The sequence below is a fragment of the Salinarimonas sp. NSM genome, assembly GCF_052380005.1.
GTDB lineage: Bacteria > Pseudomonadota > Alphaproteobacteria > Rhizobiales > Beijerinckiaceae > Salinarimonas.
Window position 1 is genome coordinate 1 of sequence record NZ_JBQTCJ010000029.1, and the last position, 55,020, is coordinate 55,020.

Here is a 55,020-nt window from a genome sequence, read left to right on the forward strand (position 1 = left end):
GCCCAGGCCCGCGCGCTGCGCGCCCCGCGCGCCGCCGGAGAGGCGTGAGCCGCGGCCGGCCCTCAGCTCGCGTCGCGCAGGGCCGCGTCCGGCGCGCGGCTCCGCTCGCGGAGGAATAGACCAACCGCCTGCTCGGGCATCGGCCGCGCATAGAGATAGCCCTGCGCCTCGTCGCAGCCCATCATGCGCAGCATCGCCGCCTGGCCGGCGTCCTCGACGCCCTCGGCGACGACGCGCAGGCCGAGCGCCCGCCCGAGACCGATCACCGCGGCGACGATGGCGGCGTCGCCGGCGTCGCGCTCCAGGTCGCGCACGAAGGAGCGGTCGATCTTGATGTCGTCGACGGGAAACTGCTTGAGGTGGGTCAGCGAGGCGTAGCCCGTGCCGAAGTCGTCGAGCGCGATCCGCAGGCCCGCCTCGGCGAAGCGCGCCAGGGTCTCCCCGACCGCGCCGGCCCGCTTGCCGAGGAACACGGTCTCCGTCACCTCGATGCCGAGCCGCCAGCGCGGCACGCCGGCCTCGTCGAGGATGGAGAACAGCGTCTGCGGCAGGTCCGACCGCCCGAACTCGGCGGCGGACAGGTTGATCGCGACGGTGCCCGGCTCGAGCCCGTCGGCGAGCCAGCCGGCGAGGTCGGCGACGACCGCGCGCACCATGCGCACGCCGATGGCGCAGGCGATCTCGGCATCCTCGAAGGCGTCGGCGAAGGCGCCGGGCGCCAGCAGGCCGCGGCTGGGGTGGTGCCAGCGGGCGAGCGCCTCGAAGCCGAGGACGGCGCCCGTCGCGAGGTCCACCTTGGGCTGGTACCAGGGCACGATGGCGTCGCTGCCGAGCGCCGCGCGGATCTCGGCGGCGAGCGCCACGCGGGACTCCACCGCCTCCCGCAGCGCCGGCCGGTAGATCGCCGCCCGATTGCGGCCCTGCGCCTTGGCGGCGTAGAGCGCGAGGTCGGCGCTCTTCATCAGCTCGGCGGGGTCCGCCGCGTGATCGGGAAAGCCCGCGACGCCGACGCTGACGCGGCACGAGAGCGCCCGCCCGCCATACACGAACGGCGCGCGGAAACGCGCGACGATACGCTCGGCGAGCGCTAGGCTATGTCCGACGTCCGCGTCGCCCTCGACGAGCAGCGCGAACTCGTCGCCCCCGAGCCGCGCCACCAGCGCGTCCGCGCCGCCCACGTCCGCGAGGCGCAGGCCCGCCTCGCGCAGCAGTGCGTCCCCCGCGTCGTGACCGGCGGAATCGTTCACGTCCTTGAAATCGTCGAGGTCGACGAGGAGGATGGCGAGGCGTCGCGACCCGCGGGCGGCGTCCGAGATCGCGCCCTCGAGGCTGCGCTGGAAGGAGGCGCGGTTCACGAGCCCCGTGAGCGCGTCGCGGTTGGCCGCGCGCCAGGCGCGATCCTCCGCCTCCTTGCGCTCGGTGATGTCGAAGGTCACGCCGACGATGCGTCGGCGCCCGTCCGCGTCGCGCATCTCGACCCCGCGGGAGGAGAGCCAGAGCGTACGCCCGTCGGGGTGATGGTAGCGGAAGGCTTCGACGCCCATCGACCCGCCCGGCTGCCAGGCGGCGTCGACCGCGGGCCAATCCTCCGGGTCGATGCGGGAGAGATAGGCGGCGAAATCGTCGTTGGGCACGCCGAACAGCGCCGAGCCGTCGTCGCGGCGAATCATGATCTGCGCCTCTGGATCGGCCTCCCAGGTGACGAGCCGTCCGGCCTGGAGCGCCAGGCGCAGCCGCTCCGCCTCGCGACGCCGCGCGTCGTCGGCGAGCATGCGTTCGTGCGCGTCCGCGCCCTTGCCGATCCACTCGCGCACCACGCCCGTCGCAGCGTCGACGAGCGGAACGGCGCGTAGCTGCGTCCAGCGCCAGCGCCCCGCCGCGTCGAGCAGCCGGTGCGTCCCCTCCAAGGGCGTCGCCCGACGCGCCGCGCGGGTCGCCGCGCGCAGGACCCCGGGGCGGTCCTGCGGATGGATCAGGTCGAGCCAGGCGAAGTCGAGGAAGTCGGCCGCCGCCCGTCCGGCGAAGGGCCCGGAGAGGGCGACCTCACCGACGGCGCCGTCGGCGCAGGCGCGCCAGACGATGCAGGCGTTCGCCGCCGCGAGCGCACGGAAGCGCTCCTCCGTGACGAAGGGCGCGGCGTGCGCCGGCGGCGCGGGGTCGGCGACGCGGTGGTGCTCGACCTCGTGCGCGGCAGCGCGGGCGAGCTCGGCGAGCAGCATCCGGTCGGTCGGATCGAGCCGGCGCGGGGCGGTGTCGAGGACGACGAGCGCGCCGATGCACGTCCCGCAGGACAGAGCGAGCGGGGCGGCGGCGACGAAGCGCACGGGCGCCTCGCCGAGATGCGCGCCCGCCCGCGTCCGCGGGTCGTCCGCCGTGTCCTCTATGACGACGACCTCCCGCGCGTCGAGCGCGAGCCGTGCGAAGCCCGACGCGCGCGGCGCCTCCCGCGCGGCCTCGCCGGAGACGGCCTCGCGCCATTCGCGGGTCTCCTCGGCGAAGCCGATATAGGCGACGGGCACGCCGAACAGGTCCCGCGCGGTCGTCGCGATGCGGTCGAACGTGGGCGATGGATGCGTGTCGAGGAGACGCAGCCGCCGCAGGGCCGCCTGCCGGCGCGCCTGCGCGGAGTGCGCGGCCGCTGGCGGCGATCCGACCGGCTCGCTCGACGTCTCGCTCATCGGATGACCACCACCGGCGTGCCTCTCCCGGGCCTCGTGGGAATGTCCCGTATTCCCCTGGGGCACGCTGCCGAAGAAGGCTCAAATGAGCGTTAACTCGATCGACGGCCACGCCGATTCGTCTCATGCGCGGACGCCCACCCGCGTTGCCAGCCCGTGCGCGCCGCTGTAACGCTCGATGCGCCATTGCTTCAGGAGATCCGGCATGATCGTCGAGCTCGACGGCGCCTCCCTCACCATCGACGCCGCGGTCGCCGTGGCGCGACCGCAGGCCGCGGGCGGCCGCGTCGAGGCCCGCCTCGCGGACGCGGCTCGCGCGCGGCTCGCGCAGACACGCGCCTTCATCGACGCGCACTGGATGAACGACGAGGCGCCGCTGATGTACGCCTTCAACACCGGCGTAGGGCTCTTCAAGGAGCACCGGGTGCTGATGGCGGACATGGTGGCCTATCAGGCCAAGACGGTCTACGCCCACGCCACCGGCGTCGGCGAGCCGTTTCCCGAGGACGTCACCCGCGCGATGATGCTCGCACGCGCCAACGCCTTCGCCTCGAACTATTCCGGGCCGCGCGTCGAGCTGGTCGAGCGGCTGCTCGCCTGCCTGAACGCGGGGCTGCATCCGGTCGTGCCGCAGAAGGGCTCGGTCGGCGCCTCCGGCGATCTCGCGCCGCTGGCGCACCTCGCCGCCGCCGTGTGCGGCTTCCCCGAGGCGGAGATGATCTGGCGGGGCCGGCGCATGCCCGCCCGCGAGGCGCTCGTGGCGGCGGGTCTCGAGCCGGACGTCGCGCTCGGCGCGAAGGACGCCTCCGCGCTGATCAACGGCTCGACCACCTCGCTGGCGCTGGCGGTGCTCGCCACGCACGACGCGCGGCGCCTGCTCAAGGCCGCCGACGTGGCGCTGTGCCTCACGCTCGAGGCGCTGCGCGCGGAACGCGACGCCTTCGACCCGCGCATCCAGCGCGCCCGCCCCCACCCCGGGCAGATGAAGGTCGCACGCAACGTGCTGCGCATCCTCGACGGCTCGCGGCGCACGACGCAGGACGCCCGCGACGTCGTCTTCCCGGAGGAGAGCCGCGCTCCGGGTACGCCCGCCGCGCCGCGGGTGCAGGACGTCTACTCCCTGCGTTGCGCGCCGCAGGTGCATGGGCCTGCGGACGAGGCGGTGGCCTATGTCGAGCGTATCGTCGGCACCGAGCTGAACTCGGCCACCGACAACCCGCTCGTCGTCGAGGACGGCTCGGGCGGCTTCGTCTCGCTCTCGGGCGGGCACTTCCACGGGCAGTACGTGGCGCAGGCGATGGATCTCCTCGCCATCGCCATGGCCGACATGGCCTCGATCTCGGAGCGGCGGCTCGCGCGGCTGATCGATCCGGGCATGAGCTACGGCCTGCCGCGCAACCTGCTCGCCGGCAAGAAGGGCCTGAACACCGGCTACGCAACGGTGCAGTGCTCGGCCTCCGCCCTCGTGATGGAGAACCGCACGCTGGCCATGCCCGCCTCGGTCGACTCCATCCCGGGCAAGGGCAACGCCGAGGACCACGTCTCGAACTCCACCTGGGCCGGCCGCAAGGCGCGGACGATCGTCGAGAACACGGAACAGGTCGTCGCCTGCGAGCTGCTGATGGCGGCGCAGGCGCTCACGCTCGTCGAGGCGATCGCGCCCGACCATCCGATCGGCCGGGGCTCCCGGGCGGCGCTCGACGCGATCCGCGCCGTGATCCCCCCGGCCCTCGAGGGAGACCGCTGGTACGCCGCCGAGATGGCGCAGGCGCTCGACCTCGTCCGTTCCGGCGCCGTCGTGCGCGCGGTCGAGGACGCGGTCGGCGCGCTGGAGTGAGGCGCGGCGATCCGGACAGCACGCGCGTCGGCTCTCGGCCCGAAGCCGCCGGCGAGCGGGGCTTCACGCATGCGGCGCGAGCACGGGAAAAGGCCCTCTCCGCAGACCGTTCGGCGAGCGGTCGACGGACACGCCGCCGACATGGTACCTCCACCGCACGTCGCGGATCGGAGCTCGCCATGCCCTACCTCGTCCCGGATCGATCGGCACGCACGCAGGGCGCGCGCCTGAGGTCTCGTCTGGCCGCCGATACGCTCCTCGTCATGCCGGGCGCGCATGACGGGCTGGCGGCGCTCCAGGCCAGGCGCGCGGGCTTCGAGGCGCTCTACCTCTCGGGCGCGGCGATGACGGCGTCCATGGGCATTCCCGATCTCGGCATGATCACGCTCGACGAGGTCGCCTTCTTCACCCGCACCCTCGTGCGCGCGGCCGATCTGCCGGTGCTCGTCGACATCGACACCGGCTTCGGCGAGGCGCTCAACGTCATGCACGCGGTGCGCACGCTGGAGGACGCGGGCGCCGCCGCGGTGCAGATCGAGGACCAGGTGCTGCCGAAGAAATGCGGCCACCTGAACGACAAGCGCCTCGCCGATCCGCGCGACGCGGCCGCGAAGATCGCCGCCGCCGCCCGCGCCCGGCGCGATCTCGTGATCGTCGCGCGCACCGACGCCGCCGCGAGCGAGGGGATCGACGGCGCGCTCGCCCGCGCCCGGCTCTACGTCGAGGCCGGCGCCGACGCGATCTTCCCGGAGGCGCTGACCAGCGCCGAGATGCTCGCCGCCTTCGCCGCCGCGATGCCGGACGTGCCGCTGCTGGCCAACATGACCGAGTTCGGCCGCACCCCGGCGCTCACCGCCGCCGAGCTCGAGGCGATGGGCTACCGCATGGCGATCTGGCCGGTCTCCTCGCTGCGCATGGCGGCGAAGGCGCAAGGGAGGCTCTACGCGGCCCTCGCCGCCGAGGGCACGACGCGCGGGCTCGTGCCCGAGATGCTCACGCGGGCTGAGCTCTACGACCTGATCGACCTTCCGGCCTACGAGGCGCTCGACGCGGCGATCGTGGCGACCGTGCTGCCGGACGACGATCGGTGATCACCGCGCCTCCTCCCCCGGCTCGTACCCGATCAACGCGCTCCACTCCGCCAGGAAGCGTGGCTTCTTCTGCGCATCGAGATAGGCCAGCAGCGCCGGGGTGAGGCGGATGGGGCGCAAGGGGCCGGCGAGGCGGGCTTCGAGGCCGGTCGTCGAGCGCGGCCCGAGGATCGCCGGGTGGACGGCGAACATGCGGCTGATGTCCGCGAGCACCGTCTGCCCCTCGATCGAGATCAGGAAATCGAGGAAGAGCGCGGCATCCCGCGGATTGCGCGCCTGCGCCGAGACGAGCGCCGTGCGGGAGACCGCCAGCGTCACGTCGGCGGGGAGCACGATCTCGAGGTTCGCCCCGCGCTCGATCGCCTCCTGCACGTACGAGCCGAGCAGGTTGTAGCCGAAGGTCCAGCGGCCCTGCGCGATACCGTCGAGCATGAGCGAGGTGCAGCAGACGACGTCCGCGTCGACGCGCCCGAAGCTCTCGATCAAGTTGGCGAAGGCGCCGGGCTGCGCCGCGTCCTGCGAGGCGAGGAGGTAGCCCACCCCGCTGTCGACGATGTCGTAGGTGACGACGCGCTCGCGGAAGCGCTCGGGCTCCTCGCGCAGGAGCCGCACGAGATCGAAGCGCGTGCGTGGCGCCTCGTCCGCCGAGACGAGGCTCGGATTGTAGACGATCACCGCCGGCTCGTAGGTGAAGGCGAAGACCTGGTCGCGCCAGCGTGCCCAATCCGGCAGGCTCGCCGCGGTCGGCGTCACGTGGCGCGCGGCGAGCCCGTCGTTCGCGAGCTTCACCTGCAGGTCCATGGAGGACGAGATCATCAGGTCCGCCGGCTCGGCCCGCCCCTCCGCGGCGGCCAGCGCCGCCTCGTAGAGGTCGTTCGTGTTCATGTCGACGAAGACGACGGCGACCTCCGGATGGCGGATGCGGAAGGCCTCGACGATCGGGCGCATGGCGTCGAGGTCGGTGGCGCTGTGGATGCGCAAGGAGCGCTCCGGCTGCGCGCGGGCGGGGAAGATCTCGACGATGGTCTGCGCGCGGGGCGTCTCGGGCGCGGCGATCGCGATGACGCCGGCGACGAGCGTCGCCGCGACGCCCGCGCTCCGGCCCGTCCGCGGGCGCGCCGGCTCGTCGATGGCCGCCGGCAGCAGGATGTCGGCGCCGAGCCCGCCGAGCGGGCTCTCTCCCAGCGAGAGCCGCCCGTGATGCGCCTGGGCCACGCGCGCGACGATGGCGAGGCCGAGCCCGCCGCCGCCGGGCCGGCCGAACCGCTCGACGACCTCGCCGCGGCGGCTCTCGGGAATGCCCGGACCGTCGTCCTCGACCCGGATGCGGCGAAGGCCGCCCGGCGCGTCCGCGATCGAGACGCGGATGCGCGCGCCGCGCCCCGGGCGCCCGGCGTGGTCGAGGGCGTTCGAGACGAGGTTGCGCAGGGCCTCGCGCAGGAGCACCGGGTCCGCCCGCACCGGCGCCCGCGCACCGTCGTGCTCGAAGGTGATGTCCGCCCCGCGCGCGAGGACGAGGGGAGAGAGCTCGCGCAGCGCGCCCGGCACGAGGCTCGCGAGATCGCAGGCCTCCAGCGTCGGCAATTCGCTGCGATGCGCCACGAAGGCGTGGGCGAGGAGCTGGTTGACCCGCGCCGTCGCCTCGTCGACGCGGCTCTCCAGCACGGCGAGGGTCTCGCGGGTCTCGGGCGCGGGCAGGCGCTCGCGCTGGAGCGCGATCTCCGCCTTGATGGTGGCGAGCGGCGTGCGCATCTGGTGGGCGGCGTCCGAGATGAAGGCCTGCATCGCCTCGAGCTGGCCGGCGAAACGGCCGACGAAGGTGTTGAAGCCCGCGACGAGCCGCGCGATCTCCGCGGGGACAGCGCCCGAGAGCGGGCGCAGGTCGGTCGCGCCGCGGCTCGCGAGATCGCGCTCGAGCCGCCTGAGCGGCCGCAGCGCCGTGATCACGCTCGCGCCGGCGAGCAGCAGCGCCAGCACCGCGATGGCGACGAGCGGAAACACCGCGCCGAGCGCCATCTCGCGGGCGAGCGCGCTGCGCGCCGCGCGGGTCTGCGCCACCGAGACCCGCGCCCAGCCCTGCAGGCCGGGGTCGGCGATCAGCCGGCCGACCGTCGCGACGCGCACGATCTCGCCCTTGTAGGGCCGATCGTCGAAGACCGCCTGCGCCGAGATCGGCTCGACCGCGATCGCCGGCAGGTCGGCGTAGCCGGTGACGAGCGCGCCGTCCGGTGCGAGCACTTGGTAGAAGGCCCGGTCGTCTCGGGCGAGGGCGAGCATGTCGAAGGCCGCCACGGGTACGTCGACCACGAGCCGGCCCTCGACGAAGGCCACCGTCTCCGCGATCGAGAGAGCCGCGCCCGCCAGCACCTGGTCGTAGGCCGCATCCGCCGCGCGCCGTCCGTAATGCGAGGCGGCGAGGCCGAGCAGCACCGCGCCGCCCACGAAGACGAGGGAAAGGCGCAGGATCAGCCGGCGCAGGAGCGAGACGCGGGCCTCGATCATGGCGCCTGCTCCACGATCGTGTAGCCGAGCCCACGCAGCGTGCGGATCGTCGCGCCCGAGCCCTCGAGCCGCTTGCGCAGGCGCCCGACATAGACCTCGATCGCGTTCAGCCCCGCCGTATCCTCGAAGCCGTAGAGCTTGCCGGCGATCTCCTCCTTGGAGAGCACGCGGCCCTGCGCCGTGAGCAGCACGTCGAGGAGCCGGAACTCCCGCTTGGGCAGATCGATCGGCGCGCCGTCGATCGTCACCGAGCGCCGGCCGCGATCGAGCACGAGGCTGCCGATCCGCAGGGCGTCGTGCGCTTCGCCCCGCGCCCGGCGCAGCAGCGCCCGACAGCGCGCGGCGAGCTCGTCGCTCTCGAAGGGCTTGATCAGGTAGTCGTCCGCGCCCTGGTCCAGCGCGGCGACGCGATCGTTCACCGCCGAGCGCGCGGTCAGCACCAGGATCGGCGCCGTCATGCGCTGCGCCCGCCAGCGCGCGAGGAGCGTCGCGCCGTCGATGTCGGGCAGGCCGAGATCCAGGATGATCAGGTCGTAGGCCTGCACCGCCAAAGCGTCCTGCGCACCCTCGCCCGTCCCGACCACGTCGACCGCGTGCCCCGCCCGCGTCAGCGGCGCCGCTGCGGCGTCGGCGATGGTGCGCGCGTCCTCGACGATCAGGATCCGCATCGGCGTCCGCTGCGAGAGATCGGGTCCAATGATGGGGCACGACAGGTGAATGACAGGTTCGCTCGCTACTCTATCGCCTCGGAGCGTCGACCGCACGCCACAAAAAGCGAGTGGCGCCCCGGAGAGAACGCGCGCAGCGACGCGCACCGACACGGAGGAAACCCGATGAAGAGCCTGAAAACGGCGCTGGCTGCGCTCGTCCTCGCCGGCTTCGCCATGCCCGCCGCCGCCTTCGAGCCCGAGCGTGCCGAGTGCATCGCCCCCGCCAACCCCGGCGGCGGCTTCGACCTCACCTGCCGCGTGGCGCAGCGCGCTCTCGAGCCGGCGCTGCCTTCGCCGATGGAAGTCACCTTCATGCCTGGCGGCATCGGCGCCGTCGCCTACGCCCACATGAACTCGAACCGCATCGACGACCCCAACGTCATCGTGGCGCTGTCGTCCGGCTCGGCGCTCAACATCGCCCAGGGCAAGTTCGGCGCCGACTTCGACGAGAACGACGCGCGCTGGCTCGCCTCCGCGGGCGCGGACTTCGGCGCGGTGATCGTGCGCGCCGACAGCCCCTTCCAGACGCTGGGCGAGCTGATGGAGGCCGCCGAGGCCGACCCGTCGGGCATCGTGCTCGGCGCCGGCGGCTCGATCGGCAGCCAGGACTGGATGAAGGCCGCGCTCCTGATGCGCTCGATCGGCGTCGACCCGCGCAACCTGCGCTACGTGGCCTACGAGGGCGGCGGCGCCTCCAAGGCCGCCCTGCTCGGCGGCCAGATCCAGGTCTATACCGGCGACGTCTCCGAGATGGCGGGCGAGCTCGGCGCGGGCACGATGCGCATCCTCGCCGTCCTCTCAGAGGAGCGCCTGCCTGAGCCCTTCGCCGAGTTCCCGACCGCCCGCGAGGAAGGCTACGACGTCGTCTGGACGATCTTCCGCGGCTACTACATGGGCCAGGGCGTCTCTGACGAGGCCTACGACTGGTGGGTCGCGCGCTTCGAGGAGGCCTATGCCGACCCGCGCTTCGCCGACATCCGCGCCGAGCAGGGCCTGTTCGAGTTCAACCTCGCCGGCGCGGAATTCGACACCTACGTGAAGGAGCAGGTCGCCTCCTTCCGCGAGCTCGCCCGGGAAGCCGGCCTCATCCAATGAGCGCCACCACGCTCTGGGACCGCGCCTTCGGCGCGGTCCTCCTGGGCGTCGCCGGCCTCTACGCCGTCGACGCCTGGTCCATCCGCGTGCCGTTCCAGTACGAGCCGCTGGGGCCGACCGCCTTTCCGCTGCTGCTCGCGGCCGTGCTCGCGACGACGGGCGTGCTCCTCGTCGCGCGACCCGATCCCGTGCACTGGTTCGCCGATCGCGGGCAGGCCTTTCGTGTCGCCGCGGGCGCGGTGGTGATGGTCGTCTACGCCACGCTCTTCGTGCCGGTCGGCTTCATGATCTCGACCGCCCTGATGACCTTCGCCATGGCCCGCCTGTTCGGCCTGCCCGCGCTCAAGGCCGCGATCTACGGCGTCGTGCTCGCCGTGGTCGGCTATTTCGGCATCGCCGAGGCGCTCGGCCTCAACGTCCCCTTCGGCGACATCTTCCGGAGCTGATCCGTCATGGACATCCTCGCTGGTCTCGCGGAGGGCTTCGCCGTCGCGCTGACCCCGCTCAATCTCGGGCTCCTGATCGCCGGGTGCTTCTTCGGAACGCTCGTGGGCGCCCTGCCCGGCATCGGCCCGATCAACGGCGTCGCGATCCTCTTGCCGCTCGCCTACTCGCTCGGGCTCCCCGCGGAGAGCGCGCTGATCCTGCTCGCCGGCGTCTACTACGGCGCGGAGTACGGCGGGCGGATCTCGTCGATCCTGCTCAACGTGCCGGGCGACGCGTCCGCCGTGATGACCACGCTCGACGGTTATCCCATGGCGAAGAACGGCGAGGCCGGCCGGGCGCTGGCACTCTCCGCGCTGGCCTCGTTCGTCGGCGGCACGGCGGCGCTCGTCATGATGACCGTGTTCGCGCCCTTCCTCGGCCGCGTCGCCGTCGGCTTCGGCCCGGGCGACTACGTGGCGCTGATGGTCTTCGCCTTCTCCTGCCTCGCGACGCTCGTCGGCGCGCGGCCGTTGAAGACCGTCATCGGCGTCGTCATCGGGCTGATGCTCGCCACCATGGGCATCGACTCGGCCACCGGCGTGATGCGCTTCACCATGGGGATCCCCAACCTGTTCGACGGGATGGAATTCCTCATCGTCGTGATCGGCCTCTTCGCCATCTCGGAAGCGCTGCTGCTGCTCGAGAGCTGGACGCCGGTCGCTTCCACCATCAAGGCGCAGCGAGACGACATCCGCGCGCGCCTGCGCGAGATCGTCGGCTATCGCTGGACGATGGCGCGGTCGGCGGTGATCGGCTTCTTCGTCGGCGTGCTGCCGGGCACGGGCGCCTCGATCGCCTCCGCCGTCGCCTACGGCGTCGAGAAGCGGCTGGCGCAGGGCGACGACGCGCTGTTCGGCAAGGGTGACCCGCGCGGCCTCGTCGCACCGGAGACGGCGAACAACGCCGCCGCCGCGGGCGCCATGGTGCCGATGCTGACGCTGGGCATCCCGGGCTCGGGCACGACGGCGATCCTGCTCGGCGCGCTGCTCCTGTTCAACGTGACGCCCGGCCCCCTGATGTTCGAGCAGCGCCCGGAGGTGGCGTGGGGGCTGATCGCGTCGATGTACATGGGCAACATCGCGCTCCTGGTGCTCAACCTGCCGCTGGTGGGCCTGTTCGCGCGGTTGTTGTCGATCGACACGGCCTATCTCGTGCCGCTCGTCGTGATGCTCACCTTCGTCGGGGTGTTCTCACTCTACGGCTCGACCTTCGACCTCGTCCTGATGCTGATCCTCGGCTTCTTCGGATATCTCCTGCGCAAGCTCGGCTTCAGCCTCGCCCCGGTGATCCTCGGCCTCGTGCTCGGCGCGCTGCTCGAGAGCAACCTCAGACGGGCGCTGTCGATCAGCGCGGGGGACTGGTCGATCCTGTTCTCGACGCCGGCGGCGATCGTGTTCTGGGTGCTCGCGGCCCTCGTCGCCACGAGCCCGCTCGTGATGCGCGCGCGAAAGCGCAAGGCGGGATGACGCGGAGCGCCGACCGTCACGCCGTCACGAACCGCAGACGGCCCCGAGCCGTCCCCAGGGACGAGGACCGAGTTCGCCTGCACCGTCGATCATGGCTTCCCCGTGGCCGATCTCGCCGCCCTCGGGGATCGCCGCGAGGACTCCTGCGGACGCAGCTGCCGCACGCGCGTCGGCTCGCGGCCCGAAGCCGACATCCGAAGATCTCAGTCGTTCACGCGGTCGAGCCCGATGCTCTTCGACACGGCCGCCAGCGCCAGGATCGCGAGCAGGATCTGCACGCCGGAGACCGCCGCGACGAGGGGCGTGTTCGTCGTCTGCACCATCGCCAGGAGCTCGATCGGCAGCGGGCGGTCGCGGAAGCCGTGGGTGAAGATCGCGACCGAGATGTTGTCGAAGCCCTCGATGAAGGTGAAGACCGATCCGGCCAGGATCGCGGGCATCAGCAGCGGGAAGGTGATCGTGCGCAGGTTCTGGAACGGCGTCGCGCCGAGGTTCGCCGCCGCCTCGTCGAGCGCCGGGTCGAGACGCTGGAGGCGGCTCATCACGGTGCGCACCATCACCGCGAGCACGAAGACCGCGATCGAGAGCGACTGAAGGCCGATCGAGGGCCCCACCCCGACGAGCGCGCCCGCGAACAGGACCGCGACGCCGAGCACGATACCGGGGACCATGTGCGGCACGAGCACGTAGATTGAGAGCGCGGTCGTCCCCCTGAAGCGCCCGCGCACGCAGACCAGCGCGGTGGGCACGCCGAGCAGGATGCACAGAGCCGTCACCGTGACGCCGACCTGGAGGCTGTTCCACATCGCCTCGACCAGCACGTCCTGCGAGAACACCTGCCGGTACCAGTCCAGCGTGAACCCCTGCGGCGGGAAGGCGACGAAGGCGCGGGTGTCGAAGGAGATGATGACGACGATGATCGACGGGGCGATCAGGATGACGAGCGAGGCGATCGCGACGGCGACGATCGCGCCGATGCCGAGCGCGTCGAGCAGGGAGGCGGCGCGCAGGCGGCTCATGCGTCGCGCCCCTTCGTCCAGCGGGTGAGCCGGTTCGAGACGAGCGCGATCGCGGTCAGCACGACGAGGCAGGTCGCCATCAGGATGAGCGCGCTGACCGAGCCCTTGCTCCATTCGAGCGAATAGATCACCTGCTCGTAGATCATCGTCGCCGCGTTGAGGTAATTGCCCCCGCCGAGCAGCTGGGGGACGACGAAGGTCGTGTAGCTCAGGGTGAAGACGAGAGCCGCGCCGGTGGCGATGCCCGGCGCGCTCATCGGAAGGATCACGTGGGCGAGCGTGCCGAGTCGCGAGGCGCCGAGATTGGCGGACGCCTCCTCGAGCCGCCGGTCCTGGCGGCTCATCACCGCGATCAGCGGCAGGATCATCACCGGCAGGTGGATCTGCACCATGCCGATCAGCACCGCCCAATGCGTGTTGACGATGCGCAGGGGCCGGTCGATCAGGCCGATCTCGAGGAGGGCCGTGTTCACGACGCCGCGGCCGCCCAGGATGACGAGCCAGGCGTAGGTGCGCACGATGCCGCTCGTCAGCAGCGGGGCGATGGTGAGGATGAGGATCGCCCGCCGCACCCAGGGGCTGCCGATCAGGTAGAGATAGGCCACCGGAAAGCCGAGCAGGATGCACAGCGCCGTCGTCGTCAGCGCGAGCGTCATCGAGCGTTGGAAGGTCGTCCAGTAGAGCGGGTCGCTGAGCGCGGCGCCGAGATAGTCGAGCGTGAAGCTCTGCGAGACGACGATCCCGCGCTCCATCACGATGTCCGAGAAGCCGAGCGACAGGAGGATGAAGAACGGGATCACCGCGACGACCGTGAGCGCCACGATCGCCGGCACCGCGGGCCAGACGCCGCGGCCCGACAGCAGCTTGTCGAGGATCGCGTCGCCGAGGCCCGGCGGGCGCAGCGGAGCGGGTTGCGTGCGCGCCGTCATGACGCCCCGTAGACCGCGCACAGATCGGGATCGACGATCGCGAGCGTCACCTCGGCGCCCTCGGGCAGCGGGCGGGCGCGCTCCTGGCGCAGCGCGAGGACGCGCACCGCGCCGGCCTCGGTCGCCACCTCGTACTCGACGAGCGCGCCGATGCTGCGGTGGAAGCGCACGCGGCCGGTCCACGGGCCGTGGGCGCCGGCGCGCATGCGGATGTTGTGGGGTCGCGCCATGACGCGAACCGGCCCACGCAGATCGGTGGCGAGGTCCTGCCCGTCCGGGAGTGGGACGCGGCCGGCGTCCGCCGCGGCGTCCCAGAAGTTCGACGAGCCGATGAAGTCGGCCACGTATTCCGTTCTCGGACGGTCGAACAGCTCCTCGGGCGGGGCGACCTGCTCGATCCGGCCGGCGCGCATCACGGCGATGCGGTCCGACATGGTCAGCGCCTCCTCCTGGTCGTGCGTGACGAAGATCGCGGTGATGGCGAGGCGCTTCATCAGCTGGCGCAGCTCGACCTGCATCATCCCGCGCAGTTTCGCGTCGAGCGCGTTGAAGGGCTCGTCGAGGAGCAGCACGCGCGGCTCCAGCACGAGCACGCGCGCGATGGCGACGCGCTGCTGCTGGCCGCCCGACAGCTGCGATGGCCAGCGGTCCTCGAAGCCCGTCAGCGACACGGTCTCCAGCACGCGCGCCACGCGCTCGGCGATCTCGGCGCGGGGCATCCCCCGCATCCGCAGCCCGTAGCCGACGTTTCCGCCGACCGTGAGATGCGGGAAGAGCGCATAGCTCTGGAACACGACGCCCACCGGCCGCCGGTTCACCGGCAGCCGGACGGTGTCGCGTCCGTCGATCAGGATCTCCCCCGCCTCCGGCGACAGGAAGCCGGCGATGCAGCGCAGAAGCGTGGTCTTGCCGCAGCCCGACGGGCCGAGTAGCGTCACGATCTCGCCCTCCGCCACGTCGAGCGCGCAGCGCTCCAGCACGGTGAGCGCGCCGAAGCGCTTCGTGACGTCGGCGATGCGCAGCACCGATGCGGCGCTCGTCACCGCGGGCGGAGGGACGAGCGCCTGGTTCATCCGGCGAACATGCGGTCGAAGGTCTCGACCGTCTGGCCGCGCAGGGGCGCGATCAGGGGCCAATCGAGGGAGGTCATGCTCGCGCGCTCCTCGGGAGACGTCGGCACGAAGGGACGCGCGGCTTCCGGCGTCTCGACGCCCTCGCGGACAGTGCCGAAATAATAGGGCGCGCTGCCGGCGAATTCCTGGCTGTCCTGCTCCAGCATGATGTCGGCGAACTCGTGCACGAGCTCGCGCGTGCCGTTGGGCGTGTTGGTGAACTGCACCACGTTCGAGGGCAGCATCAGCGGCCCGGGGCCGGTGACCTTGGCATAGGCGATCGGCAGGCCGGCTGCGGCGGCGAGCGCCGTGTTGACGTGCCAGAGCGGCGCGATGTCGATCTCGCCACGCTCCATCATCTGCTGGAGCAGCGGGGGCGAACGGCCCACCAGCGGATCGAGCTCCTGCCACTTCTCGAGCGCGAACGTCATGTCGTCCTGCGGCCGGTCGAAGGCGAGGTTCGTCGCGGCGAGCACGCCGAGCCCGAGGTTGGACTGCGGCCGCACCATGCCGATCCGCCCCGCATAGGCGGGGTTCCACAGCTCCGCCCAGGTCGTCGGCGGGGTGTCGATGACCTCGGTGTTGTAGGCGACGCCGATGCCCTCGAAGGTGATCGGGCAGCCGATGCCGTAGGCGAAGGGCAGGAACTTCGGCTCGATCGCCGCCGCATTGGGGATGAGCGACAGATCGAGCGGCTCCAGCACGCCCTCGTCGCGGGCGTTGATGATCGCCGGCGAGCCCATCACCGCCATGTGGTAGGGCGAGTTGCCGCGCGCGGCGCGGATCTGGGCGAGCGCCTCCGTGGAGAGGCCGCCGATGATGGTGAGCGTCACACCGGGATGGCGGCGGGCGAGCTCCTCGCCCGCGCGCTTCAACGGATCGTCCTGCTCGTTGCCGTACCCGATCATGACGAGCTCGCGGGTCTGCGCCCGCAGGATCGTGGGGCTGGCGAGCGCGACGGTGCCGATGAGCCCGCCGATGACAGTGCGCCGTGTCGGCTTCATTGCGTCCTCCTCCTTGCCCGACGCGCCGTTCGGCACGGAGCGGGCTGAGCGCGTCCCTTCTGGATTTTTCGATTGCAGCCTATTCCGCAAACTTTCGCAAGTCCGATTTTCCAGCGGCGGCTGCCCGTTCGTGCACCGGATCGCCGCAAAGAGCGCCATCGGCCTACTCAGGCGAGCAGGACCTGGAGGCCTGCAGCCTCGAGCGCCTGGACGTCCGCAGCGGCCGCGTCGGCGTCGGTGACGAGCGCCGTCACCTCGCCCACGGCCGCGATCCGCGCCCCGGCGACGTGGCCGAGCTTGCCGTGGTCGGCGAGCATCACCACCCGCCGCGCCGCGTCGATCATCGCCCGCTTGATCTCGACCTCCTCGAAATGCGCGTTGGTGAAGCCGCGCTCCACGTCGATGCCCGCACAGCAGAGATAGGCGCAATCGGCGTTGATCTGCTGGAGCAGCAGCGCCCCGAAGGGCGGGATCAGCGAGTGCGAGCGGGTGTTGCGGCCGGTCTTCTTCAGCCGGCCGCCGGTGACGAAGACGGTGACGCCGGGATGCTGGTGGAGCACCAGCGCCACGTCGAGGCTGCTGGTCACGACCACCAGGTCACGCAGGTCCGACGGCAGCGCGATCGCCATCGCCACCGCGGTCGTGCCGGCGTCGAGGAGGATGGTCTCGCCGTTGCGCACCATCCGCGCCGCCATGGCGCCGATGCGCTCCTTCTCCTCCGCGAAGCCGTGGCCGGGCAGGTCGAGGGGCCGCTCGAAGCGAGCCGGCCGCACCGCCATGGCGCCGCCCCGGATCCGGCGCAGCAGCTGGCGGCGATCCAGCGCGTCGAGATCGGAGCGGATCGTCACCGCCGAGACGCCGAGCTTCTCCGAAAGCTTGACGACCTCGACGACCCGCTCCGTGGCGACGATCTCCAGGATGCGCTGGTGCCGGGGCAGGAGGGGCGAGGCGTGATCGATTTCGTCGGCCACCGGGGTCATCCTTGAAGGCTTGCGTTTTCGCACAAAATGACAAATAACGAAAGCCATCGGCTCACGTCACCCATCCGACCGGCTCATCGCCGGCGAGCGAACTCGAGACACGCATGATTAGCATCGAACAGCGCCTGCGGGAGATCCGGCGCGAATCCTCGTCCGACGCGCCCGGCGATCCGGAACGGTTCCGCCGCGTCGCCCTGACCAACGACGAGATGATGCGCCAGGGCGACGCCATCCGCGAGACGCTGGCGGCGAACGCCGAGCCTCTCGCCGCGATCGGCCGCGATCTCGCGCAGCGCCGCATCCGCCGCGTCGTGCTGGTGGGCTGCGGCGACAGCTGGATCTCAGGCTACGGCGTGCGCCGCGCCATGGAGACGCTGCTCCACGCGCCCGTCGAGCCCTACGAGGCCTTCGACTTCGCCACCTACGGCACCGATACGATCGGCGACGAGACCCTGGTCGTGGGCTTGAGCTCGTCGGGCAAGACCGAGCCCGTGATGGACGGCCTCTCGGCCTCGGCCGAGCGCGGCGCCTACGTGGTGGGGCTGTCGAACACGCTCGGCTCGCCGCTGATGGAGCGCTTCCCAGGCGCGCTGCACATCCGCGCCACCCGCGGCGGCTGGCCCACGCAATCGAGCACTGCGGCGATGTCGCTGAAGCTCGCGCTCGCCTGCGCCATCGCCCGGGCGAAGGGCGAGGGCCCGGCCGCCGACGCCGTCGCGGAGGCGCTCTCGACGCTACCCGATACCGTCGACGCCGTGGCGAACGCCTTCTACGAACCCGCCCGGGCGCTGGGCGAGCGGCTCGCCCGCGCCGATCTCGTGCTGCTCGCGGGCGCCGGGCCGCATTACGCGCCGGCGGCCTTCGGCGCGGCGAAGCTCAAGGAGCTCGCGCCGATCCACGCGATCGCCTTCCCTCTCGAGGAATACCACCACTACCGCACCCAGAAGGCGGGCGACGCGATCTTCCTCGTCGCGCCCGACACTGCCAGCCGGACGCGGGCGCTCGAGACGGCGATCATGAGCCGGGGTTGCGAGGGCTTCTGCATCGTGCTCGCGCCCGAAGGCGAGACGGAGCTGGCGGAGATCGCCGACGTCGCCTGGAGCCTGCCGCTCGTGCCGGACTTGGTCGCGCCGATCGTCTACTCCGTGCCGCTGCACCTGTTCGGCTACCATGTCGCCATGGCGCGCGACGCGCTGGGTCTGGGCGCGCCGCGTCTGGGAGGCTGAATGACGCCCGACCTCGTCACGGTGGGCGGGCTGACGATCGACAACGTCGTCGCCGCCGACGGGACCGTCGCCCTCGCCCGGGCCGGGGGCAACGGCGCCTATTCGGCGGCGGGCGCGCTCGCCTGGGTGGCGCGGGTGGGGCTCGTGAGCCGCGCGCCGGCCTCCTACCCGCGCACGGTTCTGGCGCGGCTCGAGGCGGCCGGCGTCGATACGAGCGGGGTCGCCGCGAGCGAGGCGCGGCTCGCCGCCTGCCATTGGTTCATCTACGACGAGGCCGGCCGGCGTGAGGAGGGGCTGCAGAGCACGCCCGAGGAGCTCGCCGCCGCGGGCTTTCCCACCGACCGGCTGACGCCCGAGCAGGTCCGCGCCTGGCGCGCGGCGCTCGCGCAGCGCATCGCGCCGGCGGGCGAGATCGGCTACGCGCGTTTTCGCGTCGACAACCCGCTGCGTCCCGAGGACGTCCCCGGGCCGTTCCTGCGGGCGCGCGGCGTGCATCTCGCGCCGAGCCAGCTCGCAGTGGTGCGCGCCATGCTCGACCGGTTCGCACCGACCGGGATGACGATCATCGCCGATCCCGGCCACCAGCTCGTCGCGCACGGCCTCGACGAACTCGCGCCCGTGCTCGCGCGCCTCGACGCGTTCCTGCCGAGCGAGGTCGAGCTCGCGGCGCTCGTCCCGGGCGAACGTCCCGCAGCCGCGCTCGCCGTGCTCGCGAGCCGCTGCCCCGGCGCGGTGGGCGTGAAGCTCGGCCCGCAGGGCGTGCTCGTCCTCGACAGAGCGACCGGCACGGCCGTGCTGGTACCCGCCGCGCCGGCGGAGACCCTCGACCCGACCGGCGCGGGCGACGCCTTCTGCGGCGGCTTCCTCGCCGGCCTCGTCGAGACGGGCGATCCCGTCGCGGCCGCACGTTTCGGCGCGATCTCGGCCGCGCGCATCGTCGAGCATTTCGGCGCCGACGGCGCGCTCCCCGTCGACCGAGACGCCGCCCGCGCGGCGCTCGCTCGCCTCTCCTCCTCGCCTTCGCCCTCGCCGGAGACCGCACCGCGATGACCGCTCGCCTGTTCGCCACGCGCCCCCTCGTCGTCGCGGCGCTGCACCTCCCGGATTTCGCCCGCACGCGCCACTCCGTCGCCTGGCTCGAGGACTACGCCGTGGCGAACGCCCGGCTGTTCGCGCAGGCCGGCGTGCCCTGGGTGAAGCTCCAGGACCAGACCCGAACCGACGGCCCCGCCGCCTCCGAGACGATCGCGCTGATGGCCTCGATCGCTCGCCTCGTGCGCGCCGAGGTGCCCGATCTCGGGCTGGGCATCATCGTCGAGGCGCACGATGCCGAGGCCGCCCTGTCGATCGCGCACGCGGCGGGCGCCGATTTCGTGCGGCTGAAGATCTTCGTCGGCGGCGCGATGACCGCGGCGGGCCCCCGCCACGCGCTCGCGCCGCGATCCACCGCGCATCGCGCCGCGCTCGGGCGCGCGGACATCGCCATCCTCGCCGACGTGCACGACCGCACCGCAGTGCCGCTCTCCTCGGAGAGCCAGCCCGTCGCCGCCGAATGGGCGGAGAAGTCCGGCGCCGACGGGCTCGTCATCACCGGCGCGAGCTTCCCCGACACGCTCGCGCGCATCGCGGCCCTGCGCGAGCGCGGGCTGCGCCGCCCGGTGCTGATCGGCGGGGGCGTCACGGAGGAGAACGTGGCGCAGGCGCTCGGCGCGGCGCAGGGCGTGATCGTCTCCACCGCGCTGATGCGCCGGGACGCGGCACCCGAGGACGTGCTGCGCTGGGACGCCGATCTCTGCCGCCGCTTCATGGACGCGGCGAGGGCGGCATGAGCGCGCGCGACCTCGCCGGCTATCGCCACGGCGCGCCCGCCATCCGCTGGCCGGGCGACGCGCGGCTCGCGGTCTCGGTCGTCGTCAACATCGAGGAGGGCGCCGAGCTCTCGATCGGCGACGGGGACGAGCGCAACGAGGCGATCTACGAGGCGGTCGAGCGGGTCGAGGGCGCGCGCGACCTGTGCATGGAGAGCCATTTCGCCTACGGCCCCCGCGCCGGCTGGCCCCGCATCCGTGCGGCGCTGGCCGCCCGCGGCGTGCGCGCGACGCTGAACGCCTGCGGCCGGGCGATCGAACGCACGCCCTGGATCGCGGCCGAGGCCGTGGCGGACGGGCACGAGGTGTCGGCGCACGGTTGGCGCTGGGAGCGCCACGTCCACATGGACGAGGCGACCGAGCGCCGCGCCATCGCGCGGGCGGTCGCGGCGATCACGGACGCCGCCGGCGCGCCGCCGCTCGGCTGGCACACGCGCTCGGCCACCTCGCCGCGCACCCGCGACCTCCTGGTGGAGCAGGGCGGATTCCTTTACGATTCGAACGCCTACGACGACGATCTGCCGTACATCGTCGAGACCGCGGCGGTGCCGCACGTGGTGCTGCCCTACGCCTTCGACACCAACGACATGCGCTTCTACAACAATGGCGGCTTCGTCTTCGGCGCGGATTTCGCCCGATACTGCATCGACGCCTTCGAGCGCCTCTACGCGGAGGGGGCGCACGCGCCGCGCATGCTCTCGATCGGCCTGCACACCCGCATCATCGGCCGCCCGGCGCGGATCGGCGGGCTCGAGGCCTTCCTCGATCACGCGCTGGCGCGGCCCGGCGTCTGGTTCGCGACGCGCGCCGAGATCGCGCGGGCCTGGCGCGCCGGGCTCGGGCTGCCGGAGTGGACGCCGCGGCCGTGCCCTGACGGGTTTGCGAGATGACCCGCGACCTCGTCGGCTATGGCGGGCGCTGGCCCGATCTCACCTGGCCGAACGGGGCGCGGCTCGCGGTCTCGGTGGTGGTGAACCTCGAGGAGGGCGCCGAGCAGCAGGTGCTCGACGGCGATCCCGCGAGCGAGCGCATCGGCGAGGTGGTCTCCGTCGTGCCCGAGAGCCGGCCCGACCCCGGCCAGGCGCAGATCTTCGCCTACGGCACCCGCGCCGGCGCCTGGCGGATGGCCGACGCCCTGCGCGAGCGCGCCCTGCCCTGCACGCTCTTCGCCTGCGGCCGCGCCGCCGAGCGCGCCGCGCCGGTCCTCGCCATGCTCGCCGCCGACGGGCACGAGACGGCGAGCCACGGCTGGCTCTGGCGGCCGCACGCCGATTACGACGACCCCGCCGTCGAGGCCGCCGATCTCGACCGCACCGCGGCGGCCATCGAAGCCGCGACCGGGAGCCGCCCGGTCGGCTTCTTCTGCCGCGGCGCGGAGAGCCCCTGGACGCGCCGGCTCCTGGCCGAGCGCGGCTACCTCTACACGTCGAACGGCTTCGACGACGACCTGCCCTATCGCGACCCCGAGACCGGGCTCCTGGTCGTGCCCTACGCGCTCGACGCCAACGACATGAAGTTCTTCCACCCCAACGGCTTCGTGCGCGCCTCCGAGATGGTGGAGTACGTCGCCGACGCGCTCGACGTGCTCGAGGCGGAGGCCGCGCGCGGGCTGCCGCGGCTCCTCAACATCGGCTTTCACCTGCGCATCGTCGGCCGGCCGGGGCGCTTCAAGGCCTTCACGGGCGTTCTCGACGAGCTCGACCGGCGCCGCGACCGGCTGTTCATCGCGACACGCGCCGAGATCGCGCGCGCCTTCGACGAGGCCTTGGACAGGACCCGCCCATGCGGCTGACGCTCGTCAACCCGAACACCTCCCGCGCGACCACGGACGCCATGGTCGCCATCGCCGCCGAGGTGGCGGGATTGCCCGTGCGCGGCGTGACGGCGCGCTTCGGCGCGCCGCTCATCGCCGATCCGCAGGCGCTCGCCGTGGCGGCGCAGGCGGTCGAGGCGCTGGCGGACGACCTCGCGGCCGAGCTCGCGGACGGCGACGCCGTGATCGTCGCCGCCTTCGGCGACCCCGGCCTCGCGGCCCTGCGCGCGCGCCTCTCCTGCCCCGTCACCGGCATCGCCGAGGCGGGGATGGCGGAGGCGGCTGCGCACGCCCCACGCTTCGCCGTGGTGACGACGACGCCCGCGTTGGCGCCCTCCATCGCCGCCAACGCGCAGGCCCTCGGGCACGAGCATTTCGTCGGCACCTTCGTCACGCCGGGCGACCCGCTGGCGATCATGGCCGATACCGACGCGCTCGTCGCGGCGCTCGAGGCCGCCTGCCGCCGGGCGATCGATGACGGCGGCGCCGACGCCATCGTCATCGGCGGCGGCCCGCTCGCGGTCGCGGCGAGGCGGCTGGCGGGACGCCTGCCGGTGCCGCTCGTGGAGCCCGTCCCCGCCGCCGTGCGCCTGTCTCGCGTGCGCCTCTCCGAGAGATGTCGATGACCGGATACCTCGTTCTCGCCGACCACGTCCTCACCGGCTTTACCGCGGACGGGACGCCGGAGATCCTGGAGAATGCCGGCGTCCTCGTGGAGGGCGAGCGCATCGTCGCCGTCGGCCCCGCGGACGAGCTGCGCCGCGCTCATCCCGAGGCCGCCGAGATCGGCGGGCGTGGACGCTTCCTGATGCCGGGGCTCGTCAACGCGCATCATCACGTCGGCATGACGCCCTTCCAGATGGGCGCGCGCGACCAGCCGCTCGAGCTCTGGTTTCCCGAGCGTCTCGTCATGCGCGACGTCGACCCACGGCTCGACACGCTCTATTCCGCCTTCGAGATGATCGCGTCCGGCGTCACCACGGTGCAGCATCTCCACTCCCGCGCGCCGGGCGACACGGATGCGGTGGTCGCCCGAGCCGAGACGATCGTGGGCGCCTATGCCGAGATCGGCATGCGGGTCTCCTACTCGTTCGCGCTGCGCGACCAGAACCGCATGATCTACGCCGCCGACGAGGACTTCGTGGCGATGCTGCCCGAGCCCCTGCGCGGGCCCACCATGGCCTATCTTTCGGGCTTCGGCCTGCCGCTCGCCGAGCAGGTCGCGGTCTTCCACGCGCTGCGCGGCCGCTACGAGGGCGATCCGCTGATCGCGATCCAGATCGCGCCCTCGAACCTGCACTGGCTCTCCGACGCCGCGCTGGAGAGCGCCGCCCGCATGGCGTCGGACACCGGCGCGCCGATGCACATGCACCTGCTGGAGACGCCCTACCAGCGCGACTACGCCCACCGCCGCTCGGGCGGTTCGGCGGTGGCCCACATGGACCGCTTCGGCCTGATCGGCCCGCAGACGACGATCGGCCACGGCGTGTGGATGACGCCGGACGACCTCGCGCTGGTGCGTGAGCGCGGGGCCTGCCTGTGCCATAACTGCTCGTCGAACCTGCGCCTGAAGAGCGGGCGGCTCGACCTCAACGCCGTGCTCGCGGCCGACGTCCCCACGGCGATCGGCATCGACGAGGCCGGCATCAACGACGATCGCGACATGCTCCAGGAGATGCGCCTCGTCCTGACCCACCACCGCCCGCCGGGTCACGACGCCCCCGCGCCGTCGGCGGCGCAGGTGTTGCGCATGGCGACCGAGCACGGCGCGGCGACGACGCCCTTCGCCGGACGCATCGGCCGGCTCGCCCCGGGCCTGCTGGCGGACCTCGTACTGCTGGACTGGCCGGCGGTGACGCGGCCCTGGCAGGACCCGCGGATGCCGCTCGTCGACGTGCTGGTGCGCAGGGCCAAGGCGCAGGCCGTCGAGGCCGTGATGATCGGCGGGCGCGTCGTCTATGCCGAGGGGCGCTTCACGCGCGTCGACCGCGAGGACGTCTTCTCCGCGCTCGCCGCGGCGCTGGACCGTCCGGACACGACGGCGGAGGACGAGCGCCGCCGGCTGGCGGCGGCGCTGCTCGGGCCGGTGCGGGACTTCTACCGTGGCTGGCTCGACGGCGGCTGAAGCGCGGGACTCGACCCGTCGATGTCACCAGGGTCACGACGGCCACCGTTCCGACCGCGGTCCAGACCAGAGAGTTCACCCGCATCCGCAGGAAATCGCGATTGTTCTCCTCGCCCACGCCCACCGCGTTGCTGACCGCGTCGCCGGGCCCAGGAAAAACGGCTTCGATCAATCTCTCGGGCATGTCAGGCTCCGTTTCGCGCCCGTGGCGCATCGTCGGGCTCGGCGCCTGACCGAGCGGGGGTGGTCGGAGCGAGGAGCGAGCCGGGCGCCGGTCGAAGGGGCTTCGGCGAGGCGAGCCTCGGCGCGGTGAGCGGTCGCAGGAGCAGGGCGAACAGGCCGAGGAACGCCGCCGCCCAGGCCAGCGCCGACGCCGTCAGCAGGGGCAGCGCATGGGGGCCGGCGAACCCCGCTGCGATCCGCGCCAGCGCCGCCGCGACGACGAGGCCGTAGAGCGCCGGGAGAGCCGGGGCGTCCAGGATCGGGCGGCGTGTGTGCTGCGCGGCGATGCGGGTCATCACGGCGATCGTCATCGTACCGAAGGCGCCGCCGGTCCAGGCGTGGATGCCGATGCTCGCGTGCAGGCCCGGCAGCAGGGCGGCGAGGCCGACGAGCACGAAGCCGAGCGGCACGAAGGCGTAGGCGAGGTGGAGCACCAGGACGTCGACGTCTCTCGCAGCGCGGTTGCCCGCCCAGCGCGCGAGGCGGATCGCCTGCGCCGCGCCTGCCAGGAGGAGAGGAACTCCGGCGGCCGGAGCGTCCGGCGCGACGACCCAGCTCGCCAGGGCTGCGGCTGCGACGGCGAGCGCGGCGACGTCGAAGCCGCCGAAGGACGCCGGGAGGGGCCCGGGCTTTCCTCCGGCGAGCGCAGTCCGTGTGAAGCTCGGGACGACGCGGCCGCCTATCAGCACGACGAGGACGACGATCGCTGCCGTTCCGATCCGTGCCCCGTGCTCGGCGGTGCCGTCGAGGTGCGCCTCCAGGTGGAAGCTCAGGTTGCCCGCCAGCAGGGCGACGAGCACGGCCACGATCTTCATGTTCCGCCAGGTTTTCCCGGCGATCGTCTCGCGGAGCACCGCGAGCGCCAGGATCGCGAGGAACGACAGATCGACGGCGGCGGCGAACATCCATCCCGTCCATGCGGATGTCCCGACGGCAATGCGGCCGGCGACCCACAGCGCCAGGAGGACGAGGAGGCGTCCCCCCTCGAGCGGCAGGCGACCCGTCCAGTTCGGGATCGATGCCAGGAGATAGCCCGCTATCACCGCGGCGAGGTAGCCGTAGAGCATCTCGTGGACGTGCCAGTCCCGAGGGGCGAGTCCGGTCGGAAGCGAGAGGTGCCCGCTCAGCATCACGAGCCAGACGAGGATCGCCGCCCCCCCGTAGAGCGCACCGAGAAGGAAGAACGGCCGGAGCCCGTAGGAGAGTATCGGCGGCCCGAACCGGCTGGATGTGCGCGGGATCGGCATCACCGGGCTCCGTCGAGCGAAGAGGCGTCTGCTCCGATGATCGCGATCCGCATGCGACAGGCCGCTTCAGGGTCGACGATGGAGTCCGACGTCATCGCATCCCAGACGCCGCTCGGGCGGCGTGACGGCGCCCGAGGAGCTCGCGGACGCGGTTCTCTTCTTCGCCTCGCCATGGGCGCGTGCGGTGACGGGCCAGAACCTCGTCGTCGACGGTGGGCTGGTGTTCGGCTGACCGGAGATGTCCGTGCATCGGGCTCGAGCGGGTGACGCACCGTCGACGCTCTTCGGCACTCGCTCGGCCATGATGGATGCGAAGCCGGGAGCCGATCCCGGCTCGCCCCCCTGCGCGCCCGAGCATGTCGCCCGTCGGGAGAGGGTCCGCCGCGCGTCGGTGCCGGCCGCGTCGCCAGGAAGACGCCGAGTGCGACGAACAGCGCCGCGAGCACGACCGCGATGGCCGGATCGCGCATGGTCGCGACGGCGATGGCGTAGGAGATCCCGAGCGCCATGAACGCCGCGCGCTTCGCCTTCGGCGCGATCGCGCGCTCGTCCTGCCATGCGCGCAGGGCCGGCCCGAAGCGTCGGTGCGCGCGCAGGCGGGCCGCCAGCGCCGGGCTCGCGCGGGTGAAGCACCAGGCGGCGAGAATCACGAAGGGCGTCGTCGGCAGGAGCGGCAGGACGAGCCCGGACGCCGCCAGCGCGAGGGCGCAGGTTCCGAGCGCGCGCAGAAGCAGGCCGGTGGCCATGCGCTCTCCTCCTCGGATCATCGGGCCGGGAGCACGAACACATCGGCGGTGCGGCGTGTCGCTCCAGTCGAGACGTCCGCGGCGACGATCGCAATGTCGCGCTTCTGCCGCGCACCGCTGCTGACGAGGACGCGCAGGGGACGCCGCGCTCCGGCCTCGAGCACGACGCGGCCTTCGGGGTCGGCTCCCACGATGGAGACTTCCGCGTCCGCCAGGCCCTCGACCGAGAGCACGAGCGTGCGCTCCTCCAGCGACTTGTTCGCCACGGTCACGGCGTAGCCGTTGCGCGCGCGTCCGTCTGTCAGCAGCACCGCCGCCGGATTGCGGTCGTGGACCGAGGTGATGGCGAGGTCCGTCCGCAGCGCCAGCGTGACGATCATCGCGCCGGCAACGGCGAGAATGCCAGCGGCGAGGGCGAGCGTCTTCGGTCGCAAGGCGCGCCACGGCGGGGCGGTCTCGCCGGCCCGCTCGGCCTCGACGGCTTCCCACGGAGCGTAGGCGATCAGCCCGCGGGCGCGCGACAGCCGCGTCATGACGCCGTCGCAGGCGTCGACGCACAGGCCGCAATTGATGCAGGCGAAATTCGGCCCTTCGCGAATGTCGATGCCGATCGGGCAGACCGCGACGCATTGCGCGCAGTCGACGCAATCCCCGGCCGCCTCGCCCTTGCCCCGACGCTCCAGCGCGCGCTTCGCCGGCAGCCGCGGCTCGCCGCGGGCGTCGCGGTAGACGACGGAGAGCGCCTTCGGGTCGAAGATCGCGTTCTGCAGGCGCGGCCAGGGGCACATCCAGGTGCAGACCTGCTCGCGAGCGTGACCGGCGAGAACATAGGTGGTCAGCGTCAGCGCCGCGACGGCGCCGTAGGTCGCGGCCGGTGCCGCGCCGGTGGCGAGGCCGACGAGCAGCGTCGGCGCATCGGCGAAATAGAGCGCGAAGGCGCCGCCGGTCAGAACCGCGACGAGGAGCCAGAGCGCGTGCTTCGCCCCGATCTCGAGGATGCGGCGCGCGGTGAGCGGCCCCTCGCGCTTGCGCAGCCGCTCGCGGCGGTCGCCCTCGATGCGCCGCTCGATGAGCAGGAAGAGGTCGGTCCAGACCGTCTGCGGGCAGAGATAGCCGCACCAGACCCGGCCGGCGAGAGCGTTCGCCAGGACGAGGACCAGCGTGGCGACCACGAGGAGCCCCGTCACCAGGATCACGTCGCTCGGCCACAGCTCGAGGCCGAAGAGGTAGGCGCGCACATGCGCGAGGTCGAGGAGGACCGCCTGGTCCGGCTGGCCGGGGCCGCGGTCCCAGCGCAGCAGCGGCAGCGCGTAGTAGAGGCCCAGACAGGCGACGAGCACGCCCCACTTGATCCGGCGGTAGCGCCCCGAGACCGCTTGTGGCGTCACCCGTCCGCGCATGCCCTCCGCCTTCGGCTTGCCGAGCCGGGCGGCGCGCGAAGCGTGCGAGACGTCGAGAGCGACCATGGCGGTCTCCTGAAAGAGGTATTGCCGTTACCTGTTTTTGGGCGAGACCGCGCCGCCCGCCAATTCCGGAGTAGCCCTTAGGGTGCGGCGATGGCCTCCTCGAGCCCGAGCCTGGCTCGCATCGCCGGGCCGCGTCCGGCGAGCTCGGCGAGCGTGAGGCGATCGAGCTCGGCGAAGAAGGCGTCGAGCGCCCGCGCCAGCGCGCCCGTCAGGCGGCAGGTACCGGCGAGGGCGCAGGAGGACGGGCCCTCGCCGAGGCACTCGACGAGGGCGAGGTCCTCTTCCAGTGCGCGCACGACGCCACCCATACGCACGCCCGCGGGATCGACGGCGAGCCGCAGGCCGCCGGCGCGCCCCCGCACGCTCGCGACGAGCCTCATCCGGACGAGCGTCTGCGCGACCTTGCGCAGGTGGTTCTCCGAGACGCGGTGCCGACGCGCCAGCTCCTCGATCGAGACCACGCGGCCCTCCAGGACTGCGAGCGTCATCAGCATGCGCAGGGCGTAGTCGGTGTGCAGGGTGAGCTTCATCGCGGCGTGTCCGTGGAAACAGGTATCGACAGTACCTTTTTATAGGCGTAGATGGAAGCGGCATCCGCAGCGCCTGTCTTCGGAGGACGCCGTGACCGATACTCGCATTCGGCTCGTCGAGCCGGCGGCCGAGATTTCCGAGGCGGACGTCGCTCGCCTGGTTCACGCCTTCTACGGCCGCGTGCGCGAGGACTCGGTGCTGGGCCCCGTGTTCGAGGACCGCCTCGCCGGGCGCTGGGATGCGCATCTCGACAAGATGGTGGACTTCTGGTCCTCCGTGGCGCGCGGGACCGGCCGCTACCAGGGCAAGCCGCACGTCGCGCATCGCGGCATGGATCTCGACGAGGCGATCTTCGCCCGCTGGCTCGCCTTGTTCGAGGCGACCGCGCGCGACGTCTGCTCGCCGGATGGGGCTGCCTTCTTCGCCGATCGCGCACAGCGCATCGCGGAGAGCCTGATGATCGGGCTGGGCGTCGGGCCGAAGGCGCTGCGCCTGCCTGTCTGACACGGTCGGCCCGAATCGTCGGGCGGCGCCCGGCACCTCCTCGCCCGTAGCATGGAGAAAGGCCCGGCACGCACCTGTCCACCTTGCGCTGCAGGTGAACTGCGCCGGCGCAACGAGACATCGTCAGGCCCGATCGGGCCTGGCGAGCCGCAACGTCCTGCGGCGTCGTGCTTCGGCCGCTGCCACGAGGTCGGCCACCCCGCGACGGCATCGACGGCTGCCGCGTCGCGCACGCCAGTAGGCTCGGGCGAGGGCTTCCTCATCGAGGCCCGCGTATGATGGATCCGCGAGATGCAGCGAGCAGGCGGGTGAGGCTACTTCGTTCAAGCTGGCTTTCTCCAGGTCGGCCGATCGCCGCCAGCATCTCGGCCGAACGACAAATATCAAGCACGCAGGCTGTTGCACATCCGATTAGATGCGCGAGGCGAGCCGCCATGAAGCCGAAAATTCCGTTGCCGTGGCTAAGGGACCTTCCTTAGGTACTGACGCGAGCATGCCAGGTCGCGGCCACCGACTTGACTTAAGTCAAGTTCCAAACCGGCTTTCTCGTGACATCGTCCGCGCACCCTGGCCGAGAGGACGTTCGTCCCGCGCGGAGCTCACCGATGCACCTGATGCTCGCCTACGACCACTCGCGCAATGCGCGCATCGCCCTCGAGGCGGTGAAGTCGATGTTCGCCGAGGCCAAGCCGGAGATCACCCTGATCTCCGTCATCGAGGACGTCGGCTCCGCGACGAGCGCGACCGACGACATGTTCGATGAGCAGTACCGCGAGCAGCGTGCCGGCGCCGAGGCCGCCGCCGCGGAGCTCACCGCCGCGGGGCTCAAGACCCGCGTCCTCATCGCCGAGGGCGACGCGCGCAAGATGATCCTGCGCGCGACGCAGGAGCGCCATCCCGACCTCCTCGTCATGGCGCGCCACAGCCACAAGCCGGACAAGGGCTTCCTCGCCTCGAAGATCGACGCGCTGGTCGAGGAGTTCGACCACATGACCTTCGGCTCGGTGAGCGCCTTCCTGGCGCGTCGGGTCCAGTGCCCGCTGATGATCGTTCCCGCCCCCTGACGACACGCCGCACGCCCGTGCGTGGCCGCCGCCTTCCATAAGGCTCTCGTCCGATGCAAGTCTCCGACGTCTTCCGGTTCAAGAACCGGGACATCAGGGCGCTCCACCTGACCTGGATCGCCTTCTTCATCTCCTTCTATGTCTGGTTCAACATGGCGCCGCTGGCGTCGAGCATGCTGCGCTCGGTGGACTGGCTGACGTCGGAGGATCTCAAGCTCTTCGCCATCGCGAACGTGGCGCTGACCATCCCGGCGCGCATCATCGTCGGCATGGCGCTCGACCGCTTCGGCCCGCGCCGCGTGTTCTCGATCCTGATGGTGCTGATGGCGATCCCGGCGCTCGCCTTCGCCTTCGGCGACACGCGCGAGCAGCTCTTCGTCTCGCGGCTCGTCCTGTCGTCGATCGGCGCGAGCTTCGTGGTCGGCATCCACATGGTCGCGCTCTGGTTCAAGCCGCGCGACATCGGGTTCGCCGAGGGGCTCTATGCCGGCTGGGGCAATTTCGGCTCGGCCGCGGCCGCGATGACGCTGCCCACCATCGCGCTGACGCTGTTCGGCGGCGACGAGGGCTGGCGCTGGTCGATCGCGCTCTCGGGCGTCGTAATGGCCGGCTACGGCGTATTCTACTGGTTCGCGCTCACCGACGGCCCGCACCCGGACAGCCACCGCAAGCCGCGCAAGGCGGCCGCGCTCGAGGTGAGCACCTGGGGCGATCTCGCGCTCCTCGTCCTCTTCACCGTGCCGATGGTCGGCATCCTGGCGATCCTCGTGTGGCGCACGGAAGACATGGGCTATCTCGACGGCATGACCGCGAGCTTCGTCTACGCCGCGATCATCGTCGTCATCCTCTACCAGATCTTCCAGGTGCTGCGCGTCAACGTGCCGATCCTCAAGAAGGGCGTGCCCGCGGACGACCGCTATCCTTTCAAGAGCGTGGCCGCACTCAACACGACATACTTCGCCAACTTCGGCGCGGAGCTCGCCGTCGTGTCGATGCTGCCGCTGTTCTTCGAGCAGACCTGGGGCCTCAACGCTGCGGTCGCGGGCATCATCGCCTCCTCCTTCGCCTTCGTGAACCTGTTCGCGCGGCCGATGGGCGGGCTCGTCTCGGATCGGTTCGGGAACCGCAAGTTCGTGATGCTGTCCTACATGCTCGGCATCGCGGTCGGCTTCGGCCTGATGGGCCTGATGAACTCGAGCTGGCCGCTGATCGTCGCCATCGCCATCACGATCTTCTGCTCCTTCTTCGTGCAGGGCGCGGAGGGCGCGACCTTCGGCATCATTCCCTCGATCAAGCGCCGGGTCACCGGCCAGATCTCGGGCATGGCCGGCGCCTACGGCAATGTCGGCGCGGTGTTCTACCTCTTCGTCTTCACGATGGTCACGCCGAGCCAGTTCTTCTTCATCATCGCGGCCGGCGCCTTCGTCTCCTGGCTCGTCTGCCTGATTTGGCTGAAGGAGCCGCAGGGCGGCTTCGGCGACGAGTACCTCGTCTCCTCCGTCGACGAGGCGATCGCGCTCGAGGCGCGCCGCCGCAAGGAGGCCGAAGCCGAGCTCGCCCTCGTCTTCGCCGGCTCCCAGAAGGTCGCCGTCGTCGAGAAGGGCGAAGGCCTCACCGTCACTGCCCGCTTCGGCAGCCTCGACGATCTTCGCGCGACGCTCGCCCGCATCTCGAGCGGCGCCGCCGGCACACCCGCGCCCGCCGAATGATCCCCGATGGGCCGGTGCGCTCGGAGCGCCTCGGCCCGCCCACTCGCACTCCTCCCAAGGAAGGATCGGACCCATGTCCGTCGCAGCCACACCCGTGAAGCCGCAGGACCACCAATCGGGACCCGAGTCGCGCGGCGATCGGCTCTCGCGCTGGGAGCCGGAGAACGAGGCCTTCTGGGCCGCCGGCGGTTCGCGCCTCGCCTGGCGTACGCTCACCATCACCACGGCGAACCTGACGCTCGCCTTCGTGATCTGGTTCCTCGTCTCGGCGCTCGTCGTGCGCCTCCCGGCGATCGGCTTCCAGCTCTCGACGAGCCAGCTGTTCTGGCTCGCGGCGATGCCCGGCCTCGCCGGCGGCACGTTGCGCCTCGTGCACATGTTCCTCACGCCGATCTACGGCACCCGCGCCGTGGTGGGCTGGTCGACGCTCTCGTTGCTCCTCCCCGCGGTCGGCTGGTTCTTCGCGGTGCAGAACCCGCAGACGCCCTTCGCGATCCTGATGGGTCTCGCCTTCCTCGCCGGGCTCGGCGGCGGGAACTTCTCGTCCTTCATGCCGTCGACGTCGCTGTTCTTCCCCAAGCGCCTCCAGGGCACCGCCCTCGCGATCCAGGCCGGCATCGGGAATTTCGGCGTCTCCGTCGTCCAGTTCGTCACGCCGTGGATCATCACGGTGACGCTCTTCGGCGGGGCGACCTTCCTCGGCGAGGCGCAGGTGCTCACCAAGAACGGCGTCGAGACGCCCGTCTACCTGCAGAACGCCACCGCGGTGTTCATCCCCTTCATCGCGATCTTCGGCCTCTGTGCGCTCGCCTTCCTGAAGAGCGTGCCGGTGACGGCGAAGTTCCGCGAGCAGCTCGACATCTTCCGCTCGCGCCACACCTGGTCGATGACGAGCCTCTACATGATGACCTTCGGCGCCTTCGCCGGGCTCGCGGGCACCTTCCCGCTGCTCATCGCCAAGTGCTACGGCGGCCTCGAGAACGCACCCGACCCGCTCGCCTTCGCCTTCCTGGGCCCGCTCGTGGGCTCGCTTCTGCGCGTCGTCGGCGGCCCCCTCTCGGACCGGTTCGGCGGGGCGAAGGTCACCCAGGTCGCGGGCCTCGGCATGGTCGCCTGTGCGGCCTCGATCCCGACCTTCACGACGCCCGACTCGATGGCGCAGTTCCCGTACTTCATCATCGCCATGCTCGGCCTGTTCGCATTCTCGGGCGTCGGCAACGCCTCGACCTTCAAGCAGATGCCGATGATCTTCCCGCCCCGCCAGGCCGGTGGCGTGATCGGCTTCACCGCGGCGATCGCGGCCTACGGCCCCTTCGTCTTCGGCATGATGTTCGCCGGCGCCTTCGCCGCCTACGGCAACCCGAACGTCGTCTTCTACGGGCTCGCCGTGTTCTTCGCCTTCAACGTCGCCCTGAACTGGTGGATGTACGCCCGCCGGGGCGCCGCGACGCCCTGCTGATGCAGCCTCGGGGAGGGTGGAAAACCCTCCCGGGGCAAGCCCTTATGGAGCGCATCTGAATGTCGGCGCGCGCGCCCCCGGGCTACCACAGTCGCGTACCCGAGATTCATTCCAGTCGAGACTCCCGCGCCCGTCGCGCGCCGTTCGAGCCTCGCCAGAGACACCCGAGAGGACCACCCTCATGAGCCACTTTCTCGATCGGCTGACCTTCTTCACCCGCAAGGACGAGGCCTTCTCGGACGGCCACGGCATCACCACCCGCGAGGATCGCGGCTGGGAGGACGGCTACCGAAAGCGCTGGCAGCACGACAAGGTCGTGCGCTCCACCCACGGGGTGAACTGCACGGGCTCGTGCTCCTGGAAGATCTACGTCAAGGGCGGGATCGTCACCTGGGAGACGCAGCAGACGGACTACCCGCGCACGCGACCCGATCTGCCGAACCACGAGCCCCGCGGCTGCGCGCGCGGCGCCTCCTACTCCTGGTACCTCTACTCGGCCAACCGCGTGAAGCACCCGTTGGTGCGCGGTCGCCTGCTGCGCCTGTGGCGCGAGGCGCGCGCAATCCGCACGCCGGTCGCCGCCTGGGCCTCGATCCAGGAAGATGCGGCCAAGCGCAAGGCCTACACCTCGATCCGCGGCCACGGCGGCTTCGTCCGCGCGACCTGGGACGAGGTCAACGAGATGATCGCGGCGGCGAACGCCTACACGGTCAAGACCTACGGCCCGGACCGCGTCTTCGGCTTCTCGCCGATCCCGGCCATGTCGATGGTGTCCTACGCCGCCGGCGCGCGCTACCTGTCGCTGATGGGCGGCGTCTGCATGTCCTTCTACGACTGGTATTGCGACCTGCCGCCGGCCTCGCCGCAGACCTGGGGCGAGCAGACCGACGTGCCCGAGAGCGCCGACTGGTACAATTCCGGCTTCCTGATCCTGTGGGGCTCGAACGTGCCCCAGACCCGCACGCCGGACGCGCATTTCTACACCGAGGTGCGCTATCGCGGCGCGAAGTCGGTGGTGATCTGCCCCGACTATTCCGAGGCCTCCAAGTTCGCGGACATGTGGGTGTCGGTGAAGCAGGGCACGGACGCCGCGCTCGGCATGGCCATGGGCCACGTCATCCTGAAGGAGTTCCACGTCGACCGGCAGGTGCCGTACTTCGTCGACTACGCCAAGCGCTATACCGACATGCCGATGCTGGTGCGGCTCGTGCGTCAGGACGGCAAGCTCGTGCCCGAGCGCTTCCTGCGCGCATCCGACCTCGATGGCGGGCTCGGCGAGACCAATAATCCGGAATGGAAGACGCTCGCTCTCGACGAGTCCACCGGCGAGCTCGTGGTGCCCAACGGCTCGGTCGGCTTCCGCTGGGGCGAGACGGGCAAGTGGAACCTCGAGGCCAAGCGCGCCGACGGCGCGCCGGTGGACCTGCGGCTCTCGCTCGCGGGGGCGCAGGACGGCTTCGAGGACGTCGCCTTCCCGTATTTCGGCAACATCGCGCACGAGCACTTCGAGAGCGACGCGCATGCGAGCGTGCTCGAGCGCCGCGTGCCCGTGAAGACGATCGCGACCGCCGAGGGCGAGGCGCTGGTGGCCACCGTCTACGACCTGTTCCTGGCCAATTACGGCGTCGACCGCGGCTTCGGTGGCGCTGACGTCGCGAAGAGCTTCGACGAGAACGCGCCGTATTCGCCGGCGTGGGCGGAGAGGATCACCGGTGTCCCGCGCGACCAGATCGTCACGGTCGCGCGGGAGTTCGCACGCAATGCCGAGAAGACCAACGGGCGCTCGATGATAATCATCGGGGCGGCGATGAACCATTGGTACCACATGGACATGAACTACCGGTCCGCCATCAACATGCTGGTGATGTGCGGCTGCGTGGGGCAGTCCGGGGGCGGCTGGTCGCATTACGTGGGCCAGGAGAAGCTCAGGCCGCAGAGCGGCTGGGCGCCGCTCGCCTTCGGGCTCGACTGGAGCCGGCCGCCGCGCCAGCAGAACTCGACGTCGGCGTTCTACGCCCACACCGACCAGTGGCGCTACGAGACGATGGACGTGAAGGACATCCTCTCCCCCACCGCGCCCGCCGGGCCGTGGGACGGTGCGATGATCGACTACAACATCCGCGCCGAGCGCATGGGCTGGCTGCCCTCCGCGCCGCAGCTCGAGGAGAACCCGCTCGGCATCGCCGCCAAGGCGACCGCCGCGGGCCTCTCGCCCAAGGACTACGTCGCGCAGAGGCTCGGGTCCGGCGAGCTGAAGATGTCGTGCGAGGACCCGGACAACCCGCGCAACTGGCCGCGTAACCTCTTCGTCTGGCGCTCGAACCTGCTCGGCTCGTCGGGCAAGGGGCACGAATACTTCCTCAAGCACCTGCTCGGCACCACGCACGGCGTGCTCGGCAAGGATCTCGGCGCGGAAGGCAAGCTCAAGTCCAAGGAAGTCGTCTGGCACGACGAGGCGCCGGAGGGCAAGCTCGACCTGCTCGTGACGCTCGATTTCCGCATGTCGACGACCTGCGTCTACTCGGACATCGTGCTCCCGACCGCGTCCTGGTACGAGAAGGACGACCTCAACACGTCGGACATGCACCCCTTCATCCACCCGCTCACCGCGGCGGTGGACCCGGTCTGGGAGAGCCGGTCGGACTGGAACATATACAAGGGCCTGGCCGAGAAGTTCTCGGAGGTCGCGCCCGAGGTGCTCGGCGTCGAGACCGACGTCGTGCTGACCCCCATCCTGCACGACACTCCCGGCGAGATCGCCCAGCCGTTCGACGTCGACGACTGGAAGACGGGCGCCGTCGAGCCGATCCCGGGGAAGACGATGCCGCAGGTGACGGTCGTCGAGCGCGACTACCCGAACCTCTACAAGCGCTTCACGTCCCTCGGCCCGCTGATGACCAAGGTCGGCAACGGCGGCAAGGGCATGGCCTGGAACACCGAGCACGAGGTCGAGGCCTTGAAGGCGCTCAACGGCGTCGTCACGGAGGAGGGGCCGACGAAGGGCTTGGCCAAGATCGAGACCGCCATCGACGCCTGCGAGGTGCTCCTGATGCTGGCGCCGGAGACGAACGGCGAGGTCGCGGTCAAGGCCTGGGAATCGCTCGAGACCTTCACCGGCCGCGAGCACGCCCACCTGGCGCTCCCGAAGGAGGACGAGAAGATCCGCTTCCGCGACGTGGTCGCACAGCCGCGCAAGATCATCTCCTCGCCGATCTGGTCGGGGCTGGAATCGGAGAAGGTCTGCTACAACGCCTGCTACACGAACGTCCACGAGCTGATCCCGTGGCGGACGTTGACGGGCCGCCAGCAGCTCTACCAGGACCACCTCTGGATGCGCGCCTTCGGCGAGGGCTTCTGCGTCTACCGGCCGCCGATCGACATGAAGACGATCAAGCCGGTGCAAGGCTCGGTCGCCTCCAACGGCGCGCCGGAGATCGTGCTCAACTTCATCACGCCGCACCAGAAGTGGGGCATCCACTCGACCTATTCCGACAACCTGATGATGCTCACGCTGAACAGGGGCGGGCCGGTCGTGTGGATCTCCGAGAACGACGCCGGGAAGGCCGGCCTCGTCGATAACGACTGGATCGAGGTCTACAACGTCAACGGCGCGATCTCGGCCCGCGCGGTGGTCTCCCAGCGCGTCAAGGACGGCATGTGCATGATGTACCATGCCCAGGAGAAGATCGTGAACACGCCCGGGTCGACGATCACCGGCAATCGCGGCGGCATCCACAACTCGGTCACACGCGCGGTGCTCAAGCCCACGCACATGATCGGCGGCTACGCGCAGCTGTCCTACGGCTTCAACTATTACGGGACCGTGGGCGCCAACCGCGACGAGTTCGTGGTGGTGCGCAAGATGGCGAAGGTGGACTGGCTGGACGACGAGCCGGTGCCGGCGGTCGCGGCCGAGTGATCCGCGAGCGCCCCGGAGCCCGCGCCGCGCGGCTCCGGGGCCGCCCTTAGGGGCATGATCCGAGTTTTGCCTGGACCCGCTCCAGGCTACCCCAGTCACGACGAACGAAGCGCAGACGAGCCCGGTGTGGCCGCCGCGCGAAGGGGACAAGCCATGAAGATCCGCGCTCAGATCGCGATGGTTCTCAACCTCGACAAGTGCATCGGCTGCCACACCTGCTCGGTGACCTGCAAGAACGTCTGGACGAACCGCGAAGGCATGGAATACGCCTGGTTCAACAACGTCGAGACCAAGCCCGGCATCGGCTACCCGAAGGACTGGGAGAACCAGGGCAAGTGGAAGGGCGGCTGGCGCCGCAAGGCCTCGGGCGACATCGAGCCGCGCATCGGCTCGAAGTGGCGCGTGCTGGCGAACATCTTCGCCAATCCCGATCTGCCCGAGATCGACGACTACTACGAGCCCTTCGACTTCGACTACGAGCACCTCCAGACCGCCCGCGAAGGCTCGGCCTTCCCCACCGCGCGCCCGCGCTCGAAGATCACGGGCGATCGCATGCAGAAGATCGAGTGGGGCCCGAACTGGGAGGAGATCCTCGGCGGCGAGTTCGCCGGCCGCTCCAAGGACGCCAATTTCGAGGGCGTCGAGAAGGAGATCTACGGCCAGTTCGAGAACACCTTCATGATGTACCTGCCGAGGCTGTGCGAGCACTGCCTCAACCCGACCTGCGCCGCCGCCTGCCCCTCGGGCGCGATCTACAAGCGCGAGGAGGACGGCGTCGTCCTGATCGACCAGGACAAGTGCCGCGGCTGGCGCATGTGCGTCTCGGGCTGTCCCTACAAAAAGATCTACTTCAACTGGGAGAGCGGCAAGTCGGAGAAGTGCACGCTCTGCTACCCGCGCCTCGAGGCGGGCATGCCGACCGTCTGCTCCGAGACCTGCGTGGGCCGCATCCGCTATCTCGGCGTCGTGCTCTACGACGCGGACCGCATCCAGGAGGCCGCCTCGACCCCGGACGAGGGCGATCTCTACGAGGCGCAGCTCAAGGTCTTCCTCGACCCGAACGACCCGCGCGTGATCGCGAAGGCGCGCGAGGAGGGCATCCCGGACGCCTGGCTCGAGGCCGCCAAGCGCTCACCGGTTTGGAAGATGGCGATGGAGTGGAAGATCGCCTTCCCGCTCCACCCCGAGTACCGCACGCTGCCGATGGTCTGGTACGTGCCGCCGCTCTCGCCGATCCAGTCGGCCGCGGAGGCCGGCAAGATCGGCGTCGACGGCGAGATGCCGGACGTGAAGAATCTGCGCATCCCCGTGCGCTATCTCGCCAACCTGCTGACCGCGGGCCGCGAGGAGCCGGTGGTGACAGGCCTCGAGCGGATGCTCGCCATGCGCGCCTACATGCGCGCCAAGACCATCGACGGCGTCCTCGACGAGGCCATCGCCGGGCGGGTCGGGCTCTCGGGCGCGCAGATCGAGGAGATGTACCGCATCATGGCGATTGCGAACTACGAGGATCGCTTCGTGATCCCCACCAGCCATCGCGAGATGGGCCTCGAGGACGCCTACGACCTGCGCGGCTCGTGCGGCTTCTCCTTCGGCAACGGCTGCTCCGGCGGCGACACCACGACCGGCCTGTTCGGGGCGAAGACCCGCAAGCAGGGCAAAACCCCGATGGAGGTCGCCTGAGGGCGGCTGCGAGAAGAGGATCACGGCCATGCTCACCCTGAAGGCGCTCTCCGCGCTCCTCGGCTACCCGAGCCGCGAGCTCGTACGCGCGATCCCCGCCATCCGCGAGGGCATCGCCGTCGAGGCCGCCCTCGACGCCGCGTCCCGCGCCGCGCTGGAGCCGCTGCTCTCCGGCCTCGCGCACGAGGACCTCTACGATCTCGAGGAGCGGTACGTGCTCCTCTTCGACCGCACTCGCGCGCATTCGCTCAACCTGTTCGAGCACGTCCACGGCGAGAGCCGCGACCGCGGCCAGGCGATGGTGGACCTCAAGGCGCTCTACGACGCCGCCGGGTTCGAGATCGTTTCGACCGAGCTGCCGGACTACCTGCCGCTCTTCCTCGAATACGCCTCCACCCTGCCGCGCGAGGACGCCCGCGCGCTCCTCGCCGAGCCGGCGCACGTCTTCGAGGCCCTGCGCGAGCGGCTTGCGCGCAAGGAGAGCCCCTACGCCGCGGTGTTCTCCGCCCTCGTGGCGCTGGCGGCCTCGGCGCCCGAGGCCTCGTCCTTCGAGGCGCTGGCGGAGATCGAGGACACGGACCCCGACGACCTCGAGGCCCTCGACCGAGTCTGGGAGGAGGAGGAGGTCCGCTTCGGCCCAGGCGCGGCGACCGCCGAATGCGGCGTCGACTCGCTCGCGGCGAAGGTGCGCCAGGCGCGCCGTCCGGCGCCGGGCCTCGAGACGCCCGGCATGCTCGGTCCCCGCACCGTCTTCTCCCATTCGTCCGCCACCGACCGCAGCTGAGGAGCCCGTGTCATGGAAACCGCGCTCAACCACATCCTCTTCGGATGGTTTCCCTATCTCGCGCTCACCGTATTCCTGGTCGGCTCGCTGCTGCGCTTCGACCGGGAGCAGTACACCTGGAAGGCGAGCTCGAGCCAGCTCCTGCGGCGCAAGCAGCTCGTCGCCGGCTCGGTGCTGTTCCACGTGGGCATTCTCGTCATCTTCGCAGGCCATCTCGTCGGCCTTCTCACGCCCATCGCGGTCTTCGACGCGCTCGGCATCGGCCACGGCTTCAAGCAGGGCATGGCGATCGTGGTGGGCGGCATCGCCGGCCTCGCGACGCTCGCCGGCATCGCGCTGCTCACGCATCGGCGGCTGTTCGACCCGCGTATCCGCGCGACCTCGCGCTTCGCGGATACGGCGATCCTGCTGATCCTCTTCGCGCAGCTGCTGCTCGGCCTCGCCACGATCCCGCTCTCGCTCGGGCACATGGACGGGCACGAGATGGTGAAGTTCATGACCTGGGCGCAGGGCGTACTGACGCTCCAGCCCGGCGTCTCGGCGGTGATCGCGGACGTGCACCCGATCTTCAAGGCTCACCTCCTGCTCGGCATGACGATCTTCCTCGTCTTCCCCTTCACCCGTCTCGTCCACGTCTGGTCCGCCCCGGTCTGGTATCTCGGCCGGCGCGGCTGGCAGGTGGTCCGCACCAAGAAGCCGGCCTCCGCGAAAGAGCCGGCCCCGGCGGCGCGTCCTGCGCGCGCCCGTCCCGTCCCCGCGGCCCAGCCCGCCGAGTGACGGACCTCGCCGGCCCGGCAGCTGCCGTCCGGGCCGGCCCATCCCTTCCAGCTCGCCCCCGAGGAGCGTCCCCATGTCCGCCTGCTCCGTCCGCCAGATCCCCAACGCGCCCCGCCGCCCGATCCGCGTCGGCGGCAAGATCCTGTCCCACGCGATGATCGCCCGCGAGGTGCAGAACCATCCGGCGCTCACCCCGGTCGCGGCCTGGAAGCAGGCGGCGCTCGCCCTCGTGCTGCGCGAGGCGCTGGCGCAGGAGGCCGAGCGGCAGGGCGTCGTCGGCGTTCCTCGCGCGGACGCGCAGGGCCGGCGCGAAACCCAGGCTGAGGCGGACCAGCGCGCGCTGGTCGAGCGAGAGGTGGTGACGCCCGAGCCGACCGAGGACGAGTGCCGGCGCTTCTACGAGACGAACCGCGAGCGCTTCCGCGCGCCGACCCTCTACGAGGCCGCCCACATTCTCGTCGGCGCGCCGCGGGAGGACGAGGCCGCCTTCGCCGCCGCGCTGGACAAGGCCGGCCGGCTCGCCGCGCATCTGAAGGAGCGCCCCGGCGACCTCGCCGAGCTGGCGCGGCTCCATTCGACCTGCCCCTCGGCGGAGGAGGACGGCCATCTCGGCCAGGTCCGCCGGGGCGAGACCACGCCCGAGTTCGAGGCCGCCATGGACGCGCTCGCGCCCGGCGCGGTGTCCGATCCGGTCGGGACCCGTTACGGCGTCCACGTCGTCCGCCTCGATCGCAGGATCGAGGGCCGGATCCTGCCCTTCGAGGCGGTCGAGGGCCGGATCGCGGCCTATCTCCGCGAGGCGGTGCGCCGACGCGCCGAGGCGCAGTACGTGGCGCGCCTCCTCGCCGCATCCGCAGTCGAGGGCCTCGAGATCCCCGCGCCCGGCGCGCTCAACGTGCTTTGAGGAGGCGACGATGCTGCTCGGAGACATCATCGCACGCCTCGACGACGAGGTCGTCGCCATGCGGGCCCTCGTCGACCTCGGCGACCTGCCGCTTCTGGCCGAGGTCGAGGCCGCCGCGTCGCGCGACGGCCTCACTCCCGGCGGGTTCGCCGCGCGCGCGGTGCAGGCCTTCACCGCGAGCGCCGGCGACGACGACTGGGTCTCGCTGATCGGCACGATCGGCCGCGCCGAGGACCCGGGCGGCGCCTGCCTCAAGACCATGCTCTCCTTCGCGCTCCGGGCCACGCGAGCCGGACCCGCCTGCAGCCACGCGCACTGAGGGGACGATCCATGACCTGTCCCGCCCTGGGCTGCGCGCCCCTCGTCGACGGCTTCGCACGGCACGTCACGTATCTGCGCGTCTCGGTGACGGACCGCTGCGACCTGCGCTGCGTCTACTGCATGTCGGAGGCGATGACCTTCCTCCCCAAGCGCGAGCTTCTCTCGCTCGAGGAGCTCGACCGGCTGTGCTCGGCCTTCGTGGCGCGCGGCGTGCGCAAGCTGCGCTTCACCGGCGGCGAGCCGCTGGTGCGCCGCGATCTGATCGACCTGATCGGCGGGCTCTCGCGGCACCTGGATGCCGGCGCGCTCGACGAGATCACGCTCACGACGAATGGCACGCTCTTGTCCCGCAACGCCGAGGCGCTGGCGGAGCGGGGCGTGCGGCGCATCAACGTCTCTCTGGATACCCTCTGCCCCGAGCGCTACCGCGCCGTCACCCGCTGGGGCTCCCTCGACAAGATCCTCGCCGGGCTCGACGCGGCGCAGCAAGCCGGGCTTTCGGTGAAGCTCAACGCGGTCGCGCTGCAGGATGCCGACGAGGGCGAGATCGAGCGCCTGATGCGCTTCGCCCACGGGCGCGGCATGGACCTGACGCTGATCGAGGTGATGCCGCTGGGCGACGTCGGCCAACACCGGGCCGACCAATATCTCTCGCTCGAGACCGTGAAGGCGCGTCTCGGGCGGCGCTTCACGCTGGAGCCGATCGCGCACCGCACCGGCGGGCCGGCGCGCTACGTGCGCGTCGCGGAGACGGGGGGCCGGCTCGGCTTCATCACGCCGCTGTCCCATAACTTCTGTGAGAGCTGCAACCGCGTGCGAGTCACCTGCACGGGCCAGCTCTTCACCTGCCTGGGCCACGAGGGAGCGTACGACCTGCGCGCAGCCTTGCGCGGCTCGGAGGGCGACGCGCGGCTGCACGCGGCGATGGACGCGGCGATCGCGAACAAGCCCGAGGGGCACGATTTCGTGGTCGAGCGGGGGCGCGGGCCGGCCGTCGCTCGGCACATGAACGTCACCGGAGGCTGAGGATGGCGGACGACACCGGCCGCCCGGCCCGCATCGCCATTCTCACCGTCTCGGACCGCGCCAGCGCCGGGATCTACGAGGATGCGAGCGGGCCGGCGATCCGCGCGGCGCTGGACGAGATGCTCGCCACGCCGTTCGAGCCGCTCGCGTTCCTCGTTCCCGACGGCGTCGAGAGCGTGCGCGACGCCATCGTCGCCCTCGTGGACGAGGAGGGCTGCGATCTCGTGCTCACGACGGGCGGCACCGGCCCCGCCCCACGCGACCTCACGCCGGAGGCGACGCAGGCCGCCTGCGAGAAGCTGCTGCCCGGCTTCGGCGAGCTGATGCGGGCGAAGAGCCTGGAGCGCGTGCCGACCGCGATCCTCTCACGCCAGACCGCCGGCATCCGCGGGCGCGCGCTCGTGATCAACCTGCCGGGCAAGCCGTCCTCGATCCGCACGACGCTGCTCGCCGTCATGCCCGCGGTGCCGTACTGCCTCGACCTGATCGGTGCGGCGCGGATCGAGACGCGGCCGGAGGTCGTGGAGGCGTTCCGGCCCGCGTCGGCTTGAGGCGTCCCTCAGCAGAGCAGCCCCGAGAACGCGTGGAAGGCCACCGGCGTATCAGGCGCGGCGCGCGCCATGTCGGTCGGGATCTCCGCGAGGCCGTCGGCCTCGACGAGGGGCCGCAGGCGGGCGGAGTTGGAGGACAGGAGAGCGAGCCGCGGACCGTGCTGGCCGCGTACGAGACGTCCCGGCACGAATTCCGTGCGGCCGGGCTTGCGGGCGAGCTGCTCCGCGAGAGGCACGGGGAGGCCGGCGGGCCGGTGCGGCGCGGCGCCGCCGAGACGGGCGAGCATCGCCCGGCCGAGAAGCATGAACACGACGAGCGCCGATACGGGATTGCCGGGCAGACCGAGCACCGCCGCGGCGCCGATCCGCCCGACGAGCGCCGGCTTCCCGGGCTTGAGCGCCATGGCCAGAGCCTCCCCGTCGCCGCCCGCCAGGCGAAGGGCGCGCCCGGCATGGTCTTCCTCTCCGACGGACGCACCGCCCGAGGTGACGAGCAGGTCGCAGCTCTCCGCCAGCGAGGCGAGCCGCTCGCCCTGCTCCCACGGATCGTCGCGAATGATACCGGCGTCGACTACCTCGCAGCCGGCGGCCTGGATCAGAGACAGCAACATCGGGCGGTTCGCGTCGTAGATGGCGGCCGGTCCGAGCGGCGCGCCGGGCTCGACGAGCTCGTCGCCGGTCGAGAGCACTGCGACTCGCGGCCGGCGGCGCGTCGGCACCATGGCGATCCCTTGCGCGGCGAGGAGCGCGATCAGCCGGGCGTCGACGCGCGCACCCCCCTCGGCGAGGCGATCGCCGAAGGCGACGTCCTCTCCGGCCGACCGGATATGGGCGCCTGCACGCACCGCGCGGTCGAGGACGATCGTTCCGTCGTGGCGGCGGACATCCTCCTGCATCACGACGGCGTCCGCGCCCGGGGGGATCGGCGCGCCGGTGAAGATCCGCGCCGCCTCTCCCCGTCCGAGAGGAATTCCCCGCGCGCCGGCGGCGATGCGCCCTTTGACGGACAGGCGCGCGCCCGGCTCGAGCCCGTCACCGGCGCGAACGGCGTAGCCGTCCATCGCCGAGCGGTCGAAAGCCGGGGAAGTCAGGCGCGCCTGCACGGCGTGCGCGAGCAGCCGCCCACGCGCGCCGCCGAGGGGAAGGAAATTCACGTCCGTGATCGGGGATGCCCAAGCGGCCGCCCGCGGGATCGCCGCATCGATCGAGAGCAGTGCACCCTTCGGGCGATCGCAGGCGCACGCATCGTCGGCAGGGACGTCGAGGACAGCGAGCGGCGGCATGGGGCTCTCCGGGCTTCTGCTGCAGATGCAGGATCACCGGACGAGGCGTACCGTGCCGCGAGACGTTCCGGTATTCAGGCGCCTTCCCTAAGGATGGTCCCGGACACTGCTCGCGGACGCGCCAGCGCCGCCTTGATCCCGTCGATCAGGGCGGCATCCTCGAGCGGCTTTTCCAGCACGAGATCGATACCGGCAGCGGTCGCACGCGCCTGAAGGGATGGATCGAGCTTCGATGCGATCAGGATCGCCGGCGGTTCTCGACCGATCTCGCGCAGACGCTCGATCAACGTGATTCCGTCCATGCCGGGCATGCGGAAATCGACGACGAGGCAGCCGATGTCGGGTCGTATCGAGGTGAGAAGGTGATCTCCGCTCTCGTACGCTTCGACCTCCAGCCCTTCGAGCTGGAGCGAGAACGTCAATGCCCGCCTGACGGCTTCGTCGTCGTCCACCACGACGACGAGTTCCGGCGCGTGCTCCATGGCCGGGCTCTCCTTGGGCGACCGCTCTCGTCGTGAGAGCGAACTCGGAACCCCATATGACCAACAAGCGCCGTGCACTCCATTCAGGAGCAACCCTTAAGGACCGCGGCAACCCGTGCAGTCATCCACGCCGTACTTCGCAGACCAGCGCCATTCGAACCAGTTCCGAGAGGCTACCGGCCTTCATCTTCGTCATGACGTTCGCGCGATAGATCTCGACGGTGCGGTGGCTGATTTCGAGATCGTAGGCGATGACCTTGTTGGCCTTCCCCGCGACGAGCCCCTCGAGCACCTGGCGCTCGCGCTCGGAGAGGGTCTTCAGCCGGGTCCTGATCTCGCCCGTCTCGGCATCCTGCTGCGCGGCCGAGACCCCGCGCTCCAGGGCAGCACGAACCGTCGAGAGCAGCCTCTCGTCGTCGAAGGGCTTCTCGATGAAGTCGACGGCGCCCTCCTTCATCGCCTCGACAGCCAACGGCACGTCGGCATGCCCCGTCATGACGATCACGGGCACCCGCCAGCCCTTCGCCGTCATGCGCCGGAGCAGCTCGATGCCGTCCGTGCCGGGCATGCGGATGTCGGAAACGACGCAGCCGGTCGGGGCCGACGTCACCTTCGTCAGGAAGGCGTCGGCGGTATCGTGGGCCCGAACGGCGAGACCTTCGGACGCCAGGAGAAAGCACATGGATTCGCGCACGCCGTGATCGTCGTCGATCACGTGCACGATAGCGTCATTCGACATCGTCCAATTCCTTTTCGTCCAGGGCGCGCAGGGTGAACCGGAAGGTCGTCCCGCGCCCTGGCTCGCTGTCCGCGGAGATCTTGCCGCCGTGGGACTCGACGATCGTCCGGCAGATGGAAAGGCCCACCCCCATGCCGTGCGCCTTCGTGGTGACGAACGGCTGGAACAGATGGGTCGCGATCTCGGGCGCGATGCCCGGGCCGGTGTCGGCCACGCGAATCTCGACGAGGCCTTCGTGCGGCAGGGCTCTCGTGGTGACGACGAGCTCGCGGCGCGCGCCCTCGACCATCGCCTCGATGGCGTTGCGGATGAGGTTGAGCAGGACCTGCTGGACCTGGATACGGTCGACGAGCGCGAGCTTGGCCTGCGGATCGAACCGGTAGGAGACGCGCACGCCCTTCTCGCGGGCACCGACGAGCGCGAGCGCGCACGCATCCTCGACGAGCTTGGGCAGGCTCTCGATGTGCCGCTCGCTCTCGCCGCGGGCGACGAACTCGCGCAGGTGACGGATCACCTGGCCCGCGCGCAGCGCCTGGTTCGCGGCTTCCTCGACGGCCCCGGACAGCATCGGGACCTGCGGCCCGTCCATCTTCTCGAGGATGCGCCGGCAGCCCTTGAGGTAGTTGGCGATCGCGGTCAGCGGCTGGTTGATCTCGTGGGCGAGCGTGGAGGCCATCTCGCCGAGCGCCGTGAAGCGCGACATGTGCACCAGCTCCGCCTGCAGCTCGGCGAGCCGCGTCTGCGCGCGCTGGCGGTCGGAGACGTCGCGGATGAAGCCCGTGAAGCGCCGCCGCCCGCCCTCGCGCATCTCGCCGATGGCGAGCTCCATGGGAAAGGTGGTGGCGTCCTTGCGCTGCCCCGTCACCACGCGACCCGTGCCGACGATGCGCCGCTCGCCGGTCTCGAGATAGCGGCGCATGTAGCCGTCGTGATGCTCCCGATACGGGCTCGGCATCAGCATGCGTACGTTCTCGCCGATCACCTCCTGCGCCTCGTAGCCGAAGAGCCGCACGGCGGTCGCCGAGAAGCTCTCGATCGTGCCGCGCTCGTCGGTGACGATCATCGCGTCCGGCACGGTCTCGAGGATCGAGGTGAGGTGCGCCTCGCGCCGCTCGAGCGCGTCCTCGGCGGCGACGAGATCGGTGATATCTATGGTCGCCTTGGCGAAGCCGACCGGCACCCCCGCGTCGTCGGTCAGCAGCGTGATCGTCGTCTTGGCGACGAAGCGCGAGCCGTCCTTGCGCTGCCGCGCGCCCTGCTCGGTGTAGCGCCCGGTCTCGAGGGCGATCGCGAGCTCGCGCTCCGGCTTGCCTTCGGCGATGTCCTCGGGCGGATAGATGATCGAGAATTGCTGTCCCAGCACCTCCTCCGACGTCCAGCCGGTGAGTGCGCATGCGCCGGCGTTCCAGCTCTCGATCAGGCCCCTGGGGTCCAGGACGACGAGGGCGACGTCGGTGATGGCCTCCACCAGCTGGTCGGCGGCGAGGCGATGCGTCGTCGGCTGCGCCATGCGCGAGGCGGGCTCCATTCCCGGCTGAATACACGAAGCCGAGATGTAGGATGCGTGCCTGCGCGGCGCCAGCGATCTCGCGAGGCCGAGCCCGATCATCGTGGCCACCATGCGAGCCACGCCACCGGATCGACGCCGATCAGAAGCGCATGGCCTCGGAGCAGGAACCAAGCGTAGAGCATCAGCCCGGCAAAGGCCGCGAGGGCGAGGCCGCCCCGTTCGGTCCGCGGCCCGCCGCGCTCGACCAGCACGCGCCAGCGCGCCTCCCCGAGGCGCGTTCGGGCTCGCCGGTCCAGGATCGGGAATCCGACCGCGGCGAAGACAGCCATGCCGCCGAAGAGAACGAGCGATACGAGGTCCCCGTTCGAGGGGATGTGCGCCAGCGCCCAGACCAGGAAGCCCCAGAGCACCGGATGACGCGTCACCGCGACGATGGCGCCGGGCTCGTCGCCCGCGCGCAGCGAGATCGAGAGCGGATTCGGCTGGGCGAGCCCTGCGACGAGCAGCACGAAGGCGACCGGCATCGCGACGAGCGGGACCCACGCCTGCCAGGGGGCGGGATCCCAGAGCGGAAGGTGAGGCGCCCGTCGGGCGGCGTCGATCAGCCAAGCCAGCAGGGCGAGCGACACCAGGGAGTAACCGACGAGATAGCCGCGCCGGCCCATCCGCGCGACGAGGCGCTCCTTCAGCCCGAGGCGCGCGGGCGAGGCGTGGGCGAGCAGGAAGACGACGAGGGCGGCTGCGAATTCGATCATGGCGGGCGGGCGTATCCTGGCGCGTTACCCATTGGTCAACGCGCACGCCGCGTCCTTGTGCCAGGACAAGCTCGGCCGCCGAAAGCTCAGCCGGCTCCTCGGGCGATACGCGAGAGCGCTGCGCGGTCGCGCACGCTGATCCGCCGGCGTCCGCTGGCGACGACGCCGTCCCTCGCCCACGCGCTGAGAATACGGCTCACCGTGTGGAGGGTCGAGCCCGTCATCTCCGCGACATCCTGGCGCGAAAGCGGGAAATCGATCTCGACGCCACCGGCCCCGGCGCGGCCGGAGCGCTCGGCGAGCCGCAGCAGCGCATGGGCGATCCGCTGCTCGACCGGCTCGGTGGCGAGCTCGACGACCCGTGTATGCGCGTCCTGGAGACGCCCGCCCACGGTCTGCAGCGCGTTCGCCGCGAAAGCGGGGTTGAGCGACAGCAGCCTTGGCCAGGCGATCGTCGGCCAAGCCGCAGCGATGCTGTCGACGATGGCGCTCGCCGTGGCGGGATAGGTCGTGCGGCCGACCGCCGGAGCGATGCCGAACAGATCGCTCGCCGATACGAAGCGTACGACGACCTGCTGTCCGTCCGGCGTGAGCTTCGTCACGCGAAGGCGCCCTTCGAGCAGCACGAAGAACGAATGCGCCTCCTCTTCCTGCGCGAAGACGGTGGCATCCTTGGCGTATCGCGTCGTGCGCGCCGCGGCGACGATCTCTTCGAGAGCGGCCGCGTCGACGCCGGCGAAGAGCGGCATCGCCGCGAGCCGGGCTCGGTCGATCGGCGTCAAGGCGGGCTCCGTTCGGTGACGCGAAACGCCACTCTCGTGTAGCACCCGCCGGCGAGGTGCGTCGAGGCGGTTTGCGCCAGGACAAGGACGCATATAGCGTGAGGGTCCAGCATCGCGCATGCTCGCGAGGCCTCGGCAGGCCGAAAGCTCGGCCCGTCGGATCTGCGGCGAAGCGCGTGTGGGAGGTTTCGGAGTTTCACCATGACGACCGACCCAAAGCAGCTGCCCTCCGGTGCCGGTGATGTCGCCGCGAGATATCCGGAGGTCTGGGACGCGTATGCGGCACTCGGAAAGGCCGCCTCCGAGGCCGGGCCCATCGACGGGCGTACGGCCCGGCTCGTCAAGCTCGCGCTCGCCATCGGCGCTCTCTCCGAAGGCGCGGTCCATTCGCATACGCGTCGCGCCCTCGAGGAGGGCATCGAGCCGCAGGCGCTCCAGCAGGTCGCGCTCATGGCGATCCCGACGATGGGCTTTCCACAGGGCGTGCGTGCGCTCACCTGGATCGAGGATATCACCGACCCGGCGTGAGCCTGTCTCACTCGGGGCGAGGCGCGTTCGGGCGGGCTCGGCGCAACGAAGCGCTTGCAATGCTCGCCGTCAGGGCGAACAGATACGAGCCGACCAACCGCCCGGGCGAGCATGCCTCCCGATCAAAAGCGCGAAATCCGCCACCTGCCTCTGTTCTGCGACATGCTGCTGGCGAGCTTCGAGGCGCTCATGCAGAGCGCCGAAACGATCACCTGCGCCTCGGGTGATCGCCTCATAGAGCAGGGCGAGCCCGCCGACTATCTCCACGTGGTCCTCGAAGGGGCGATCGAGCTCTACGCTCGCTGGAGAGACCGGGAGTCGACGATGGCGGTCGTCGGTCCGGCGGGAACGTTCATCCTCGCCGCCTGCATCCGCGATGCGCCCTATCTCATGTCCGCACGCGCATTGGGACGCGCACGGCTCGTGCGCGTGCCGGCTTCGGACCTGCGGGCGGTCTTCCGGCGGGATCCCGAATTCGCCGTCTGCGTCATCCAGGAACTCGCCGGCGCGTATCGTTCGGTCGTGCGCCACGCGAAGGGCCTCAAGCTTCGTACGTCCCGCGAGCGCATCGCCTCCTACCTGCTCCGGCAATCGCGCCAGGCCGGGGATTTGGACACATACGTCCTGTCGGTCGAGAAGCGCCTTCTCGCGAGCTACCTCGGCATGACGCCGGAGAACCTCAGCCGAGCGCTCAGGTCTCTCGAGGATCACGGCCTGAAGCTCGACGGCCTGCGCGTCACGATAACCGATCGCACCGAGCTGGCGGCGATCGCCAGCCCCGACTGGCTGATCGACGGGCCCGATCCCGAGGGCGCGACGGGCGGCGTCGGCCTGCCCCCCGTCGCCTCCACGAATTGACGGATTGCTCGGAGCGAGAGGCGCATCCGGCCACGGCGCCCCCTCGCATCATGCGGCTACACGAGCCGCGTCCTCAGCTCTGCGTCGCTCGCGCCACCGCCTGCGCGCCGCGTTCGGCGGCGGCGGCGACATCGCGGAACAGGAACTCCAGCTCGCGGTAGACGCTCCCGTCCGGCTCGGCCAGTGGGATCTCGTCCAGCTCGGCGAGGAGCTGGAGCAGCAGTGCGATGCGCTCGCGCTCGCCACGGGCGGCGGTCAGGGCCTCGCGGCGCGCCCGCTTGTCCTCCAGGACCGAGAACCGGTCGAGCGCGGTGGCGAGCCGCGCCTTGCATTCGCATCCGAGGTCGAGGCTCTCGATGACCGTGCGAACACGGTTCAGGGCGGGTCCGGGCTGCTCCGCCGGGCGGGAGCGGAGCGAAAGGTCGATGATGGTCACCGCAGTCTCCATCGGGCGGAAGGCCCGCCGCTGAACCGTCGAGCAGCATGCCATCGTGGAGCGCCGTCGACCTTGCTCCCGGGCAACGTCCCTCTCCGCGCATGGACGGGCTCTTCGAGGATCGCGCCGGCGCAGCGAGCCGAGCGCCGGTCAGTGCGCGCGGCTGATCGAAAGCCGGTCGCCCGCCCGATCGAACACCGCGTAGCGGGACAGGTCCCCGCTGCGCATGAGATCGTCGGCCATCTTCTTGAGATGCGGTTCCGCCGCGGCGCTCGACGGGACCCTGCCCGTCGGATCGGTGAGGACGGCGGCCATGATCAAGTCCCACGGCAGCCCGACCAGGTCGGCCTGACGGACCACGGCGTCGAGATCCACGCCCGCCTCCACCACGACGTCGTTGGCGAGAACCGGGGTCAGGCTGCCCCCGCCGCTTCCCGTCCCGGCGCCCTCCACCTTCAGGAGCACGAGGAGGAGGCGTGCGCCCCCGCTCTCGGCCATGGCCGTCTCGATCAGCTCGTCGAAGTCGTTCGATGCCATCCGGTCCGTCTTTCGTGTGGCGGCCGCCGGGACCGTCCCGGCGACACCGCCGACTTCCTCTACCCTTCGCGCGGGCCCCGCGTCTCGACGTCGCCGTGCGGATCTTGCTGATCCTGCGGCGGGCCTTCCGGGACCCCACTCGGTCCCGCGTCGCCCGAAGCGGGCCCGCCGGGATCTGCCGGACGTTTCGGCGCTCCCGGCGGAAGCGGCCGGGAGCCGGGGCCCGGCGTCTCGTCGATAGGCCCGGGCGGGCGTTCCGAAGCGCTCATGACGTTTCTCCTCTGTTGCTCCTCGGAGTCGACGAGCGGGCGCGCGTTCGGTTCCGCTCGCGGCTGCGGGTCACCCATCCACTCGCGGGCGCCAGAGCATCGGGCCGTAGACGGCGGCGAAGCCGAGATAGGCGAGCGACCAGAGGACCGCCGAGCCCGGCACGAGCAGCATCGTGTGCTGCGGCGCCATCGAGGCCGCGACGCGCATGGCGGCCGCTGCGACGATGGCGAGGTAGATCACGACGGTGGCGAGGTCTGCGGACAGGTCGCGCCCGGTATGGCCCCGGCTCGCGCGCGTCATCACGGCGAGCGTCATCACCCCGATGGCGCCGACGGCCCAGGCGTGGGTCGCGCCGATCGCGGCGCCGGGCAGGCCGTCGAGCGCGGCCGCGCCGGCGAGCAGGAAGCCGATCGGGACGAACAGGTAGCCGAGGTGGAGGATCGCGACGAGCGGCTCGCCGAGCGTCCGGTGCGGGACCCATCGGGCCTGGCGCACGAGATGCGCCGCGCCCGCCGTCACCAGGAGGACGCCGAGAGCCGCCTCGGCCGACGGCACCGCGGGCGCAGCCGCCCAGCCGGCGAGCGCAACGACTCCCAGCGTCATCGCCGCGGCGTCGATCCTGCCGAACGGCGCCGGCTCCCGGCCCGGATTGGCGCGCCGGATCCAGTTGCCGGTGAAAGCCGGCACGATCCGGCCGGCGATGATCGTGACGAGGACGATCACCAGCGCCAGCGCGATCCGGTCCCCGAGGATCGTGGAGCCGTAACGGGCGACCTCGTAGTGGAACAGGGCTTGCGCCGCGAGGAGGCCCACGAGGACCGCGACGACCTTGAGATTGCGCCGGTTCTTCGCGCGAAGGATCTCGTGCGCGACGAAGCCGCTCAGCGCCGCCGTGAAGGCGAGGCTCGCGGCGGCGACGACGAACGCGTCCTGCCCCTCGCCGAGGAGGATGGCGGCGCGCCCGACGAGCCACAGGACGAGAAGGCCGATCAGCGGCGCGCCGCGGAGCGGAGGTCGACCCGTCCAGCTCGGCACGGCGGTCAGGAGGAAGCCGGCGACGATCGCCGGGACGAAGCCGAAGAGGAGCTCGTGCGCATGCCAGGCGAGCGGCGGCAGCGCACTCGGGATCGACACGAAGCCCAGGAACCACGGCGCCCAGACCAGGACGACGGCGGCCGCATGGATCGCGCCGGCGAGGAAGAAGGGGCGCAGGCCGAGGCCGAGGACGGCGGGCGGCGAGCGGGTCGCGAGGGCGGAAGCGGGCACGGGTGCGTCCTCAGCAGGAATGCGCGTCGAGGGTGCGCGAGTCGGTGAACAGGCGCCGAAGGCCCCGGCGAAGAGGAGCGCGGACAGCGCGTGCGGCGGCCCGGGCGGAAAAGGCATGATCCCGAGGTCCGGCAGGATGCGCACGGCGACCGCGGCGACGAGGAGCCAGAGCACCGGATGCGGGCGGAAGGGGGAGGTTTCCTCCGTCGCGTCGAGGACGAGATTCGTGATCGGCACCGTGATGCGGGCGAGCGCGAGGCCGAGCAGCCCGAGGAAGACGAGCCCGGTGACGTGCAGCCGATCCTGCGCGGCGGCCACGCCCCCGGTGACGAAGGCCAAGCGCGTCGCGGTCTCGCCGACGAGGAAGGCGAGTGGTCGCTGTCATGGTGCCGTCCTCCAGTTTGGAACGGTTCGAAAAACATATGTCCTTCAATGGCTTGGTAGCTCTCCAACAGATGCGCCACAATTACGGGGCATGCCGTAGGGGTTCGGACGGGCTCGGCCGCGGCGGTGGTATGCAGGGCCGCGGATGCCGATCGTCGACAGCGCCTCGCGGGCCGCGCTCGCGGACCAACCTCACCGGCCAGGAGGAGAACGACGCGCGTATCCCGGATCGCATGTCCTCCCGCGTCGGGATGGACGACCTGCGCGACGAGGCCGTGCGCGCGCGGCTGACGGCGATCTTCGTGGATCCGCGCTCCCTCGATCCGGCGCCACGCGACGCCGGAGCGCGCGCCGACGCGGTGCTTCACGCGTTGGTCGTCCCAGCGACGCGTGGCTCCGACGGGAGCCGTGCGCGATCAGCCCATGACCGCCAGCACCGCGCCGCCGACGGCGGCGAAGGCGACGACGGTCCAGGGCGGCGCCTTCCATGCCATCAGCAGCACGAAGCAGGCGAGCGCCAGGGCGAAGTCTCGCAAGTCGCCGATGGCGCCGGTGAAGACCGGCGAATACAGCGCCGCGCCGAGGATGCCGACGACGGCCGCATTCGCCCCCTGCATCGCCGATCGCGCGGGAGCGAGGGCGCGCAGGCCGTCCCAGAACGGCAGCACGCCGACCAGCAGCAGGAAGCCGGGGAGGAAGATCGCGGCCAGCGCGAGGGCCGCGCCCGCGACGCCGTTCGGCTCGGGCCCGAGCACCGCGCCGAGATAGGCGGCGAATGTGAAGAGTGGTCCGGGGACGGCCTGCGCGGCGCCGTAGCCGGCGAGGAACGCGTCCGGTCCGACCCAACCCGGCTGGACGACCTCGGCCTCCAAGAGCGGCAGCACGACGTGACCACCCCCGAAGACCAGCGCACCCGCGCGATAGAACGCATCGAGGACGGCGAGCGCCTGCGACGAGCCGGCCGTGAGCGGCAGGACGAGCAGGAGCACGGCGAAGGCCGCGAGGGCGACGCCAGCTTGCCAGCGGCGCACGGCCATCGTCACGTGGCCGCCAGCCGGCTTCTCCGTCCCACGCCCGAGAACCAGCCCTGCGACGGCGCCGAGGCCGATGGCGCCGATCATGCCGACGGCGCCGGGAACGAAGGCCAGGACGGCGACCGCGGCGACGGCGATACCGGCCCGCTCGCGATCCGGGCAGAGGCTCTTGGCCATGCCCCAGACCGCCTGCGCCACGATCGCCACCGCGACGATCTTGAGCCCCTCCAGCGCGCCTGTCCCGATCGGCCCGGTGATCGATGCAGCGGTCGTCGCGAAGACGAGCAGGATCAGGGCCGAGGGCAGCGTGAACGCGGTGAAGGCCGCGAGCGCTCCCAGCCAGCCCGCTCGCAACATCCCGAGCGCGAACCCCACCTGGCTCGACGCCGGTCCCGGAAGGAACTGGCAGAGCGCCACCAGGTCCGCATAGGCGTCGTCCGAGAGCCAGCCCCGCCGCGTGACCAGCTCGTCGCGGAAGTACCCGAGGTGGGCGATGGGGCCACCGAAGGACGTCAGCCCGAGCTTCAGGAAGGCGCCGAAGACCTCGGCGGGGCTGCCCGCGGATGGGTTCGCCTCTCCCGTCCGTGTGTCGTCGATCATGCCCCCGCCTTTCTCACTCGTCGATCTACAGCAGCGTTTCGTGCTGCGCGGCACTGACGTACGCCCTGGTCAGCCACACGCAGCCGATGCTTCCCTGCGGGCTCCGGTAGAATACGTCGATCCCTGTGACGGTTCGAAGTCGAGAGGCTCGGGCGTCTGTGCCATCGTAGTCCGATCCTCGCCCGTTGCCGTGACGTGGACGCCTTGCCGGGCGTGATCGGCGCGCAGGTGGTCGGCTGGGATCGACGGGCTCGCTCGGCCGCGCGTCGGGACGACCGGCCGCTCCGCGTCGCGGACCTCTACAGCCCGGACGTCAACCCCATCGAGAACACCTTCGCCAAGCTCGAGGCACGGCTCTAGCGTGTGCGTGCCCGGCGGAGCAGGTGTGCCCGATCCGTCGGCCCGGCCCGCTGACGAGGAGGTGAGACGGCGCGCCAGCGCCGCGGGCGAGCCTCCGGCCGTGCCTCGCGGGCGTCGTTTGCGTCGAGAGTCGGGTCCTCGTCGAGAGTCGGGTCCTCGTCGGCATCGGAGCGATCGGCCGCAATGTTGGTTCAGCTCGACGGGAGCGGAGGCGTCCGGGTCCGCGAACGCGCGAAGCCCCGCGGGCGTTTCTGCTCGCGGGGCTTGCGGGTCTTGTCGGTGTTGTTTGTCGTTGGTTGCGGGGGCAGGATTTGAACCTGCGACCTTCAGGTTATGAGCCTG

The 55,020-nt window shown here is 71.2% G+C and carries 49 protein-coding genes and 1 pseudogene; 28 read left to right on the plus strand and 22 right to left on the minus strand.

The annotated features are described in order from the left end of the window. Nucleotides 1–62 precede the first annotated feature (62 nt). The gene (locus ACTZWW_RS11975) at nucleotides 63–2,678 is read right to left on the minus strand and encodes a sensor domain-containing phosphodiesterase (RefSeq protein WP_444781182.1); all 2,616 of its coding nucleotides are present in this window, start codon (nucleotides 2,676–2,678) and stop codon (nucleotides 63–65) included. 205 nt (nucleotides 2,679–2,883) lie between these two features. On the opposite strand from ACTZWW_RS11975, the gene ACTZWW_RS11980 reads away from it, so the two are divergent. Next, complete coding sequence (locus ACTZWW_RS11980) at nucleotides 2,884–4,515, plus strand: HAL/PAL/TAL family ammonia-lyase (RefSeq protein WP_444781183.1); 1,632 nt, start codon at nucleotides 2,884–2,886, stop codon at nucleotides 4,513–4,515. Nucleotides 4,516–4,694: 179 nt separating this feature from the next. Further along, the gene (prpB, locus tag ACTZWW_RS11985; protein WP_444781184.1) at nucleotides 4,695–5,606 is read left to right on the plus strand and encodes a methylisocitrate lyase; all 912 of its coding nucleotides are present in this window, start codon (nucleotides 4,695–4,697) and stop codon (nucleotides 5,604–5,606) included. Here the strand turns inward: prpB and ACTZWW_RS11990 are convergent, their stop codons facing one another. Together ACTZWW_RS11990 and ACTZWW_RS11995 are read right to left on the minus strand one after the other, a co-directional pair. Then, a complete protein-coding gene (locus ACTZWW_RS11990) occupies nucleotides 5,607–8,108 on the minus strand; it encodes a sensor histidine kinase (RefSeq protein WP_444781185.1) in 2,502 nt (833 codons plus the stop codon). Beyond that, nucleotides 8,105–8,776, minus strand: coding sequence for a response regulator (locus ACTZWW_RS11995; protein WP_444781186.1), 672 nt, complete (start codon nucleotides 8,774–8,776; stop codon nucleotides 8,105–8,107). The genes ACTZWW_RS11990 and ACTZWW_RS11995 overlap by 4 nt, the downstream gene beginning before the upstream one ends. A gap of 165 nt (nucleotides 8,777–8,941) precedes the next feature. On the opposite strand from ACTZWW_RS11995, the gene ACTZWW_RS12000 reads away from it, so the two are divergent. From ACTZWW_RS12000 to ACTZWW_RS12010, 3 genes are read left to right on the plus strand one after another with little or no spacing between them, the layout of a single operon-like run. Next, nucleotides 8,942–9,913, plus strand: coding sequence for a Bug family tripartite tricarboxylate transporter substrate binding protein (locus ACTZWW_RS12000; protein WP_444781187.1), 972 nt, complete (start codon nucleotides 8,942–8,944; stop codon nucleotides 9,911–9,913). Next, nucleotides 9,910–10,359, plus strand: a complete 450-nt coding sequence (locus tag ACTZWW_RS12005) for a tripartite tricarboxylate transporter TctB family protein (RefSeq protein WP_444781188.1) — start codon at nucleotides 9,910–9,912, stop codon at nucleotides 10,357–10,359. The genes ACTZWW_RS12000 and ACTZWW_RS12005 overlap by 4 nt, the downstream gene beginning before the upstream one ends. 6 nt (nucleotides 10,360–10,365) lie before the next feature. Further along, nucleotides 10,366–11,865, plus strand: coding sequence for a tripartite tricarboxylate transporter permease (locus ACTZWW_RS12010; protein ID WP_444781189.1), 1,500 nt, complete (start codon nucleotides 10,366–10,368; stop codon nucleotides 11,863–11,865). Between the two features lie 203 nt (nucleotides 11,866–12,068). Here the strand turns inward: ACTZWW_RS12010 and ACTZWW_RS12015 are convergent, their stop codons facing one another. The 5 genes from ACTZWW_RS12015 to ACTZWW_RS12035 all read right to left on the minus strand — a co-directional run bounded on the left by ACTZWW_RS12015 (nucleotide 12,069) and on the right by ACTZWW_RS12035 (nucleotide 16,900). Then, the gene (locus ACTZWW_RS12015) at nucleotides 12,069–12,884 is read right to left on the minus strand and encodes an ABC transporter permease (RefSeq protein ID WP_444781190.1); all 816 of its coding nucleotides are present in this window, start codon (nucleotides 12,882–12,884) and stop codon (nucleotides 12,069–12,071) included. Then, on the minus strand, nucleotides 12,881–13,813 hold the full coding sequence (locus tag ACTZWW_RS12020; protein ID WP_444781191.1) for an ABC transporter permease: 933 nt from the start codon (nucleotides 13,811–13,813) through the stop codon (nucleotides 12,881–12,883). Before ACTZWW_RS12020 ends, ACTZWW_RS12015 begins: the two co-directional genes overlap by 4 nt. Beyond that, the gene (locus ACTZWW_RS12025; protein ID WP_444781192.1) at nucleotides 13,810–14,886 is read right to left on the minus strand and encodes an ABC transporter ATP-binding protein; all 1,077 of its coding nucleotides are present in this window, start codon (nucleotides 14,884–14,886) and stop codon (nucleotides 13,810–13,812) included. The genes ACTZWW_RS12020 and ACTZWW_RS12025 overlap by 4 nt, the downstream gene beginning before the upstream one ends. After that, nucleotides 14,883–15,929 (minus strand): ABC transporter substrate-binding protein, encoded by a 1,047-nt coding sequence (locus ACTZWW_RS12030; protein WP_444781193.1) that lies wholly within the window; start codon nucleotides 15,927–15,929, stop codon nucleotides 14,883–14,885. Before ACTZWW_RS12030 ends, ACTZWW_RS12025 begins: the two co-directional genes overlap by 4 nt. Nucleotides 15,930–16,096: 167 nt before the next feature. Next, nucleotides 16,097–16,900, minus strand: a complete 804-nt coding sequence (locus tag ACTZWW_RS12035; RefSeq protein WP_444781194.1) for a DeoR/GlpR family DNA-binding transcription regulator — start codon at nucleotides 16,898–16,900, stop codon at nucleotides 16,097–16,099. A 113-nt stretch (nucleotides 16,901–17,013) separates the two neighbouring features. On the opposite strand from ACTZWW_RS12035, the gene ACTZWW_RS12040 reads away from it, so the two are divergent. From ACTZWW_RS12040 to ACTZWW_RS12070, 7 genes are read left to right on the plus strand one after another with little or no spacing between them, the layout of a single operon-like run. Further along, nucleotides 17,014–18,135 (plus strand): SIS domain-containing protein, encoded by a 1,122-nt coding sequence (locus ACTZWW_RS12040; RefSeq protein ID WP_444781195.1) that lies wholly within the window; start codon nucleotides 17,014–17,016, stop codon nucleotides 18,133–18,135. Further along, nucleotides 18,136–19,185: a carbohydrate kinase family protein gene (locus tag ACTZWW_RS12045; RefSeq protein WP_444781196.1), complete on the plus strand. Its 1,050-nt coding sequence runs from the start codon at nucleotides 18,136–18,138 to the stop codon at nucleotides 19,183–19,185. Next, on the plus strand, nucleotides 19,182–19,964 hold the full coding sequence (locus ACTZWW_RS12050) for a BtpA/SgcQ family protein (protein ID WP_444781197.1): 783 nt from the start codon (nucleotides 19,182–19,184) through the stop codon (nucleotides 19,962–19,964). The genes ACTZWW_RS12045 and ACTZWW_RS12050 overlap by 4 nt, the downstream gene beginning before the upstream one ends. After that, complete coding sequence (locus ACTZWW_RS12055) at nucleotides 19,961–20,893, plus strand: polysaccharide deacetylase family protein (RefSeq protein WP_444781198.1); 933 nt, start codon at nucleotides 19,961–19,963, stop codon at nucleotides 20,891–20,893. The genes ACTZWW_RS12050 and ACTZWW_RS12055 overlap by 4 nt, the downstream gene beginning before the upstream one ends. After that, nucleotides 20,890–21,795 (plus strand): polysaccharide deacetylase family protein, encoded by a 906-nt coding sequence (locus ACTZWW_RS12060; protein ID WP_444781199.1) that lies wholly within the window; start codon nucleotides 20,890–20,892, stop codon nucleotides 21,793–21,795. Before ACTZWW_RS12055 ends, ACTZWW_RS12060 begins: the two co-directional genes overlap by 4 nt. Next, nucleotides 21,786–22,442: an aspartate/glutamate racemase family protein gene (locus ACTZWW_RS12065; protein ID WP_444781200.1), complete on the plus strand. Its 657-nt coding sequence runs from the start codon at nucleotides 21,786–21,788 to the stop codon at nucleotides 22,440–22,442. Before ACTZWW_RS12060 ends, ACTZWW_RS12065 begins: the two co-directional genes overlap by 10 nt. Then, nucleotides 22,439–23,941 carry an amidohydrolase family protein gene (locus tag ACTZWW_RS12070; protein ID WP_444781201.1) on the plus strand — a complete coding sequence of 501 codons (1,503 nt, stop codon included), beginning with the start codon at nucleotides 22,439–22,441 and terminating at the stop codon, nucleotides 23,939–23,941. Before ACTZWW_RS12065 ends, ACTZWW_RS12070 begins: the two co-directional genes overlap by 4 nt. Before the next feature lie 185 nt (nucleotides 23,942–24,126). On the opposite strand, the gene ACTZWW_RS12075 is transcribed toward ACTZWW_RS12070, so the two are convergent. Beyond that, nucleotides 24,127–25,410 (minus strand): NnrS family protein, encoded by a 1,284-nt coding sequence (locus tag ACTZWW_RS12075; protein ID WP_444781202.1) that lies wholly within the window; start codon nucleotides 25,408–25,410, stop codon nucleotides 24,127–24,129. A gap of 121 nt (nucleotides 25,411–25,531) precedes the next feature. On the opposite strand from ACTZWW_RS12075, the gene ACTZWW_RS12080 reads away from it, so the two are divergent. Further along, entirely contained in the window at nucleotides 25,532–25,642 is a 111-nt protein-coding gene (locus ACTZWW_RS12080; RefSeq protein WP_444781203.1) for an SDR family oxidoreductase, read from the plus strand. Between the two features lie 175 nt (nucleotides 25,643–25,817). On the opposite strand, the pseudogene ACTZWW_RS12085 reads toward ACTZWW_RS12080, so the two are convergent. The 3 genes and pseudogenes from ACTZWW_RS12085 to ACTZWW_RS12095 all read right to left on the minus strand — a co-directional run. Then, nucleotides 25,818–26,177 (minus strand): annotated as a pseudogene (locus ACTZWW_RS12085) (YbaN family protein); the annotation flags it as partial. Beyond that, entirely contained in the window at nucleotides 26,174–27,622 is a 1,449-nt protein-coding gene (gene ccoG / locus ACTZWW_RS12090) for a cytochrome c oxidase accessory protein CcoG (protein ID WP_444781204.1), read from the minus strand. The pseudogene ACTZWW_RS12085 and the gene ccoG, both read right to left, overlap by 4 nt. A 77-nt stretch (nucleotides 27,623–27,699) precedes the next feature. Then, nucleotides 27,700–28,152: an RrF2 family transcriptional regulator gene (locus ACTZWW_RS12095; RefSeq protein ID WP_444781205.1), complete on the minus strand. Its 453-nt coding sequence runs from the start codon at nucleotides 28,150–28,152 to the stop codon at nucleotides 27,700–27,702. A gap of 91 nt (nucleotides 28,153–28,243) precedes the next feature. Between ACTZWW_RS12095 and ACTZWW_RS12100 the strand changes: the two genes are divergently transcribed. The 12 genes from ACTZWW_RS12100 (at nucleotide 28,244) to mog (ending at nucleotide 42,854) form a co-directional block, all read left to right on the plus strand. After that, nucleotides 28,244–28,657 (plus strand): group III truncated hemoglobin, encoded by a 414-nt coding sequence (locus ACTZWW_RS12100; RefSeq protein WP_444781206.1) that lies wholly within the window; start codon nucleotides 28,244–28,246, stop codon nucleotides 28,655–28,657. A gap of 605 nt (nucleotides 28,658–29,262) precedes the next feature. Continuing rightward, nucleotides 29,263–29,721, plus strand: coding sequence for a universal stress protein (locus ACTZWW_RS12105; RefSeq protein WP_444781207.1), 459 nt, complete (start codon nucleotides 29,263–29,265; stop codon nucleotides 29,719–29,721). A 53-nt stretch (nucleotides 29,722–29,774) separates the two neighbouring features. After that, the gene (locus ACTZWW_RS12110) at nucleotides 29,775–31,430 is read left to right on the plus strand and encodes an MFS transporter (RefSeq protein ID WP_444781208.1); all 1,656 of its coding nucleotides are present in this window, start codon (nucleotides 29,775–29,777) and stop codon (nucleotides 31,428–31,430) included. A gap of 73 nt (nucleotides 31,431–31,503) precedes the next feature. Further along, nucleotides 31,504–32,889 carry an MFS transporter gene (locus tag ACTZWW_RS12115; RefSeq protein ID WP_444781209.1) on the plus strand — a complete coding sequence of 462 codons (1,386 nt, stop codon included), beginning with the start codon at nucleotides 31,504–31,506 and terminating at the stop codon, nucleotides 32,887–32,889. A 181-nt stretch (nucleotides 32,890–33,070) separates the two neighbouring features. Further along, nucleotides 33,071–36,808 carry a nitrate reductase subunit alpha gene (locus tag ACTZWW_RS12120; RefSeq protein WP_444781210.1) on the plus strand — a complete coding sequence of 1,246 codons (3,738 nt, stop codon included), beginning with the start codon at nucleotides 33,071–33,073 and terminating at the stop codon, nucleotides 36,806–36,808. Nucleotides 36,809–36,961: 153 nt separating this feature from the next. Further along, nucleotides 36,962–38,491, plus strand: a complete 1,530-nt coding sequence (gene narH, locus ACTZWW_RS12125) for a nitrate reductase subunit beta (protein WP_444781211.1) — start codon at nucleotides 36,962–36,964, stop codon at nucleotides 38,489–38,491. 28 nt (nucleotides 38,492–38,519) lie between these two features. Next, nucleotides 38,520–39,275, plus strand: coding sequence for a nitrate reductase molybdenum cofactor assembly chaperone (narJ, locus tag ACTZWW_RS12130; protein ID WP_444781212.1), 756 nt, complete (start codon nucleotides 38,520–38,522; stop codon nucleotides 39,273–39,275). Between the two features lie 12 nt (nucleotides 39,276–39,287). Continuing rightward, nucleotides 39,288–40,052, plus strand: coding sequence for a respiratory nitrate reductase subunit gamma (narI, locus tag ACTZWW_RS12135; protein ID WP_444781213.1), 765 nt, complete (start codon nucleotides 39,288–39,290; stop codon nucleotides 40,050–40,052). Nucleotides 40,053–40,125: 73 nt separating this feature from the next. Further along, complete coding sequence (locus ACTZWW_RS12140; protein WP_444781214.1) at nucleotides 40,126–40,956, plus strand: peptidylprolyl isomerase; 831 nt, start codon at nucleotides 40,126–40,128, stop codon at nucleotides 40,954–40,956. Nucleotides 40,957–40,966: 10 nt separating this feature from the next. Continuing rightward, nucleotides 40,967–41,275: a hypothetical protein gene (locus ACTZWW_RS12145; protein ID WP_444781215.1), complete on the plus strand. Its 309-nt coding sequence runs from the start codon at nucleotides 40,967–40,969 to the stop codon at nucleotides 41,273–41,275. Nucleotides 41,276–41,286: 11 nt separating this feature from the next. Further along, a complete protein-coding gene (gene moaA / locus ACTZWW_RS12150) occupies nucleotides 41,287–42,303 on the plus strand; it encodes a GTP 3',8-cyclase MoaA (protein WP_444781216.1) in 1,017 nt (338 codons plus the stop codon). Between the two features lie 2 nt (nucleotides 42,304–42,305). After that, complete coding sequence (gene mog, locus ACTZWW_RS12155) at nucleotides 42,306–42,854, plus strand: molybdopterin adenylyltransferase (protein ID WP_444781217.1); 549 nt, start codon at nucleotides 42,306–42,308, stop codon at nucleotides 42,852–42,854. A gap of 8 nt (nucleotides 42,855–42,862) precedes the next feature. Here the strand turns inward: mog and ACTZWW_RS12160 are convergent, their stop codons facing one another. The 6 genes from ACTZWW_RS12160 to ACTZWW_RS12185 all read right to left on the minus strand — a co-directional run bounded on the left by ACTZWW_RS12160 (nucleotide 42,863) and on the right by ACTZWW_RS12185 (nucleotide 48,405). Next, nucleotides 42,863–44,137, minus strand: a complete 1,275-nt coding sequence (locus tag ACTZWW_RS12160; RefSeq protein ID WP_444781218.1) for a molybdopterin molybdotransferase MoeA — start codon at nucleotides 44,135–44,137, stop codon at nucleotides 42,863–42,865. Between the two features lie 74 nt (nucleotides 44,138–44,211). Next, a complete protein-coding gene (locus ACTZWW_RS12165) occupies nucleotides 44,212–44,619 on the minus strand; it encodes a response regulator transcription factor (protein WP_444781219.1) in 408 nt (135 codons plus the stop codon). Between the two features lie 121 nt (nucleotides 44,620–44,740). Continuing rightward, nucleotides 44,741–45,358, minus strand: a complete 618-nt coding sequence (gene fixJ / locus ACTZWW_RS12170; protein WP_444781220.1) for a response regulator FixJ — start codon at nucleotides 45,356–45,358, stop codon at nucleotides 44,741–44,743. After that, nucleotides 45,348–46,868, minus strand: a complete 1,521-nt coding sequence (locus ACTZWW_RS12175; RefSeq protein ID WP_444781221.1) for a PAS domain-containing sensor histidine kinase — start codon at nucleotides 46,866–46,868, stop codon at nucleotides 45,348–45,350. Before ACTZWW_RS12175 ends, fixJ begins: the two co-directional genes overlap by 11 nt. A gap of 95 nt (nucleotides 46,869–46,963) precedes the next feature. Further along, nucleotides 46,964–47,623: an NnrU family protein gene (locus tag ACTZWW_RS12180; RefSeq protein ID WP_444781222.1), complete on the minus strand. Its 660-nt coding sequence runs from the start codon at nucleotides 47,621–47,623 to the stop codon at nucleotides 46,964–46,966. Nucleotides 47,624–47,709: 86 nt separating this feature from the next. Beyond that, complete coding sequence (locus ACTZWW_RS12185) at nucleotides 47,710–48,405, minus strand: Crp/Fnr family transcriptional regulator (RefSeq protein WP_444781223.1); 696 nt, start codon at nucleotides 48,403–48,405, stop codon at nucleotides 47,710–47,712. 201 nt (nucleotides 48,406–48,606) lie between these two features. Between ACTZWW_RS12185 and ACTZWW_RS12190 the strand changes: the two genes are divergently transcribed. Further along, a complete protein-coding gene (locus ACTZWW_RS12190; protein ID WP_444781224.1) occupies nucleotides 48,607–48,933 on the plus strand; it encodes a carboxymuconolactone decarboxylase family protein in 327 nt (108 codons plus the stop codon). Nucleotides 48,934–49,044: 111 nt separating this feature from the next. Further along, entirely contained in the window at nucleotides 49,045–49,791 is a 747-nt protein-coding gene (locus ACTZWW_RS12195; protein ID WP_444781225.1) for a cyclic nucleotide-binding domain-containing protein, read from the plus strand. 73 nt (nucleotides 49,792–49,864) lie between these two features. Here the strand turns inward: ACTZWW_RS12195 and ACTZWW_RS12200 are convergent, their stop codons facing one another. The 4 genes from ACTZWW_RS12200 to chrA all read right to left on the minus strand — a co-directional run bounded on the left by ACTZWW_RS12200 (nucleotide 49,865) and on the right by chrA (nucleotide 54,318). Next, the gene (locus ACTZWW_RS12200) at nucleotides 49,865–50,227 is read right to left on the minus strand and encodes a hypothetical protein (protein WP_444781226.1); all 363 of its coding nucleotides are present in this window, start codon (nucleotides 50,225–50,227) and stop codon (nucleotides 49,865–49,867) included. Between the two features lie 150 nt (nucleotides 50,228–50,377). Continuing rightward, nucleotides 50,378–50,764: a hypothetical protein gene (locus ACTZWW_RS12205; RefSeq protein ID WP_444781227.1), complete on the minus strand. Its 387-nt coding sequence runs from the start codon at nucleotides 50,762–50,764 to the stop codon at nucleotides 50,378–50,380. Between the two features lie 339 nt (nucleotides 50,765–51,103). Then, nucleotides 51,104–52,639 carry an NnrS family protein gene (locus ACTZWW_RS12210; protein WP_444781228.1) on the minus strand — a complete coding sequence of 512 codons (1,536 nt, stop codon included), beginning with the start codon at nucleotides 52,637–52,639 and terminating at the stop codon, nucleotides 51,104–51,106. A 461-nt stretch (nucleotides 52,640–53,100) separates the two neighbouring features. Then, entirely contained in the window at nucleotides 53,101–54,318 is a 1,218-nt protein-coding gene (gene chrA / locus ACTZWW_RS12215; RefSeq protein ID WP_444781229.1) for a chromate efflux transporter, read from the minus strand. Between the two features lie 195 nt (nucleotides 54,319–54,513). Between chrA and ACTZWW_RS12220 the strand changes: the two genes are divergently transcribed. Beyond that, the gene (locus ACTZWW_RS12220; RefSeq protein WP_444781230.1) at nucleotides 54,514–54,678 is read left to right on the plus strand and encodes a hypothetical protein; all 165 of its coding nucleotides are present in this window, start codon (nucleotides 54,514–54,516) and stop codon (nucleotides 54,676–54,678) included. Nucleotides 54,679–55,020 lie beyond the last annotated feature (342 nt).

Excerpts from the sequence above, each read along its gene's own strand:
- mog (WP_444781217.1), top strand. The coding sequence starts at position 42,306 with ATGGCGGACGACACCGGCCGCCCGGCCCGCATCGCCATTCTCACCGTC.
- narI (WP_444781213.1), top strand. The coding sequence starts at position 39,288 with ATGGAAACCGCGCTCAACCACATCCTCTTCGGATGGTTTCCCTATCTC.
- ACTZWW_RS12120 (WP_444781210.1), top strand. The coding sequence starts at position 33,071 with ATGAGCCACTTTCTCGATCGGCTGACCTTCTTCACCCGCAAGGACGAG.
- ACTZWW_RS12075 (WP_444781202.1), bottom strand. The coding sequence starts at position 25,410 with ATGCCGATCCCGCGCACATCCAGCCGGTTCGGGCCGCCGATACTCTCC.
- ACTZWW_RS12165 (WP_444781219.1), bottom strand. The coding sequence starts at position 44,619 with ATGGAGCACGCGCCGGAACTCGTCGTCGTGGTGGACGACGACGAAGCC.
- ACTZWW_RS12055 (WP_444781198.1), top strand. The coding sequence starts at position 19,961 with ATGAGCGCGCGCGACCTCGCCGGCTATCGCCACGGCGCGCCCGCCATC.
- ACTZWW_RS12070 (WP_444781201.1), top strand. The coding sequence starts at position 22,439 with ATGACCGGATACCTCGTTCTCGCCGACCACGTCCTCACCGGCTTTACC.
- ACTZWW_RS12145 (WP_444781215.1), top strand. The coding sequence starts at position 40,967 with ATGCTGCTCGGAGACATCATCGCACGCCTCGACGACGAGGTCGTCGCC.
- fixJ (WP_444781220.1), bottom strand. The coding sequence starts at position 45,358 with ATGTCGAATGACGCTATCGTGCACGTGATCGACGACGATCACGGCGTG.
- ACTZWW_RS12050 (WP_444781197.1), top strand. The coding sequence starts at position 19,182 with ATGACCGCTCGCCTGTTCGCCACGCGCCCCCTCGTCGTCGCGGCGCTG.
- ACTZWW_RS12110 (WP_444781208.1), top strand. The coding sequence starts at position 29,775 with ATGCAAGTCTCCGACGTCTTCCGGTTCAAGAACCGGGACATCAGGGCG.
- ACTZWW_RS11995 (WP_444781186.1), bottom strand. The coding sequence starts at position 8,776 with ATGCGGATCCTGATCGTCGAGGACGCGCGCACCATCGCCGACGCCGCA.
- ACTZWW_RS12010 (WP_444781189.1), top strand. The coding sequence starts at position 10,366 with ATGGACATCCTCGCTGGTCTCGCGGAGGGCTTCGCCGTCGCGCTGACC.
- ACTZWW_RS12175 (WP_444781221.1), bottom strand. The coding sequence starts at position 46,868 with ATGGCGCAGCCGACGACGCATCGCCTCGCCGCCGACCAGCTGGTGGAG.
- ACTZWW_RS12105 (WP_444781207.1), top strand. The coding sequence starts at position 29,263 with ATGCACCTGATGCTCGCCTACGACCACTCGCGCAATGCGCGCATCGCC.
- ACTZWW_RS12140 (WP_444781214.1), top strand. The coding sequence starts at position 40,126 with ATGTCCGCCTGCTCCGTCCGCCAGATCCCCAACGCGCCCCGCCGCCCG.
- ACTZWW_RS12160 (WP_444781218.1), bottom strand. The coding sequence starts at position 44,137 with ATGCCGCCGCTCGCTGTCCTCGACGTCCCTGCCGACGATGCGTGCGCC.
- ACTZWW_RS12030 (WP_444781193.1), bottom strand. The coding sequence starts at position 15,929 with ATGAAGCCGACACGGCGCACTGTCATCGGCGGGCTCATCGGCACCGTC.
- moaA (WP_444781216.1), top strand. The coding sequence starts at position 41,287 with ATGACCTGTCCCGCCCTGGGCTGCGCGCCCCTCGTCGACGGCTTCGCA.
- ACTZWW_RS12000 (WP_444781187.1), top strand. The coding sequence starts at position 8,942 with ATGAAGAGCCTGAAAACGGCGCTGGCTGCGCTCGTCCTCGCCGGCTTC.
- prpB (WP_444781184.1), top strand. The coding sequence starts at position 4,695 with ATGCCCTACCTCGTCCCGGATCGATCGGCACGCACGCAGGGCGCGCGC.
- ACTZWW_RS12025 (WP_444781192.1), bottom strand. The coding sequence starts at position 14,886 with ATGAACCAGGCGCTCGTCCCTCCGCCCGCGGTGACGAGCGCCGCATCG.
- ACTZWW_RS12205 (WP_444781227.1), bottom strand. The coding sequence starts at position 50,764 with ATGGCATCGAACGACTTCGACGAGCTGATCGAGACGGCCATGGCCGAG.
- ccoG (WP_444781204.1), bottom strand. The coding sequence starts at position 27,622 with ATGGTCGCTCTCGACGTCTCGCACGCTTCGCGCGCCGCCCGGCTCGGC.
- ACTZWW_RS12040 (WP_444781195.1), top strand. The coding sequence starts at position 17,014 with ATGATTAGCATCGAACAGCGCCTGCGGGAGATCCGGCGCGAATCCTCG.
- ACTZWW_RS12095 (WP_444781205.1), bottom strand. The coding sequence starts at position 28,152 with ATGAAGCTCACCCTGCACACCGACTACGCCCTGCGCATGCTGATGACG.
- ACTZWW_RS12015 (WP_444781190.1), bottom strand. The coding sequence starts at position 12,884 with ATGAGCCGCCTGCGCGCCGCCTCCCTGCTCGACGCGCTCGGCATCGGC.
- ACTZWW_RS12020 (WP_444781191.1), bottom strand. The coding sequence starts at position 13,813 with ATGACGGCGCGCACGCAACCCGCTCCGCTGCGCCCGCCGGGCCTCGGC.
- ACTZWW_RS12065 (WP_444781200.1), top strand. The coding sequence starts at position 21,786 with ATGCGGCTGACGCTCGTCAACCCGAACACCTCCCGCGCGACCACGGAC.
- narJ (WP_444781212.1), top strand. The coding sequence starts at position 38,520 with ATGCTCACCCTGAAGGCGCTCTCCGCGCTCCTCGGCTACCCGAGCCGC.
- ACTZWW_RS12005 (WP_444781188.1), top strand. The coding sequence starts at position 9,910 with ATGAGCGCCACCACGCTCTGGGACCGCGCCTTCGGCGCGGTCCTCCTG.
- ACTZWW_RS12190 (WP_444781224.1), top strand. The coding sequence starts at position 48,607 with ATGACGACCGACCCAAAGCAGCTGCCCTCCGGTGCCGGTGATGTCGCC.
- ACTZWW_RS11990 (WP_444781185.1), bottom strand. The coding sequence starts at position 8,108 with ATGATCGAGGCCCGCGTCTCGCTCCTGCGCCGGCTGATCCTGCGCCTT.
- ACTZWW_RS12195 (WP_444781225.1), top strand. The coding sequence starts at position 49,045 with ATGCCTCCCGATCAAAAGCGCGAAATCCGCCACCTGCCTCTGTTCTGC.
- ACTZWW_RS11975 (WP_444781182.1), bottom strand. The coding sequence starts at position 2,678 with ATGAGCGAGACGTCGAGCGAGCCGGTCGGATCGCCGCCAGCGGCCGCG.
- ACTZWW_RS12045 (WP_444781196.1), top strand. The coding sequence starts at position 18,136 with ATGACGCCCGACCTCGTCACGGTGGGCGGGCTGACGATCGACAACGTC.
- ACTZWW_RS12115 (WP_444781209.1), top strand. The coding sequence starts at position 31,504 with ATGTCCGTCGCAGCCACACCCGTGAAGCCGCAGGACCACCAATCGGGA.
- narH (WP_444781211.1), top strand. The coding sequence starts at position 36,962 with ATGAAGATCCGCGCTCAGATCGCGATGGTTCTCAACCTCGACAAGTGC.
- ACTZWW_RS12180 (WP_444781222.1), bottom strand. The coding sequence starts at position 47,623 with ATGATCGAATTCGCAGCCGCCCTCGTCGTCTTCCTGCTCGCCCACGCC.
- chrA (WP_444781229.1), bottom strand. The coding sequence starts at position 54,318 with ATGATCGACGACACACGGACGGGAGAGGCGAACCCATCCGCGGGCAGC.
- ACTZWW_RS12060 (WP_444781199.1), top strand. The coding sequence starts at position 20,890 with ATGACCCGCGACCTCGTCGGCTATGGCGGGCGCTGGCCCGATCTCACC.
- ACTZWW_RS11980 (WP_444781183.1), top strand. The coding sequence starts at position 2,884 with ATGATCGTCGAGCTCGACGGCGCCTCCCTCACCATCGACGCCGCGGTC.